Origin of the sequence: Lentzea sp. NPDC006480 (assembly GCF_040611995.1) — a bacterium.
Lineage (GTDB): Bacteria > Actinomycetota > Actinomycetes > Mycobacteriales > Pseudonocardiaceae > Lentzea.
The window spans coordinates 1-54,758 of the sequence record NZ_JBEXPJ010000033.1 but is presented as its reverse complement, the minus strand read 5'-3'; the positions used below and the strand labels follow the sequence as shown (position 1 = coordinate 54,758).

Below are 54,758 nucleotides of genomic sequence, written 5' to 3'. Positions count from 1 at the left end.
TGCGAGCAACCCATCTCCAGCAACCGCTCGCCGACCGCCACGACCTGCGACCGCGGCACGGCGCCTTCCCACGGGTCGCCGAAGCACATCGAGACGTAGCCCCGGACGTCCATGCCGGCTGCCAGAGCCCGTTTCACCGTCGGCTCGAACATCTCGAACTGCGAGTCCAGCGTGCGGTTCAAGTTCCTGGACGCGAACGTCTCCGTGGCGGAGGCGAAGATCGCGATGTGCTGCACACCGGCTTCGATCGCCCGGTCGAGCCCGCGCTCGTTCGGCACCAGCACGGGATAGCTCACCCCGGGCCGAGCGTCCAAACCGGACAGCAGCTCGGCGGCGTCGGCCAGCTGCGGCACCCACTTGGGGTGCACGAAGGACGTCGCCTCCAAAACGGACAGACCGGCCGAAGCGAGCCTGGCGAGGAATTCGAGCTTCACCGACACCGGCACCACAGTGGACTCGTTCTGCAGCCCGTCCCGAGCACCGACCTCCCAGATCGTCACCCGCGAGGGCAACGACCCAGAGGGCACCACGTCGGGCAGACCGACCTCACGCGCGCCCATCGAGCGTCCTCGGGTCGTAGTCGTCGTCGGGGTTGTCGTTGACCTCTCGGTACAGCAACGAGTGCACCCTCTCCACGGACGGGATGTCGTCGAACTCGAGCGGCTCGTCCGACGCCGACTCGATGATCAGCGTGCCGCAGCCCAGCACCCGGTCGAGCAGGCTGTGCTCGAACCGGACGCTGTTGATGCGCGACAACGGGATGTCGAGGCCGGTGCGCTTGAAGACGCCCTCGCGCGCCATCACCCGGTCCGACGTGACGATGAAGTGGGTGGTCCGCCAGCGCACCAGCGGCGCGATCGTCAGCCACATGATCAGCACGATGCCGACCGCGGCCAGCGCGATCCACGCGATGGTGGCCCACGACTGGTCGACGACGAGCCCGGCCAGGTAGGTGCCGAGCGCGACCACGACCAGCAGCCAGAACACCGGGAAGAGCAGCATCTTCCAGTGGGGATGCCGGTGGATCACGACGTGCTCGCTCGGGCTCAGCAGGTCGTCGGGGTAGGCCATGAGCCAACCCTAATCACGCGGGGCGCAAATGCACCACGTCACCAGCGGACACGCCGTGATCAACCCCGTCCGTCCCGCGCACGACCAGCGTCCCGTCGGCCTCGATGCGCTGCGCAACCCCGAGCAGCTGAACGCCACCTGAAAGTTCGACGCGGACGCGCTCGCCGAGGGTCGCCGAGTGCTCCTGGTACTCCTCCAGCAGACCCGACTCGACCGCGTCGCCACCGTTGTTGCGCCACACGCCTTCCAGCTGGGCCAGTTCGACCAGCAGCCGGAACACCAGCTCCTCGCGGTCGAGCTCGGCAGCGCCCGCGTCCTCCAGCGACGTCGGCGCGAGGCCACCCGGCGCGGGCTGCACGTCGTCCGGCAGCTTCGCCACGTTCAGGCCGATGCCGACGACGACGGCCTGCGCGACGCCGGCGGTGATCTCGGACAGGATCCCGGCGCCCTTCTCCGCCTTCGGGCCGAGCAGCAGGTCATTGGGCCACTTCAGGGAGGCCTCGACACCAACCGACTGAGCGACCCTCACCAGAGCCAGGCCCGCGATCAGGTTCAGCCACGGCAGCTGCTGCGGCGGCACCTCGCTCGGCCGGAACAGCACGCTGAGGTAGAGCCCGCCCTGAGGCGACGACCAGGTGCGGCCGCGACGGCCCTGCCCCGCGGTCTGCTCCTCCGCGATGAGCACGGTGCGGTCCTTCGCGCCTGCTACCGCGGCTTGAGTCAGGTCCGCGTTCGTGGACGCAGTGCTCGCCACGACGTCAAGCGCGGCATACGGGCCGTTGGGTGCTACCAGCCGTGCGCGCAGCGCCTCGGCGTCGAGTGCGGTGTCCATCGGGCCAGGCTATTGGAACGGAAGAGAGTACGTGCGACTTGAGATGACCAACAGGTTGCCGTGACCTGGACAACTGCACGGGGCAGTTCAGCAATGCTCTCGTTAGGCTGCGAGCCCATGAGCAGTGCGACCGAGCCGATCGGGAACGTCCCCGCGGACGTTCCGGACGTCCACACCACCGCGGGCAAGCTCGTTGACCTCTACCGGCGCAACGACGAGGCGGTTCACGCCGGCTCGGCACGCGCGGTCGAGAAGCAGCACGCGAAGGGCAAGAAGACAGCCCGCGAGCGCATCGACCTCCTGCTCGACCCCGGCTCCTTCGTCGAGCTGGACGAGCTGGCCCGGCACCGGTCCACCAACTTCGGCCAGGAGCGCAACCGCCCGTACGGCGACGGCGTGGTGACGGGCTACGGCACCGTCGACGGCCGCCCGGTGTGCGTGTTCTCCCAGGACGTCACCGTCTTCGGCGGGTCGCTCGGCGAGGTCTACGGCGAGAAGATCGTCAAGATCATGGACCTGGCGATCAAGACCGGCCGCCCGATCGTCGGCATCAACGAGGGCGGCGGCGCGCGCATCCAGGAGGGCGTCGTCTCGCTGGGGTTGTACGGCGAGATCTTCACCCGCAACGTCCGCGCGTCCGGCGTGATCCCGCAGATCTCGCTGATCATGGGCTCGAACGCCGGCGGACACGTCTACTCCCCCGCGCTGACCGACTTCGTGGTGATGGTCGACCAGACCTCGCACATGTTCATCACCGGCCCGGACGTCATCAAGACGGTCACCGGCGAGGACGTGACGATGGAGGACCTCGGTGGCGGTCGCACGCACAACACCAAGTCCGGCAACGCGCACTACCTCGGCAGCGACGAGGAAGACGCGATCGCGTACGTCAAGGAGCTCTTGAGCTACCTGCCGTCGAACAACCTCTCCGACGCACCCGCGTTCGAGGGCACGCTGGCTCCCGGATCGATCTCCGACTCGATCACCGACGAGGACCGCTCGTTGGACACGTTGATCCCGGACTCCGCGAACCAGCCGTACGACATGCACGAGGTCATCACCCGAGTGCTGGACGACGGCGACTTCCTCGAAGTCCAGCCGCTGTTCGCGCCGAACATCCTGGTCGGCTTCGGCCGCGTCGACGGCCACTCGGTCGGTGTCGTCGCGAACCAGCCCACGCAGTTCGCCGGCTGCCTCGACATCGACGCCTCCGAGAAGGCCGCGCGGTTCGTGCGCACCTGCGACGCGTTCAACATCCCGGTGCTGACGTTCGTGGACGTGCCCGGCTTCCTGCCCGGCACCGACCAGGAGTGGAACGGCATCATCCGGCGTGGCGCCAAGCTGATCTACGCCTACGCCGAGGCCACCGTGCCTCTGGTCACCGTCATCACGCGCAAGGCGTACGGCGGCGCGTACGACGTCATGGGCTCCAAGCACCTCGGCGCGGACATCAACCTCGCCTGGCCCACCGCGCAGATCGCCGTCATGGGCGCGTCGGGCGCGGCGAACATCGTGCACCGCAAGACTCTCGCGGCCGCCGCTGCTGCCGGTGAGGACGTCGACGCCCTGCGCGCGCAGTTGCAGCAGGAGTACGAGGACACGCTGTGCAACCCGTACCAGGCCGCTGAGCGCGGATACGTCGACTCGGTGATCCCGCCGTCGTACACGCGCGGATACGTGGCTCGGGCGTTGTCGATGCTGCGGGACAAGCGGGAGACGCTGCCGCCCAAGAAGCACGGGAACATCCCGCTGTGACCGGGCCCGAGCCTCTGCTGCGCGTCGTCAAGGGCGCGCCGGACGACTACGAACTGGCGGCTCTGACCGCTGTCGTCGCCGGGCTGGCCGCGGCCGCGCCCGTCGAGGACAAACCTGCCGCGCGCTCGGAGTGGGCGAACCCGGCTCGCCGAGTCCGTCGCCCGCTCCAACACGGACCGGGCGCCTGGCGCGCCTCCGGCTTCCCCGGCTGACCGGAGTACGCGGGGAGCTTTCGTACTCTCCTGGAGTACGCGGGGTCCCCGCGTGCGGAGAAGTTCAGCAGCTCACGCGGCGGCTCGTGACGTTCAGGCCGACGGCGACCTCGCGGCAGCGGGTCTCGCCGTCGACCTTGAGCTTCAGCGTCCAGAACTCGCTGCCGTAAGCGTCCGTTTTGCGCAGCACCTGCGCCTGGTCGTGGTTGAGCGGCAGGTTGTCGCGCACGGCGGACACGACCTGGCCCAGCAGTGCGTTCTCGGCGCGGTCGACGTTGTTGGCGAACGGCCAGATCGGCACGCCGTAGCCGATGGGATCGCTCGCGAGCACGCTGCCGACGGCCCACGATCCGACGAGGCCGCAGAGCACGATGAACATGGCCGCGATCCGTCTGCGCTTGCCTTCGCGATCGGAACCGCGTTCGGTGAGGACAAGCACCCAGCGCTTCACTCGGTCGAGGGTGCCGACGAACGGGGTGGTGGCGCATCAGTAGTACTACTCGAACCGGCGGATCCGGCACGGACAGGGCTGCCTGGCGGGCCGTCTCGGCGCTCTGCGTCGGGTTCTTCATGATCCTGCTGGACACGACCATCGTGAACGTCGCGATGCCCTCGATGATCGAAGGCCTCAAGGCGTCGCTCAACGACATCATCTGGGTCAACAGCGCCTACCTGCTGGCGTTCGCGGTGCCGTTGCTGCTGACCGGGCGGCTGGGCGACCGGTTCGGGCCGAAGCGCGTCTACCTCGTCGGGCTCACGATCTTCGTGCTGGCCTCGCTGACCTGCGGGCTGGCCGGCAGCGCCGAGGTGCTCATCGCCGCGCGAGCCGTGCAGGGGCTGGGTGCCGCGGCCATGACCCCGCAGACGATGTCGTTCATCACCCACCTGTTCCCGCCGCACCGGCGTGGTGCCGCGCTCGGCATGTGGGGGTCGGTCGCCGGGTTCGCGACGGTGTCGGGGCCGCTGCTCGGCGGTGTGCTGGTCACGCAGCTCGGCTGGGAGTGGATCTTCTTCGTCAACATCCCGATCGGCGTGGTCGCGCTCACCCTGGTGGCGCGCTGGGTGCCGGACTGGCAGCCCGGCCGGTCGCCGCGGTTCGACGTCCTCGGGGTGGTGCTGTGCTGTCTCGGGCTCGGGCTGGCGGTGTTCGGGCTGCAGAACGGCGAGCACTACGGCTGGGGCAGGGTGGCCGGGCCGATCACCATCGCCGAGATCATCATCGCGGGCGCGGTGCTGCTGGTGGTGTTCGTGCTGTGGCAGGCGTCAGGGCGCAACGCCGCGCCGCTGCTGCCGTTGCGGATCTTCGGCAACCGGAACTTCTCGCTCGGCAACGTCGCCAACATGATCATCGGCTTCTCGGTCACCGGGTTGTTCGTGCCGCTGGTGCTGTTCGTGCAGACGGTGCCGAAGCTGTCGGCGTTCGAGGCGGGCCTGCTCACGGCGCCGACGTCGCTGATGTCCGGGGTGGTGGCGTTCTTCGCGGGGCGGCAGTCGAACGGGCCGGGCGCGAAGTACCTGCCGATCGCCGGCTTCATCATGCTCGGAGCCGGCATCTTCGTGATGACGCTGCAGCTGGGCGGGTCGCCGTGGGCGTTGCTGCCCGCGCTCGTGGTCGTCGGCGCCGGCATGGGAATGGTGTACTCGCCGCTCACCAACATCGCCACGAAGACGCTCGACCCGCAGCTCATGGGTGCGGGCTCGGGCATCTACAACACCTCGCGGCAGTTCGGCGGCGTGCTCGGCAGCGCGGGCACGGGGGCGGTGCTGCAGATCGGGCTGGCGGCGACGGGCGACTTCACCTCGGCGACGCGGGCCGCGTTGCTGATGCTGGTCGTGTCGACGGTCATCGGGGTGAGCGCGGCGGTGCTGATGAGGCGCGAAACGGGCGTGCGAGACTCCGCTGGTGCGTCTGATCCTGGCCTCCCAGTCACCCGCCCGTCTTAGCGTCCTGCGGTCGGCGGGCATCGAGCCCGTCGTCCGCGTGTCCGGTGTCGACGAGGACGCGCTGGTCGCGTCGCTCGCCGACCCCACGCCCGAGGAGACCGTCGTCGCGCTGTCGGCGGCGAAGGCGGAGGCGATCGAGCACGACGCCGAGTGCGTCGTGATCGGCTGCGACTCGATGCTGCTGTTCGAGGGTGAGCTCGTGGGCAAGCCCGGCACGGCCGAGGTCGCGCGGGAGCGGTGGCGGCGGGTCGCGGGCAAGAGCGGCGTGCTGATCACCGGCCACACCGTCCTGCGCGTTGCTCAAGGTGAAGTCGTCGACCGTGCGTCCGCCGCCGAGTCGACGACGGTGCGGTTCGGCACGCCGACGGACGAGGAGCTGGAGGCGTACATCGCGACGGGCGAGCCACTTCACGTCGCGGGCGGCTTCACGATCGACGGGCTCGGCGGCTGGTTCATCGACGGCATCGAGGGCGACCACACGTCGGTGATCGGCATCAGCCTGCCGCTCACCCGCAGGCTGCTCGGCCAGGTGGGTGTTTCCGTGTCCACACTCTGGTAGACCCTGGTCACACTTGGCTTGATCAGGGAAGACTGCCCTCATCGCGAGCGTTGGGGGCAAGCGGTGAACGAGTATTTGACGCGGCGCAGGCACATCGACCTGGCGCGCAGGACGAGCACGGGCTGTCGGAGCTAACGCCCCAGCCCCCAGTTCCGCTCATCCCTGCCCAGGAGATGTCCCAGTGTCGTTCGTCCAGACCTACCGCAAACCCAAGGTTTTCGGCCTGACCGTGCTCGGCGCGCTCGTTCTCGGCGCGCTCGCCGGCTGGCTCGGCAAGGGCACGTGGCTCGCGCCCGTGCTCGCCAAGATCGGCTCCATCTTCACGTCGCTGCTGCAGCTGACCGTGATCCCGCTGGTGTTCACCGCGATCGTCGTCGGCATCGCGTCGCTGCGGAACCTCGGCGGTGGCCGCACCGCCGCGCGGCTCGGCGGCAAGACGTTCCTGTGGTTCGCCATCACGTCGTTCATCGCCGTGCTGATCGGACTCGCGGTCGGCGCGATCATCCAGCCCGGCCAGGGCGTGCACATCGAACCCGCCGCCGGTGCCGTCGACAAGCTGGCCAAGCGCACGTCCGGTTCGTGGAGCGCGCTGCTCGACAACCTGATCCCCAGCAACGTCTTCAGCGCCTTCACCGAGGGCGAGGTGCTGCAGGTCGTCTTCATCGCGGTGCTCGTCGGGTTCGCCGCCTACGCGCTCGGCGCGAAGGCCGCGCCGTTCACGAACCTGGTCCGCTCGTTCTTCGACATCGTGCAGAAGGTCGTCGGCTGGATCATCCTGCTGGCGCCGATCGGCATCTTCGGTCTCATCGGCAACGCCGTCGCGTCGTACGGCAACTCGTTCGTGCGCCCGCTGTTCTCGTTGATCCTCGCGGTGTACATCGGCACGTTGCTGGTGCTGTTCGTGGTCTACCCGATCCTGCTGAAGTTCGTCGGCAGGACCTCGCCGGTCGAGTTCTTCCGCAAGGCAGGCACGGCGATCCAGTTCGCGTTCGTGTCGCGCTCGTCGGGTGCCACGCTTCCGTTGTCCCGCAAGGCCGCCACTGAGCTCGGTGTGTCGCAGGAGTACGCGAACTTCGCCGTGCCGCTGGGCACCACGACCAAGATGGACGGGTGTGCCGCGGTCTACCCGGCCGTCGCGACGATCTTCATCGCGAACCTGTTCGGCATCCAGCTCTCGGTGTGGCAGTACGTCGGCATCGTGCTCGTCGCGGTGTTCGGTGCTCTCGCGACCGCCGGCACCACCGGCTGGTACACGATGCTGACGCTGACGCTGAGCGTCGTCGGCCTGCCGCCGCAGGTGATCGCGACCGGGGTGGCCGTGGTCTACGCGATCGACCCGATCCTCGACATGATCCGCACCGCGACCAACGTGGCCGGGCAGATCACCGTGCCGGTGCTGGTGGCGCGCAGCGAGGGCCTGATCGAGTCGCCCGCCGAGGACCGCGAGCTCGTCAACGCCTAGGCATCAGCGCACGGCCTGATCTGTGACAGATTCGGCGTCGGTGCGGGCCAGCCGTCGAGCTGCTCCCGGACCGGCGCCGGACTCGTACAACCGATCACCGGCCCGATCGCCGAGAACACCTGCACGAACGCGTTGTTGCACTGACCGTCGCAGCCGTTCTGGGCCGTGACGATGTCCGCGGTGCCGTCCGCGTTGACGTCGTGCAGCCCGATGTACCCGGCGCTGGCCTGATAAGGGGCCTGCGCGCGCGACCACGTGCCGTCCTTGCGGATCAGCACCTCGCCGAGCGACTTGCCGTTCAGGTCGCCGCGCACCAGGCACACGCTGACCGGCGCTTCGGAGCACTGCAGCGAGTTGCCGTTCACCGTCGCGCCGGTCTCCGCGATGGTCATCTCGAAGATGAACGGGCCGGACTCGCCGGTCACCCTGATCCGCCCGCCACCCGTGCCGCCGAGCAGCTCGACGAGGTCTCTGCCGACCGATTTGCCGATGATGACCTGGCAGACGGTGGTACCGCAGCGCGCTCCCGCGTCGGTGCCGGATTGACCTGAATCGGTGTTGTGCGGCCGCTGGAAATAGGCGTGAACGAGCCCGGCGACGAAGACCGCTGCAGCGACGGCGGCGGTCACCTGCACGGACCTGGATGCACCCACATCGCAGATTGTGGCCGATGGGCTCACGATGGATGTGAAGTGAGCCGTCTCTCCCTCTCGGAGTTCACCGATTTCCGTAGACTGCGGCACCAGCCAGAGCCGTAATTGCCGGTCCAGCAGGAGGTACGACGCCGTGTCGCTGCGCAAGGTCCTCATCGCCAACCGCGGTGAGATCGCCGTCCGGGTCATCCGCGCCTGCCGTGACGCCGGCCTGGCCAGTGTCGCGATCTACGCCGACCCCGACCGCGACGCGCCGTTCGTCCGGCTCGCGGACGAGGCCTTCTCCCTGGGCGGCAACACGCCCGGCGAGAGCTACCTGTCGTTCGAGAAGGTGCTGGCCGCGGCCGCGCAGTCCGGTGCCGACGCGGTGCACCCCGGATACGGCTTCCTGTCCGAGAACGCGGACTTCGCGCAGGCCGTGATCGACGCGGGCCTGACGTGGATCGGGCCGACGCCCCAGGCCATCCGCGACCTCGGCGACAAGGTGACCGCGCGGCACATCGCGATGCGCGCGGGTGCGCCACTGGTGCCCGGTACCAAGGACCCGGTCAACGGTCCGGACGAGATCATCGCTTTCGCTTCCGAGCACGGGCTGCCGGTCGCGATCAAGGCCGCGTTCGGTGGTGGCGGTCGTGGCCTGAAAGTCGCGCGGACGCTGGAAGAGATTCCGGAGCTGTTCGACTCCGCGGTGCGCGAGGCCGTCACGGCGTTCGGGCGCGGCGAGTGCTTCGTCGAGCGGTACCTGGACAAGCCGCGCCACGTCGAGGCGCAGGTGCTCGCCGACACGCACGGGAACGTGATCGTCGTGGGCACGCGTGACTGTTCTTTGCAGCGCCGCCACCAGAAGCTGGTCGAGGAGGCGCCCGCGCCGTTCCTGACCGACGAGCAGCGCGCCACGATCCACTCGTCGGCCAAGGCGATCTGCCTGGAGGCCGGCTACCACGGCGCCGGCACGGTCGAGTACCTCGTCGGGCTGGACGGGTCGATCTCGTTCCTGGAGGTCAACACGCGCCTGCAGGTCGAACATCCGGTGTCGGAGGAGACGACCGGGCTCGACCTGGTGCGCGAGCAGTTCCGGATCGCGGCCGGCGAGAAGCTTCGTTTCACCGAGGACCCGACGCCGCGGGCGCACTCCATCGAGTTCCGGATCAACGGTGAGGACGCCGGTCGCGGCTTCCTGCCCGCGCCGGGCACCGTGACGTCCTTCGTGGCGCCGTCGGGTCCTGGCGTGCGCGTCGACGCCGGTGTGGAGAGCGGCTCGGTGATCGGCGGGCAGTTCGACTCGTTGCTGGCCAAGCTGATCGTCACCGGCTCCGACCGCGACGAGGCGCTGGCCCGTGCGCGCCGGGCGCTCGACGAGATGGTCGTCGAGGGCATGGCGACGGTGCTGCCGTTCCACCGCGTGATCGTGCGGGACGCGGCGTTCACCGCCGAGAAGCCCGAGGGGTTCACCGTGCACACGCGGTGGATCGAGACCGAGTTCGACAACCAGATCGCGCCGTTCTCCGGTTCCGGTGAGGCCGCTGACGAGGAGACGCCGCGTCAGACCGTGGTGGTCGAGGTCGGCGGGCGTCGTCTTGAGGTGTCGCTGCCCGGTGATCTCGCGGTCGGTTCCGGGCGTCCTGCTGCCGCCGCCGTGAAGAAGCCGAAGTCGAAGCGGGCGGGTGGCAGCTCGGCCGCGGTGTCCGGTGACGCGGTGGCCGCGCCGATGCAGGGCACGATCGTGAAGGTGGCGGTCGAGGACGGGCAGACGGTGGAGGCCGGGGACCTGATCGTGGTGCTGGAGGCCATGAAGATGGAGAACCCGGTGACGGCGCACAAGGCGGGCACGGTGACCGGGCTGGCGGCCGCTCCTGGTGAGCCGATCACGCAGGGCACCGTGATCTGCGAGCTGAAGGACTGACAGGTCGGGTTGCTCACCTACGATTGAGGGGTGAGCGACCCGTCCAGGGACATCCGCGTCGGTGACACCGAGCGGCAGCAGGCGTTGCAGGTGCTCGGCGAGCACATGAGCGCGGGCCGCATCGACATCGACGAGTACGGCGACCGGTCCGCGAAGATCACCACCGCGAAGACCCGCGGTGAGCTGATGGCGTTGTTCTACGACTTGCCGGATCCGCGGCCGCAGTTCGTCGCGCCGATGGCGATGTACCCCGAGCAGGCCAAGGCTCCCGCGCGCCGGTGGGAGGGGTCGGTCGTGCCCGTGGTGGGCATCGCCGTGGTGCTGGCGTTCTTCTTCGTGGTGAAGAACCCGCTGATCTTCGTGCTCATCCCCGTGGTGGCGCTCCTGTGGGGCCAGTGGAACGGACGCCGGCGCTGAAACCGTTGCTGTTGCTCGATCTCGACGGCGTGGTGCGCCGGTTCCCGCCGCTCGCGCCCGAGATCGCCGAGCGAGCCTTCGAACCTGAGCTGCTGAACAAGGCCGTCACCGGTGAGATCACCGACGAGCAGTGGCGGCACGAGGTCGGACTGGACTGGGTGGCGACGCCCGGCGAGGTGATCGGCGAGGCGCTGGCGCTGGTGCGGGCCGCGCGCAAGCAGTGCTTCGTGGCGTTGCTGTCCAACGCGACCACGCGGCTGGAGGCGGATCTCGCGCGGCTCGGGCTCGATGCGGAGTTCGACGCGATCTTCAACTCGGCGCGGCTCGGGGTCGCGAAGCCCGATCCGGCGATCTTCCGGCGGGTGCTGGCCGAGCTCGGCTACCCGACCGCGGTGTTCTGCGACGACACCGAGGAGAACGCCCGAGCGGCCTGTGCGGCGGGACTGGACGGCGTGCACGTGCCGGACACGAACGCGTTGCGGAAAGCGCTGGCGGTGCGCGGGCTGATCCCGCCGACGGTGCTGCTGATCCTGCCCGACCGCGACGAGGCCGAAGAGCTGGCCGCGGAGCTCGCGGAAGACGGCTGGGGGCCGTGCCACGTGCACCGGGACATGCTCGCGGGCGAGGACGACGCCGAGGACGTGGACTGGGTGATCGAGCTCACCACGGCTCCGGACGGCTCGCCGGCGGCCGCGCACCGGCCCGAGCTCGACGATCTGGCGGACCGGCACGACGGTTTCACCGGGGGCGATTAACCTCAGCGCGTGGAGCCAGTCGAGATCAACGTCGGCGAGTACTACCTGCGCGCCTTCCGCAACGACGACCGCGTCAGCGACGTGCCGGCGCTCATCGAGATCTACGCGGACCCGGAGACCAGGCGGTACATGAACCGCTTCACGATCGACGGCGTCCCGACCGCCGAGATGTTCATCATGATCATGACCAACGGCTGGCCGAAGGACTACCGCTGGTCGTGGGCGGTGTGCGAGGCCGTGACCGGGGACCTGGTCGCCGGGATCATCCTCAGCAACATCGACCTCAGCTTCGGGTTCGCGGAGGTCAGCTGCTGGACGCACCCCGCGCACCGCGGCAAGGGCGTACTGCCGTTGACGCTCAACGCCGTGCTGGGCTGGGTGTTCGGCGCGACGGACGTGCATCGGGTCGTGTACAAGCACTCCGTGTTCAACAAGTCGTCGCAACGCGTCGCGGAGAAGTGCGGGTTCACCCTGGAGGGTCGACTTCGCGAGACGACGACCGTCGATGACCAGCGCGTCGACGAGTTGCAGTGGTCACGACTGGCGACGGATCCACATCCGGAGCAGCTACCGTGACCGGCCATGCGGATCACGGCGCTCCTCATCGTTGCGGTGGCGCTGGCCGGATGCACGGCCGCACCTGCCCCTAGTGCACTGGACAGCCCGCCACCACCTCCGCCCCCGACGTCCTCCCAGCAGATGGACTTCCCGCAACGGCCGCGCGCCGTGCCGCTCGACGGGCTGGACCCGTGCGCGGTGCTCACCCCGGACCAGCGCACCTCGCTGAGCCTCGACAACCCGCCCAGCGCGTACGTCGAGAAGAGCTTCGGCGACGCGAAGGCGTGCACGATGCGCAGCACGACGAGCGGCAATGTGGCCCGGCTCGCGCTGGTGCTGGCGTCCGGCGCGGACGTGTGGCTCTCCGAAAACGCCCAAGTGGAGTACACGGTCAGCTCGATCGAGGGTTTCGCGGCGATTACCGTCCGCACACCCGACATCGACGACGTCTGCAACGTGGAGATCGACGTGGCGGACGGCCAGTTCCTCGACGTCATGTTCCGCGACGGCGGGAATTCCACTGCGGTGCAACAAGATCATCTTTGTCTGGGAGCCCAGCGGGTGGCAGAGGCGGCGATGGCCAGTTTGCTCCAGAAGCGCTGACCCACACGGGCGGATGTCACTGATCGCACTCCCCTGCGTTACCTTCGGTGGTTAGAGTGACGAAGCGCTTGTACGCACAACCGCCGGAGGTCGCACCATGCCGCCAGGGGGACGCAGCGGGGCTGACTCCTCGCCACCCGTCAGCCACGAGCTGAGCGTGGAACCAGAGGCGATCCCGGGGTTGCGCAGCACCTTCTCCGCCGCGCTGACCAAGCTCGACAAGCAGATCGAGATGGCGATCACCGAGTTCAGGGTCCGCCCGTGGGCGGGTGACCCGGTGAGCGCGGAGGCCGCGGAGAAGTTCAACGACCGCTCGATCTCCGACGGCGACTCGGCGCTGCAGGCGTTGCTGAACTACCAGCGGCAGCTCAAGACGGCGATGGACAACCTGAACCAGATCGAGCGCCAGTACCAGGTGGTCGAGGGCGACAACACCGGCATGATGAACAAGAGCGGGTGCTGACCATGGTCGATCACCGCTGGCAGGGCTACAGCCACAAGGAGCTGTACGACCGCATCCACGCAGGTCCTGGCCCCTCCGCGTCGTTCGCGTCGATGGAGCGCTGGCAGGGCGTGTCGAACGCGCTGACCGAGATCAACGACGACCTGCACAACGGCATCTCGCTGTCCGGCGCGAAGTGGACCGGCAAGGCGTCCGAGATGGCGCAGGCAGGCCTGAACCCGATCGCGGCGTGGGCGGACAGCGCCCGCACCGGCGCGGACGTGATGCGCTACTCGGCAGAGCTGCAGGCGGGCCACATCTCGAAGGCCCGCGCGGACATGCCCAAGCCCGTCGAGGTCACCTCGGAACAGCCGGGCGCCCTGGTCACCGGCCTCACCCACCTCTTCGTCGGCCAGACCGACCACGAGAAGCAGGAAGCGGCCCAGGACGCCGCCGAGCGCCGCGCCCGTGAGGTCATGAGCACCTACGCCTCGTCCACGACGGCGAACACCTCGACGCTCGGCCAGTTCAGCCAGCCGCCGCAGCTGAACATCAGCGGCACCGGCGTGACGCACGGCGGCGGCGCTCAGGTGGGCACGTCCGGAGCCTGGGTCGTCGGCCCGCAGGGCTCCACCAGCGGCGGCGTCACCCGCGGCCGCACCGGCACGGGTTCGCGCGGCACGTCCGCGCCTGCGCCGCGCAGCTCCACCCCGCCTCCTCCCGGCTCCTCGACGCGCACCTCGGGCACGTCGACGTCGACCGGTCACACCTCCAAGGGCACCACTTCGGTCTCGTCCGCCGGCACCACCGGTCCGGGCAGCACCGGCACCGCGGGTGTCGGTCTGCCGGGCCAGCGCTCCGGCCGGTCCTCGTCGCGCGAGACGAAGGAGATGGAAGAGGGCGCGACCGCCGCCTCGTCCGCCGCCGTGGGCCAGGTGATGGGTCACGGCAACGCGGCCGGTGTGGCTTCCGCCTCCGGCTCGGCGATGGGCTCGATGGGCACCGTCGGCGCGGCCGCGGACAACGAGCAGGTACACCGCCGCGCGGTGCCGTTGCAGCAGCAGTTCGACCCCTTCGGCGGCATGGGCCCGCGCAAGGGCGAGGACGAGGAGGACCTGGAGCACAAGGTCGCCGACTACCTGCGCGAACGTGACGACATCTACGGCGTCGGCAGCTACTCGATGCCGGTGATCGGGGAGAGCACGACAGACTGATGACTGTGCTGGGCCTGGACATGGGGACGAGCGACACGCGCGACCCGGTGATCATCTCCACGCTGGAGTTCGACGTTCTCTGGGACCACCTGGGCCTGGAGACGATGCCGCTGGTGCTGAAGGTGCCCTCGCCGGGCAAGACCCGAGACGAACGCCGCGAGATCGAGGACCGCGTCTGGCGCCAGCTCGGCGCCCGCGGCCTGGGCGGCCCGCGCTCCCTCGACCCGACCCTGGAAGACCTGCTGCACGTGCTGAACCGCCCGCAGCAGGAGATCGACGCCCGCATGTGGCTGGCGGACCGCAGCGTGCGGTTGCTGGCCGCGGGCAAGGGTCAGGCAGGCGTCCTCGCCGTCCTGGACGGCGGCCAGCTGATCCTCCGCCCCGCCGAGGCCGGTGGACTGCCGCGAGAGGCTCTCACCGTCCTCCCCGCGGCTCCGGCGGGCGAGGGTCACTCCATCACCCTGCCGTCCTCCGACCTGGACGCAGCGGCCGCCTCAGCGGCCACGCCGGAAGACCTCGAAGCAGGACTGCGGGGCCGCCTGCGAGGTGACGACGCCCACACCCTGGCCGAGATGGTCCGCGACGCCTCGAACCGCGGCCAGTTCGGTGCCGCGGCGCGGGACAAGTGGGGCAAGCGGGTGCGACCGGACCGGGTGGTCGCCTTCTACGACACGCCGAAGGGCCGCTACCTGCAGATGCGCCGGGCTTCGGAGGGCCAGGCGCCGTGGTCGACGATCACGCCCGTCGACTACCGCCGCATGCACCACCACCTGGTGGAGCTGCTGGCGGAAGCCGCCGGCTGACAACGCGCGATCAGGGGCCGATGCCCTGGCAGGGGCGGGTGCGCAGGTCGTTCACGTAGTCGTCCGGCGCACCGGCGGCCTCGGCCGCGTCGGCGACCACCCCGATGTACCGGGCAGACGGCAGCCCGCCCTCGTACGCGTCCAGCACGTACAGCCAGGCCACCACGGACCCCTCGAGCGTCTGCACCCGCAACCGGATCTTCTTGTAGAGGCCGAGCGCGCCCTCCCACCGGTCCAGGCGCGACTCGTCGCGGGGCGAGACGTCGTAGAGCACGCAGAACGTCTGCTGGTCGGGCTCTTCGACGATGGTCGCCAGAGCGCCTTCCCAGCCGAGGTCCTCTCCACCGAACGTCAGACGCCAACCGACGAGCCAGCCGGTCCCCGCGAGCGGGGAGTACGGGGCTCGCTCCATCATCTGGTTCGGATCCATGTTCGACCCGTACGCGGCATAGAGCGGCACGTCCGACAGCGTAGCGACCCAACGATCAGCTTTCGGTACTGACGACACGGGCGATTCGGCCAACGCGTACGGTTGTGCCCGGCCAGCAAGCGCGCAGAAGGGAACTGATCGTGACCCGCATCGTCATCATGGGCGGCGGACCCGCAGGTTACGAGGCAGCCCTGGTCGCGGCGCAGCACGGCGCCGACGTGACCGTGGTCGAGAACGACGGGGCCGGTGGCGCCTGCGTTCTGTACGACTGCGTGCCGTCCAAGACCTTCATCGCTTCGGCGGGCGCTCGCAGCGCCTTCCGCAACGCCGGTGAGCTGGGCATTCAGACCAACAACGACCAGGCAGCGGTCGACCTCCCGGTCGTGCACGGCCGGGTCAAGGGCCTCGCGCTCGCGCAGTCCGCGGACGTCCGGGCACGGCTGCAGCGCGAAGGCGTGCGGCTGATCAACGGGCGCGCGAAGTTCGCCGACGACTCGCGGGGGCTCGCCCAGCACCAGGTCGTCGCGATCGGCGCGGACGGCAAGGAAGAAATCCTCAACGCCGATGTGGTGCTCATCGCAACGGGCGCCACGCCGCGCGTGCTGGAAGGCGCCGAGCCGGACGGCAAGCGGATCCTCACCTGGCGGCAGATCTACGACCTGCCCGAGCTGCCCGAGCACCTCGCGGTCATCGGTTCCGGTGTGACGGGTGTCGAGTTCGCCTCCGCCTACACCGAGATGGGCGTGAAGGTGACGATGGTCTCCAGCCGGGACCGGGTGCTCCCCCACGAGGACGCCGACGCGGCCGCGGTGCTGGAGGACGTGTTCGCCGAGCGCGGCACGGCCGTCGTGAAGCACGCCCGCGCGGACCGGGTCGAGAACACCGGTGACGGTGTCCTGATCCACCTGGAAGACGGTCGCACGATCGAGGCGTCGCACGCCCTGATGACCGTCGGCTCGGTGCCGAACACGACCGACATCGGCCTGGAGAAGATCGGCATCGAGCTCGGCCGCGGCGGGTACATCCCCGTCGACCGGGTCAGCCGGACCAACATCAGCGGCGTCTACGCGGCCGGTGACTGCACCGGCATCCTGCTGCTCGCCTCCGTGGCCGCCATGCAGGGCCGCATCGCGATGTGGCACGCGCTGGGCGAGGGCGTCAGCCCGATCAAGCTCAAGACCGTCGCCGCGAACGTCTTCACCAACCCGGAGATCGCGAGCGTCGGCATCAGCCAGCAGGCGATCGACTCGGGTGAGGTGCCCGCGCGCACGATCATGCTGCCGCTGGCCACGAACCCGCGGGCCAAGATGGAGGGTCTGCGCCGGGGCTTCGTGAAGCTCTTCTGCCGCCCGGCTACCGGTGTCGTCATCGGCGGTGTGGTCGTCGCTCCGAACGCGAGCGAGCTGATCCTCCCGATCGCACTCGCCGTGCAGAACCAGCTGACCGTCGAGCACCTCGCCACGACGTTCTCGGTCTACCCCTCGCTGTCCGGCTCGATCACCGAGTCCGGCCGCCAGCTCATGCGGCACGACGATCTCGATTAGATAACGCAGAACTGCAGGGCAACCGTGCCCCGGACACGTGCGTGTCCGGGGCATGCGTTCGTTCTGGGGGCTCTTGATCGCGCTGGCGCTGCTGACCGGCTGCGCCTCGTCACCTGACGCCGTGCTGCCCACCGCGCCGGCGCCGGCCACGTCCACTCCGGCCTCCACACCGTCCGCAGTGGACAAGGGCATGCCGCCGTCCGAACCCACCGAGCTCCGCATACCCAAGATCGGCGCGAAGTCCTCACTCGTCCCGCTGGGGCTCAACCCCGACGAGACGGTCGAGGTGCCGCCGGTCGAGCAGCCGATGCAGGCCGGTTGGTACAAGCTCGCGCGCACACCCGGCGAGGCAGGTCCCGCGGTGGTGCTGGGCCACGTCGACGGTCTGAAGCAACCGGGAATCTTCTTCCGGCTCAAGGAACTCACCGAGGGCGACGAGGTCGAGGTGTCCAGAAAGGACGGCACCACGGCGAAGTTCCGGGTGCGCAAGACCGAGCAGATCGCCAAGAACAGCTTCCCCACCGAGGCCGTCTACGGCGAGACCGACGAACCCGAGCTGCGGCTGATCACCTGCGGGGGCAGCTTCGACCAGTCCGCCCACAGCTACCGGGACAACATCATCGTCTACGCAACACTGATCTGAGGGGGAGACATGAGAAGAGCAACCATCGCACTGCTGGCTGCCACGGGGATGGCGTTCGCGATCACGCCGACCGCCGGCGCGCAGACCGAGGGATTCACCCTGAACGCCACCGAGTACTACCCCGGCTACTCGGTCCACGTGACGGCGTCCGTCACGTCCGGTTGCCAGGGCAGCCAGGTGACGTCGCCGGGGTTCGCCGCACCGATCGACCTGCACACCGAGGCGGGCAACTTCCCGTCGCTCTACGGCGACGGCAAGGTGATCAAGACGCCCGGCACCTACACCGCACAGGCGACCTGCCGCGGCGAGGTGGTCACGCGGACGTTCACGATCAAGCCTCCGTATCCCCCGAAGTTCAGCTTCAACCTGGACAAGGCGGAGTACGACCCCGGTGCCGACATCAAGGTCAGCGCCATCTACCTCGCCGGTGAATGCACTCTGACCGTGACCTCACCCGGCTTCGCCGCTCCGGTCGCACTCCGCAAAGACCCCCACCACGGCCCGATGTTCTCGGGCACCGGCAAGGTCGTCACCACGCCCGGCAGCTACACCGCGCAGGTGGAGTGCGACGGCAGCGAGCCGATCACGCAGTCGTTCAAGGTCAAGGGATCACCAGCGACCCAGCCGACCCCCGACCCGGCTCCGAAGCCCAAGCCCGCGCCGATCGTCAAACCGAAGGGCGCTCCGCAGACCGGTGGCGGCGGCACTGCCTCCTCCCAGGGGAGGAACAGCAGATGAGAAAGGCGTTGGCGACCATCGCGGTCGCACTGACCGCCGCGGCGACGTTCACGCCGCTCGCGGCCGCGCAGCAGCAACCGACGCTGCAGCTGCCCGCGACCGTGAAAGCCCATGGGGGCCTCAGCGTGGAGACCGGTCCCTGCGAGACGTTCTCCACCGTGACCTCACCGGGGCTCAAGGAGCCGATCACGCTCTCACCGATCCCCGGCGAGCCGAACAAGCTGCGCGGTTTCGGCGAGGCCGTCAGGAAGACCGGCACCTACACCGCGATCGTCCAATGTGGAAACAAGACGCTCACCGCGCAGTTCACCGTGGAGCTGAAGATCGGCTGGTGGTTCGGTCCGCTGGAGGTCGAGCCCGGCGGCAAGATCTACGCGAATGGCGACATGACCAGCGGCTGCCGTGCGGTGAGTCCGCTCACCTCGCCCGGTTTCGCCGCGCCGCTGGAGCTCGCCAGCGCCGGCATGTGGGGCGGCTACCGCGGCGAGACCACGGTCACCACGATCCCCGGCACCTACGAGGTGGTCTGGCAGTGCAACGACGGCCCGGAACGCGACGTCAAGACGTTCCGGGTGCTCGGCGATCCGCCCGTCCCGCCCACGACGACCACCCAGCCGCCGCCCGGAAAGCCGCAGCCCAAGCCGCCGATCGTAAAGCCGAAGGGCGCGCCCCAGACCGGTGGGGGCGGCACCGCCTGATCACGGTTCGGCACCGTCTCGACTGGATGAGCAACGAACCCACCGGATGTGCGTCAATGGCTTCGTGGGGACTCGTGTCTTGATCGCGGTGCTGAGCGTGGCCTTGGCCACTGCCGCCTGTTCGCAGGCGCCGGCGCCGAAGCCATCGGCGGCGACGAGCGAAAGCGCGCCGCCGCCGGTGGTCTCACCACTGGGCAAATCCGACCCGATGGAGCTGCGGATCGAGCGCGTCGGCATGCGGTCGTCGCTGGTCGAGCTCGGCATCGACCAGCAGGGCGCGGTGCAGATGCCGCCCGTCAGCGAGGGCATGCAGGCGGGGTGGCGCCAGCTGCACCCGCAGCAGTGGATCATCGTCGGGCGGATCGAGAGCAACAAGGCCAGAGGCGTCTTCTACCGGCTCAACGACCTGACCCAGGGCGACACCATCGAAGTGTCCAAGAAGGACGGTTCGGTCGCCCGCTTCACGGTGGTGCGCACCGAGAGGATCATCCGCGACGACTTCTTCGCCGAAGCCGTCAGCAGGGACGCGGACGAGCAGGGGCTGCGGCTGATCACGTGCGGCACTCGCGACAACGTGATCGTGCACGCAGCCCCCGCCCAGTGACTCAGTCCTCGACCCAGTCGAACGTCTTCGTCACGGCCTTCTTCCAGTTCGCGTACTCGGAGGTGCGGCGGGCGTCGTCCATCTGCGGCTCCCACTGCTTGTCCATCGCCCAGTTCTCGCGGATGTCGTCCTCGGTCTTCCAGAACCCGACCGCGAGACCGGCCGCGTAGGCGGCACCGAGCGCGGTCGTCTCGGCGACGACCGGCCGGATCACCGGCACGCCGAGGATGTCCGCCTGGAACTGCATCAGCAGCTCGTTCACGACCATGCCGCCGTCGACCTTCAACGCCGTCAGGTCGACGCCCGAGTCGGCGTTCATCGCGTCGAGCACCTCACGCGTCTGGAACGCCGTCGCCTCCAGCACGGCCCGCGCGAGGTGGCCCTTGTTGACGAACCGGGTCAGGCCGACGATCGCGCCACGGGCGTCGGAACGCCAGTACGGCGCGAACAACCCGGAGAACGCGGGCACGAAGTACGCGCCGCCGTTGTCCTCCACCGACCGCGCGTGCTCCTCGATCTCGGCCGCGGTGCTGATCATGCCGAGGTTGTCGCGCAGCCACTGCACCAGCGAACCGGTGACCGCGATCGAACCCTCCAGCGCGTACACGGCAGCCGCGTCACCGATCTTGTAGCAGACGGTGGTGAGCAACCCGTTCTCGCTCATCACCTTCTCGGTGCCGGTGTTGAGCAGCATGAAGTTGCCGGTGCCGTAGGTGTTCTTGGCCTCGCCGGGCGAGAGGCACGCCTGGCCGAACGTCGCCGCCTGCTGGTCGCCGAGGATGCCCGCGATCGGCACGCCGGCCAGCGCACCCCGTTCACGCACCTGGCCGTAGACCTCGGACGACGACCGGATCTCCGGCAGCATCGACATCGGGATGCCCATGTCCTCGGCGATCGAGGAGTCCCACTGCAGCGTGTCGAGGTCCATCAGCATGGTGCGCGACGCGTTCGTCGGGTCGGTGACGTGCACACCGCCGTCGGTGCCGCCCGTCATGTTCCACAGCACCCACGTGTCCATGTTGCCGAACAACAGGTCGCCGGCCTCGGCCTTCTCCCGCGCACCTTCGACGTTGTCGAGGATCCACCGGATCTTGGGGCCGGAGAAGTAGGTCGCCAGCGGCAGGCCGACCTTGGCGCGGTACCGCTCCTGCCCGCCACCGAGGTTGCCGAGCTCCTGCACGATCTTGTCGGTGCGGGTGTCCTGCCAGACGATGGCGTTGTAGACGGGTTGGCCGGTGTTCTTGTCCCACACCACCGCGGTTTCGCGCTGGTTGGTGATGCCGACGGCGGCGATGTCCGAAGTGGACAGATCGGCCTTGGCGAGCGCGCCCGCGGCGACCTGGCGGGTGTTCTGCCAGACCTCCATCGGGTCGTGCTCGACCCAGCCCGCCTTCGGGAAGATCTGCTCGTGCTCCTTCTGGTCGACCGACACCACTCGACCCGAGTGGTCGAAGATCATGCAACGGGTCGACGTGGTGCCCTGGTCGATCGCGGCCACGTACTGGGTCATGCGGGATGTCCTTTCAGACCGGTAGAACCAGGTAGAGCAGCGCGGCGAGCGCGCCACCCACGAGCGGGCCGACCACCGGGACCCATGAGTAGCCCCAGTTGGCGTTGCCCTTGTTGCGAATCGGCATGAGGAACGCGTAGGCGATGCGCGGACCGAGGTCGCGCGCCGGGTTGATGGCGTAGCCGGTCGGGCCACCGAGCGAGGTACCGATCACCAGCACGACGAACGCGACACCCGCGTAACCGAGCGCCGAGTTGCCGAACTGCGGAGTCCCGTCGGTCGCCATCTTCACGCCGGGCGACAGCAGGATCCACGCGACGAGCACGAACGTGCCGATGACCTCGGACACGAGGTTCCACACCGCGTTCGGCACGGTCGGCCCGGTGGAGAAGATGCCGAGCGTGTTCTGCGGTTCGTCGTGCGTGTCGAACTGCAGCTTGTAGGTCGCCCAGCAGAGCATCGCGCCGATGATCGCGCCGACCATCTGACCGAGGATGTAGAAGGGGACGTCGCCCCACGGCGTCTTGTCCGCGATCGCGAGCCCCAGCGTCACGGCGGGGTTCAGGTGAGCGCCGCTCGGGTTGGCGATGCTGGCGCCGGTGAAGACCGCGAAGGCCCAGCCGACGTTGACGAACAGGAATCCGGTGCTGTTGCCGAGGGTGTTCTTGAGCACCTGGTTCGCGACGACACCGGTGCCCAGGAGGATGAGGACCGCGGTCCCCAGCACCTCCCACACGAAGATCGAGCCTGCACTCATCGTCGACCTCCACTCGTTTGCGGCCAGACAGGACGCGCAAACCCGAGGTCAGGGCCGCGCCGCCCGCCTGCAACGTGCTCGGACGCTATTACCGCACTGATCAGTTGTCTACGCCGAGTACCTGTTGTCAGGCCGTTTTCAGGCCGAAGGGTTCTGGCGTTCGCGCCCATGGGCGAAGGGGCGTTGCTGCAGGTAACGTGATCCGCGAGTCGTCACAGGGAGGCGTTGTCGTGGCCACGCGCAAGAACGCAGCTGCACCACCGCAAACCCATGCCGAACCTCCGATCACCGGCCGCCTCGGGCCGGCCGAGCGGGAGGACGCCTGGCAACGGCTGGGGACGGACACGTTCGACCTCGTGGTGATCGGCGGTGGTGTGGTCGGTGTCGGCGCCGCCCTGGATGCCGCGACGCGGGGCCTGCGGGTGGCTCTCGTCGAGGCCCGCGACCTGGCCTCCGGCACGTCGAGCCGGTCCTCCAAGCTCTTCCACGGCGGCCTGCGGTACCTGGAGCAGCTGGAGTTCGGCCTGGTTCGCGAGGCACTGCGCGAACGCGAGCTGATGCTCAACCGCATCGCGCCGCACCTGGTGAAGCCGGTCAGCTTCCTCTACCCGCTCTCGAACAGGATCTGGGAACGCCCGTACACGGCGGCAGGTCTGTTCCTCTACGACACGATGGGCGGCGCCCGGTCCGTGCCGGGGCAGAAACATCTCACCCGAGCGGGTGCGCTCCGACTGGTTCCGGCTTTGAAGCGCGATGCGTTGATCGGCGGAATCCGTTACTACGACGCACAAGCCGACGACGCACGGCACACGATGATGGTCGGCCGGACCGCCGCGCACTACGGCGCCGTCGTGCGGACGTCGACCCAGGTGATCGGGTTCCTGCGCGAGGCCGACCGGGTGTCCGGCGTGCGCGTGCGAGACGTGGAGGACGGTCGCGAGGTCGACGTCCGGGCGCACGCGGTGATCAACGCGACCGGCGTGTGGACGGACGAGCTGCAGCGGCTTTCGGGTTCGCGCGGGCGGTTCCGGGTGCGGGCGTCGAAGGGCGTGCACATCGTCGTGCCGCGGGACCGGATCGTGGCCGAGTCCGGGATGATCCTGCGCACCGAGAAGTCCGTGCTGTTCGTGATCCCGTGGCGCAACCACTGGATCATCGGCACCACGGACACGGACTGGAACCTCGACCTGGCGCACCCGGCGGCGACCAAGCACGACATCGACTACCTCCTCGAACACGTCAACTCGGTGCTCGCGACTCCGTTGACGCACGACGACATCGAGGGCGTCTACGCGGGCCTCAGGCCGTTGCTGGCCGGTGAGTCGGAAGCGACCTCGAAGCTCTCGCGCGAGCACGCGGTCGCTCGGGTCGCTCCTGGACTCGTCGCGATCGCCGGCGGCAAGTACACGACGTACCGGGTGATGGGCGCGGACGCCGTCGACGCGGCACACGTCGACCTGCCCGGCCGGATCCAGCCGTCCATCACGGACAAGGTGCCGCTGGTCGGCGCCGACGGCTACCACGCGCTGGTCAACCAGGCCGACCAGCTGGCGGCCAAGCACGGGCTGCACCCGTACCGCGTCCGGCATCTGCTGGACCGCTACGGCTCGTTGGTGCACGAGGTGCTGTCGCTGGCCGCGGACAACTCCGAGCTGCTGAAGCCGATCCCCGCGTCGCCGGACTACCTGCAGGTGGAGGCGGTGTACGCGGCGTCGCACGAGGGCGCGATGCACCTGGAGGACGTGCTCACCCGGCGCACGCGCATCTCCATCGAGTACGCGCACCGCGGCGTCGAGTCGGCGGAGGCGGTGGCTCGGCTGATCGCGCCGATCCTGGGCTGGGACGAGGACGCGATCAAGCGCGAGGTCGAGGTCTACAACGCGCGGGTCGAGGCCGAACGCCACTCCCAGACCAAGCCGGACGACCAGGCGGCCGACGCCGTTCGCGCCGCGGCACCGGAAGCCCGCGCGCAGTTGATCGAACCCGTGAGCTGAGTGTGACCAGCCCCGGGCATGCTGGACGGCATGACTGGGGTTGATCGCAGAACTTTCCTGATCGGCGCGGCCGTGGCCGGTGCCGTTTCGACCGGTACCGCCCACGCGGCTGCGCCGTTGTTCGAGCACGGTGTCGCCTCCGGTGACCCGTTGCCCGACGGCGTGCTGTTGTGGACTCGTGTGGTGACGTCGTCACCGGTGGCGTGGGAGGTCGCGGCCGACGCGGAGTTCCAGCGCGTGGTCAAGCGCGGCGTGACGCGTGCCGCCGCGGCTCGTGACCACACGGTCAAGATCGAGGTGCACCACCTGCGCCCGAACACCCGTTACTGGTACCGGTTCCGCGTCGGCGACGTCGTGTCGCCCGTCGGCCGTACCAAGACGTCCGGCTGCGGCTCCGAACTGCGGCTCGGTGTCGTGTCGTGCGCGAACTGGTCGGTCGGCCACTTCGCGGGTTACGGCTTCCTGGCACAGCAGGAACTCGACGCCGTGATCCACCTCGGCGACTACATCTACGAGGGCTACTCGACCGAACTGCGGGTGCCCGATCCGGCGCACAAGTGCGTGACGCTCGACGACTACCGCCGCCGCCACGCGCAGTACAAAACCGACCAGCACGTCCAGGCCGTGCACGCGGCCCACCCGATGATCGCGACCTGGGACGATCATGAATCGGCCGACAACTCGTCGAGCATCGGCTCGCCGTCGCACGACCCAGCGACCGACGGTCCGTGGGGCGCGCGCCTGGCCGCCGCGACGCAGGCCTACTTCGAGTGGATGCCGGTCCGCGAGGGCAAGCTCGACCGGATCTTCCGCTTCGGTGAGCTGGCCACGCTGAGCATGCTCGACCTGCGCTCGTACCGCACCGACACGACGATCCTCGGTGCCGCCCAGCGCGACTGGCTGATCAACACCCTCACCACGGACCCCGCCCGCTGGCAGCTCGTGGGCAACTCGGTGATGATCAGCCCGTTCAAGATCCCGCCGTTGCCCGGCCAGCCGCCGTCGAACCCGGACCAGTGGGACGGCTTCCCCGCCGACCGCGAGCTGGTGCTGCGGTCGCTGGGCGCACGGAAGAACACCGTCTTCCTGACCGGTGACATCCACAGCTCGTGGGCGTGCGACGTGCCGCTCAACGGCGAGTCGGTCGCCACCGAGTACATCGTCACGTCGCTGACGTCGGACAACTTCGACGAGCTGCTGAAGGTGCCGCCGCGCACCGGCTCGCTGGTGCTGGAGGCGCAGATCATGGCGCTGAACCCGCACGCCAAGTTCGTCGAGCTGGACTCGCACGGGGTGTCGACGTTGCACGTCACCGCGGACGAGGTGCGCATGGACTGGCACTACGTGGCGGACAAGCGTGACCCGAACAGCGCGGTGGCGCGTGCGCACTCGTTCCGCACGCGCCACAACACAGCTCACACCGAGCGGGTCCTCTTCTAGGCCAGGGCGGCCAGGGCCGTGTGGACCATCACACGGACACCGACGAGCAGCGCGCGCTCATCCAGGTCGAACGTCGGCTGGTGCAGGTCGCGCTGCTTCTCCTGGCCGTTCCACACGCCGAGGCGCGCGAACGAGCCCGGCACGTGCTCCAGGTACCAGCCGAAGTCCTCGCCGCCGGAGGACTGCTCGGTGCCGGCCAGGGCGTCGTCGCCCAGGGCGGCCTCGATGCCGGCGCGCAGGATCTGGGTGGACTCCCGCTCGTTCACCACCGGGGGCACGCCGCGGCGGTGGTGCAGGTCGAAGCCGACGCCGGTCGGGGCCAGCAGCCCGGTGACCAGGTCCTTGACCAGCGGTTCGAGCTCGGCCCAGATGTCGCGGTCGCCGGTGCGCAGCGTGCCGCGCAGCAGACCGTCCTGCGGGACGGCGTTGGGCGCCTCACCCGCGTGGACGGCGCCCCACACCAGGACGGTGCCGGAACGCGGGTCGACGCGGCGGGACAGCATCGTCGGCAGGCCGGTGATGACCGTGCCGAGGGCGTGCACCAGGTCCGCGGTGAGGTGCGGGCGCGAGGTGTGGCCGCCGGGCGAGTTCAGCCGCAGCTCCAGCAGGTCCGACGCCGACGTGATGGCGCCGATGCGGGTGCCGATGCGGCCGACCTGCAGGCGCGGGTCGCAGTGCAGGCCGAAGATCCGCTCCACGCCGTCGAGACCGCCCGCGGCCAGCACGTCCAGCGCGCCACCCGGCATGACCTCCTCGGCCGGCTGGAACACCAGACGGACGCGGCCGGGCAGCTCGGTGGCCGACGCGAGCGCCAGGGCCGTGCCGAGCAGCACCGTCGTGTGGGCGTCGTGACCGCACGCGTGCGACACACCGTCCACAGTGGACGCGAACGGCAGGCCGGTGTTCTCCGGCAGCGGCAGGGCGTCCATGTCCGCGCGGAGTGCCACGCAGCGGGGGCCGTTGCCGATGTCGCAGATCAGGCCGGTGCCGCCGGGGAGGATGCGCGGCTTGAGGCCGACCTCGCGCAGCAGCTTCGCCACCAGCTCGGTGGTGTTGTACTCGCGCCGGGACAGCTCGGGGTTGGCGTGGATGTGCCGGCGCCAGGCGACGATGTCGGAGGCGTGCGCCTTCAACCAGTCGTCGAGCCACGCGGGACCGCGGCCTTCTCCGAGATCATCCACAGGAGACATGCTCACCCCGGTGGGGTCCACGAGCATCTCGGTGGACGTCTTCACAGTTGAGGAGCCCGAGGGACGGGAGTCCAGAACCGTCATGCCGCACCTCCGCGGGCCAGCAGCCGTGCGCGCTGCTGGGAATCGGTGGCTGTCGCGATCGTCGTCCAGGCCATGGCGAGTGCTCCTTCGAGCACCCCACGGTCCGCCGACGCCGAGGCACAGGCGGTCGCGAACTCTTGTTGGTGGTTCACCGCGTCTCCGCAGTCGATGGCGATGGTCGGGTGGATGGCGGGCAACACTCTGGTGACGTTGCCCATGTCGGTGCTCCCGATCTTCTCTCGCTGTTCCTGCTCGGGCGAGAGCGGACGTCGTCCCAGCTCAGTGGCCGCGCGCCGGTAGGCGTCCGCGAGCCACGGGTCGGGAGTCAGCTCGGCGTAGATCGGTGAGACCTGCTCGACCTCATGGGTGCAGCCGGTCGCGAGCGCGCCGGCTGAGAAGCAGTCCCGAATTCGGTTCTCCAGGCGCTGCAACGATTCCAGGTTTTCCGCCCTCACATCGAACATCGCCGATGCGCGGGCGGGTATTACGTTCGGCACGGTGCCGCCGTTGGTGACGATGCCGCTCACCATCTGGCCGGGCTCGAGGTGCTGCCGCAGCAGGCTGATCGAGATCTGCGCGACGGTCACCGCGTCCGCGGCGTTGATGCCCAGGTGCGGGGCGGCGGCCGCGTGTGACGGCTTGCCCTTGTAGTGCACCTGGAGATCGGTGATGGCCAACGACTTCGCGGCACACGACTCGTACGGCGCGGGGTGCACCATCATCGAGAACGAGACGTCGTCGAACACGCCCCGCTCGAGCATGAGCACCTTGCCGCCGCCGACCTCTTCCGCTGGAGTTCCGATCACCCTCACGGTGATACCCAGCCGGTCGGCGATGTCACGCAGCGCGAGCGCCGCGCCGACGGAAGCAGCCGCGATGACGTTGTGCCCGCACGCGTGCCCGACCTCGGGCAGTGCGTCGTATTCGGCACAAAGTCCCAGCACCAGCTCGCCGTCGCCGTAGGTCGCGACGAAGGCGGTGTCGAGGTCCGCCACACCGCGATCGATCTTGAAACCCTCGCGGGCCAGCAGGGAGGTGATCTTCTCGACGCTGCGGTGCTCCTCGAAGGCCAGCTCAGGCTCGGCGTGGATCGAGTGCGACAGGTCCAGCAGCGCGTCGGAGTACCGCTCGACGGTCGAGCGTGTGCTGATCTTCAAGTCGGTACTCATTTGCTCACCATCCTGCATCACCGCCTGTGCGGCGCACGGCGCTGATGATGATCAACCGGACGGCCGGTCGCAGCGCTGCGCCGAGCGGCGAGCGAGTTTCGGTCTGACCGATCAACGATGACGCAAATGGTCGAGAAGCACGCTTAATTTTGACTATTACGTTCCATCATGTGGGACGCGACTTCTCACCCCGAACGGCCGGCGGTCAGCCCTTCTTGGCCGCCCGCTCCTTGCGCCATGCCGCCCACCGGCGCTTGTTGCGGTAGTAGACGAGCGCGAACAGGACCAGCGCGATGGCGCCGATCCACAGCTTGCGCTTGGTCTCCTGGCGGATTTCAGGCGACGGTTCCTGCGGCGCGTTGACAGCCGGACCCGGATTCACTGTCGTCTGCTGGGCAGCCGCCACAGGCGCGTTCGGCGCCTCTTGCGCGGACGCCACACCGGCGATCCCGACGACGCTCATCAGCGCGAACACGCAGGCCAGCAGCAACCTCGACATGGCCTGAACTCTACCTCGAATACCACGATCGAAGGTCACCCAAACTAGTTACACGCCTACCGTCCGCCGCCCCCGTTTTGGCACGCGGGGCGCTTTCGTTTGCTCCTGGGGTACGCGGGGTCCCCGCGTGAAAAATCAGTCAGCCTTGTGGGTGAAGGCGGCCAGGAGTTGCTCGGCGGCGAGGGTGGCGGTGAGTTCGCCGGAGCGGACCCGTGCTTCGAGAGCGGGGGCCAGTTTGCGGACCTCGGGGTGCTCTCGCAGCGAGCGCCACAGTTCGTCGTGGACCATCATCCAGGTCCACTCGACCTGCTGACGCCGCCGGCGTTCGTCCAGCTCACCGGCGTCCCTCAAGGTGGACTGGTGTTCCAGCACGCGGGACCACAGCTCGTCGAGCCCGGTGCCGGTGAGTCCGGAACACGTCAGCACCGGCGGGTGCCACAACGCGTCGGGAGGCCGCAGCAGTTTGAGCGCTCCGGCCAGTTCCCTCGCTGCTTTGCGGGCATCCAGTTCGTGCTCGCCGTCGGCCTTGTTGACCGCGATGACGTCCGCGAGCTCCAGGATGCCCTTCTTGATGCCCTGCAGCTGATCGCCGGTGCGGGCGAGCGTCAGGAACAGCGAGCAGTCCGTCATGTTCGCGACGGCCACCTCGGACTGCCCCACGCCGACCGTCTCGACCAGCACGACGTCGAAGCCCGCGGCCTCGACCAGCACGATCGTCTCGCGGGTGGCCTGCGCGACGCCGCCGAGCGTGCCGGACGTCGGCGAGGGCCGGATGAACGCCTGCTCGTTGACCGACAGCCGGTTCATCCGCGTCTTGTCGCCCAGAATGCTGCCGCCGGTGCGGGTGGACGAAGGGTCGACGGCGAGCACCGCGACCCGGTGGCCCTGCTCGGTGAGCATGGTGCCGAGCGCGTCGATGAACGTCGACTTGCCGACGCCGGGGACACCGGTGATGCCGACGCGAATCGCGTTGCCGGACTTGGGCAACAGCTCGACCAGCAGCTCCTGCGCCTTCGCGCGGTGGTCCGCGCGCTTGGACTCCACGAGCGTGATCGCTCTCGCGAGCACACCGCGCTTGCCGTCGAGGACACCCTTGGCGAGCTCGTCGACGTCGATCACCCTAGCCATGATGGCCGAGCTGGTCCGCGAGCTTCACCAGCAGGTCCTTGGCCGCGTCCGCGATCACCGTGCCGGGCGGGAAGATCGCCGCCGCGCCCGCCGCGTACAGCTCGTCGAAGTCCTGCGGCGGGATCACGCCACCGACGACGATCATGATGTCCGCGCGGTCGAGCTTGGCGAGTTCTTCCTTCAGCGCCGGGACGAGCGTGAGGTGGCCCGCCGCGAGCGACGAGACGCCGACGATGTGCACGTCGGCCTCGACGGCTTGGCGCGCAACCTCTTCCGGCGTCTGGAACAGCGGGCCGACGTCGACGTCGAAGCCGAGGTCCGCGAACGCCGTCGCGATCACCTTCTGGCCGCGGTCGTGGCCGTCCTGCCCCATCTTGGCGACCAGGATGCGCGGCCGGCGGCCCTCTTCCTCCGCGAACGCCTCGACGACCTCGCGGCAGGCGTCCACGTTGGACACTTGGCCGACCTCCTGGCGGTAGACACCCGTGATGGTGCGGATCTGGGCGGAGTGCCTGCCCCACACCTTGCCCAGCGACTCGGAGATCTCCCCCACCGTCGCCTTGGCCCGTGCGGCGTTGATCGCCAGCTCCAGCAGGTTGCCGTGGCCGGTCGCGGCGTTCGTGAGCGCTTCGAGCGCACTGTCCACAGCGGACTGGTCGCGTTCTTCCCTGAGGCGGCGGAGCTTTTCGAGCTGCTGGGCGCGCACCCCGGCGTTGTCGACCTTGAGAACGTCGATCTGCTCGTCGTTGCTCACCAGGTACTTGTTGACGCCGATGACGGGCTGCCGGCCGGAGTCGATGCGGGCTTGTGTGCGGGCGGCTGCTTCTTCGATGCGCAGCTTGGGGATGCCCTCGTCGATCGCACGGGCCATGCCGCCCGCCTTCTCGACCTCGGTGATGTGGTCCCAGGCCTTCCGAGCGAGCTCGTTCGTCAGCCGTTCGACGTACGCGCTGCCGCCCCACGGGTCGATGACGCGCGTGGTGCCGGACTCCTGCTGCAGGAGGAGCTGCGTGTTGCGGGCGATGCGCGCGGAGAAGTCGGTGGGCAGAGCGAGCGCCTCGTCGAGTGCGTTGGTGTGCAACGACTGCGTGTGGCCCTGTGTCGCCGCCATCGCCTCGACGCACGTGCGCGCGACGTTGTTGAACACGTCCTGCGCGGTCAGGGACCAGCCACTGGTTTGGCAGTGGGTCCTCAGAGACAGGGACTTGGGAGACTTGGGCTCGAAGTTGTTCACGAGTTTCGCCCAGAGCAGCCTGGCGGCCCGCATCTTGGCGATCTCCATGAAGTAGTTCATGCCGACGGCCCAGAAGAAGCTGAGCCGCGGCGCGAACTTGTCCACGTCCAGCCCGGCTTCCTGGCCCGCGCGGATGTACTCGACGCCGTCCGCCAGCGTGTAGGCGAGCTCCAGGTCGGCCGTCGCCCCGGCCTCCTGCATGTGGTAGCCGGAGATCGAGATGGAGTTGAACTTCGGCATGTGGCTGCTCGTGAAGCTGAAGATGTCGGAGATGATCCGCATCGACTGCTTCGGCGGGTAGATGTAGGTGTTGCGGACCATGAACTCCTTGAGGATGTCGTTCTGGATGGTCCCCATGAGCTGCTCCGGCTTCACCCCCTGCTCCTCGGCCGCCACCACGAACAGCGCCAGGATCGGCAGCACCGCGCCGTTCATCGTCATCGACACGGACATCTTGTCCAGCGGGATGCCGTCGAACAGCGTGCGCATGTCGTAGATCGAGTCGATCGCGACGCCGGCCATGCCGACGTCACCGGCGACGCGCGGGTGGTCCGAGTCGTAGCCGCGGTGCGTCGCCAGGTCGAACGCGACGCTCAGGCCCTTCTGGCCGGCCGCGAGGTTGCGGCGGTAGAAGGCGTTCGACTCCTCGGCTGTCGAGAAGCCCGCGTACTGCCTGACGGTCCACGGCTGGTTGACGTACATCGTCGGGTACGGCCCGCGCAGGAACGGCGCGACGCCGGGGTAGGTCTGCAGGAAGTCGAGGCCGTCGACGTCTTCCGGGCCGTAGACGGGCTTGACCGCGATGCCTTCCGGCGTCTCCCAGGCGGGCAGGTCGGTCTCGTACTTGGCCGACGGGAGGGGGCCGAGGTCGATGTCCGCGAAGTTGGGGATCATCGCTCCACTCCCAGGAAGTCGTAGGTGTCGTTCAGGATTTCCAGCGCCGGGCAGCCCGTGTAGACGAAGCCGTCCACGTCCGCGTCACTCCTCTTGCCCGCGAGGAGTACCCGCTCGGCACCGGCTTCGCGCAGGGCTGCTGTTGTCTCGGCGGCCTGGTCGGCATAGCTGGTGTCGGAGCCGCAGAGGACCGCGACTCGCGCTCCTGAAGCCTTGAACTTCGCCGCCACGTCTTCCGGGGTCTTGGTCGGGCCCGCGGTCGGGGTCGCGAAGCCGCCGGCGTTGAAGAGGTTGGCGGCGAAGGTGGCGCGGGCGGTGTGCGCGGCGACCGGGCCGAGCGTCGCCAGGAAGACCTGCGGACGTTCCGGCTGGGCGTCGGCCAGGTCGCGCAGCTCCTCGAAGGCCTGGGCGTACCGAACTCTCGGCAACTCGCCTTCCGGCATCACGAACGGTTCGCGGACGACCGGCTTCTCGGTGAGGTTCGGGAACTCGCTGACACCCGTGATCGGGTCGCTGCGGTCCGCGAGCCGGGCCGAGCGCGCGGCCCACGTCTCGGCGATTCGCGAGGCGACCAGCTGGCCAGCGGAAGGCAGGCCGCCAGCGCGTTCGATCTCCTGGAACCAAGCCCAGGCCGCGATGGCCAGCTCGTCCGTCAGCTTCTCGACGTACCAGGAGCCGGCCGCCGGGTCGATCACCTCGCCGAGGTGCGACTCCTCCAACAGCAGGTTCTGCGTGTTGCGCGCGATCCGCCGGGCGAACTCGTCCGGCAGCCCGATCGCCGCGTCGAACGGCTGCACCGTCACCGCGTCGGCACCGCCAAGACCGGCGGCCAGCGTCGCCACCGTGGTGCGCAGCATGTTCACCCACGGGTCGCGGCGGGTCATCATCGCGGAAGAGGTCACCGCGTGCTGCACCTGCGGCACGTCCACACCGGACACCTCGGCCACCCGCGCCCACAACCGCCGCGCGGCACGGAGCTTCGCGATGGTCATGAACTGGTCGGCGGTCGCGGCGTAGCGGAACTCCAGCTGTGCGAAGGCCTGCTCGACGCTCAGTCCGGCGTCCGTGAGAGCACGCAGGTACGACACGGCGAGGGCCAACGACGCGCCGAGCTCCTCGGAGTCCGAGCCGCCCGCGTCGTGGAACGGCAGCGCGTCGACCACGACGGTGCGCAGCTGGGGGAACTGCTCGTTCGCCTGCTTGATCACGTCGAGAGCGTCACCGAACGGGGTGAGGGCCAGGTTGCCGCGCACCTCGGAGGCGAGCACCGGCGCCTGGTCGTAGATCCGCAGCAACGCCCGCGCGGCCTCGACGTCGCCGTCCAGCACGATCGGGGCGAGGTCGAGGTAGACGCCGTCGAGCAGCTTTTCCAGCGACGAGGCCGGCACCGCGAGCCACAGCGACGTGACGCCGCCCTCCAGGTCGTTCATCAGAGCGACCGGATCGGGCACGGCGTGGCGCTGGCGGACGTCCCAGCCCTGCTTGACGGGCGCCAGCGCGTACGGAGGCAGCGCGTCGTCGAGGGTGTAGAGCGGCTGGAGCTCGAACCCGTCGTACGTCTTCGTGACCAGCGAGTCGAAGCTCGCGCCGGTCTTGCTGAGGACGGCGTCGACCATCGCGCGCCACTGTTCCCGCGACGCCGCGGGGAACTCGTTCGGGCGGAATTCGGCGGGCAAGGCCAACTCCATCATGCGTTGCAGTGTTACCGACCGGTACCGACACGGCTATGTGAGGTTCACCGCCGTTAACGATGCAGTCAGTGTGTCAGGAACAATGGTCCAGTGGAGAACGGTGACCAGGAGCGCTTGATCGCGGCTAGGTACCGGCTGCTGCACCTGCTGGGTCAAGGGTCGATGGGCACGGTCTGGGCTGCCCACGACGAGGTGCTGCGCAGGCAGGTCGCCGTCAAGGGCATCCTGCGGCCGCCGGGGATGCCCGACGTCGCGGCCGCTGAGCTGCGCGAACGGACCATGCGCGAGGCGCGGGCCGTCGCCGCGCTCTCCCACCCGAACCTCGTGACGCTCTACGACGTCGTGCAGCACGACGGCGACCCGTACGTGGTGATGGAACTGGTGCCGTCACGCAGTCTGGTCGAGGTGCTGCAGGAGCAGGGCTGCCTCACCGAGAAGCAGGGCGCGGCGGTGCTGGACGCGGTCGCGGCGGCGCTGGCGTCGGCGCACCGGGCAGGCATCACGCACCGGGACGTGAAGCCCGGCAACGTGCTGATCGCGGACGACGGCCGGGTGAAGCTGACGGACTTCGGCATCGCGCGCAACGTCGCCGAGGCCACCATGACCGCGCGCGGCATCACGCTCGGCACGCCCGCGTACATCGCGCCGGAGGTCGCGCAGGGCGGGGACGTCTCGGCAGCCGCGGACAGGTGGTCGCTCGGCGCCACGATGTGGGCCGCGATGGCCGGCGAGCCGCCGTACGTGGGCAAGAACGTCATGCAGACGATCAACGCGGTGATCAACGGCGACGTGCCGGTGCCCGCGGGTGCCGGGCGGCTCTCACAGGTCATCAGCGGGCTGATGCGGAAGGACCCGGCGGAGCGGCTGTCGCTGGTCGACGTGCGCAGGCAGGTCTACCCGCTGCTGCCGGAGCCGGGCACGGACGCGTTCGAGGTGCGTGAGGCCGTGCAGCCGCCGATCGTCGTGCGGCCCAAGCCGAGGATCGAGCCGGACGCGCCGCTGGCCGACGACCCCGGCCCGTTGCCGTTCATGATCACCAAGCCGATCCCGCCCCAACGGCGGCGCGGGCGGGTCGCGACGACGTTCATCCTGGTCGCGGCGCTGTTGTTGTTCGTGGCGGGCTCGGGTGGCGGGTTCGCGCTGACGCGGCTGGCGGCCGGGGCGGCGCTGCTGCCGCCGACCGGGCAGACGATGCAGGTGCTGCCGACCCTGCCCACGTCCGCGACGCTGCAGCCGCGCACCGAGCTGGCCCTCACGGCGATCGGCGACCAGGGCGCGAAGTTCCGGCTGAGCGTCGATCCCAGCTGGTCGACCTACGCAGAACAGCGCGCGGCCGACAAGCTGATGCCGGCGTCCGCGGTGGTGCACTTCGTGTCCGGCACCGGTGCGTACCAGGCCACCGTGCAGCGGTTCCCCGAGTTCTACCCGAAGCGCAAGATCAGCACGTACACGGCCAGCGTGCAGGCGCAGTGGCCGGGCCGGTTCTTCGGTGGCGAGCAGGTGCGCACGCCGAACCTCGCCGGACATCAGGACGAGGACAGCGTCCAGTTCGTCTACCGGACGGTGGAGGGTGACGATCCCGAGGCGCTGAGGCGGTCGCACTTCTCCCGCGTGCTGCCGTTCGGCAACGACCTGTGGGTGGTCGAAGTGGTGGTGCCCACAGAGCAGGAGGCACAGGCGCGCGCCCAGCTCTTCGACGCGATCGCCTCGACGTTCGCCCCGGTTTAAGCTCTCGCGGTGACTCCAGAAGAGCTGGCCGGCAAGGCCGCGGAAGAGATCCAGAGCCGCACCGGCGTGGCGAAGCACGACATCGCGATCGTGCTCGGCTCCGGCTGGCGGCCCGCCGCCGACGTGATCGGCGACGCGATCACCGAAATCCCGGTGGGTGAGCTGGCAGGCTTCGAGGCGCCGACCGCGCTCGGCCACGGCGGCACCATCCGTTCCGTCGAGGTGGGCGGCAAGAAGGTCCTCGTCGTCCTCGGCCGCACCCACGGCTACGAGGGCAAAGGTGTGCAGAAGGTCGTCCACGGCGTGCGCACGGCCGCTGCTGCCGGCGTGTCGACGATCGTGCTCACCAACGCGGCCGGTGGCCTGCGCCAGGGCATGTCGGTCGGGCAGCCCGTGCTGATCTCCGACCACCTCAACCTGACCTCGCTGTCGCCACTGGTCGGCGCCCGGTTCGTGGACCTGACGGACCTGTACTCGCCGCGGCTGCGCGCGCTGGCCCAGCAGATCGACCCGTCGCTGGAGGAAGGCGTGTACGCCGGTCTGCCCGGCCCGCACTTCGAGACGCCCGCCGAGATCCGGATGCTGCGCACGCTCGGCGCGGACCTGGTCGGCATGTCGACCGTGCACGAGGCCATCGCCGCACGTGCCGAGGGTGTCGAGGTGTTCGGGCTGTCGCTGGTCACGAACCTCGCGGCGGGCATCACCGGTGAGCCGCTGAACCACCAGGAGGTGCTGGAGGCCGGTGCCGCCGCCGCTCAGCGCATGGGCACGCTGCTGCGCGAGCTGGTGGACCGCGCATGAGCCTGACGCCGGCACTGCGTGACGCGACGTTCCGGTGGATCGCTGACGACCCCTCCGACGCGACTCGAACCGAGTTGCAGGGCGTGCTGGCACGCGCGATGGGCGGCTCTGCCGAGGCGTTGGAGGACCTCCAGGACCGCATGGCCGGGCCGTTGACGTTCGGCACCGCCGGGCTGCGCGGGCCGGTTCGCGCCGGCACCAACGGCATGAACGTGGCGACGGTGATCCGCACGACGGCCGGTTTGGCGTCGTGGCTCGGGACTTCCGGGCTGGTGTTCGTCGGGCGTGACGCCCGGCACGGGTCGGAGGAGTTCGCGACCGCCGCTGCCGAGGTGATGGCGGCGGCCGGTTTTGACGTGCGAGTCCTGCCCGGGCCGTTGCCCACACCGGTGCTGGCCTTCCTGGTGCGACAACACGGTGCGGTCGCCGGGATCCAGATCACCGCGTCGCACAACCCGCCCGCGGACAACGGGTACAAGCTCTACCTGTCCGGCGGGTCGCAGATCGTGCCGCCTTCCGACGGCGAGATCGAGAAGGCGATCGAGGCGGTTCCGGCCGCGGTTTCCGTGCCTCGTGCGTCGTCGTACTCGACGGTGTCCGACGCAGAGATCGACGCGTACCTGGAGCGGGTGGCCTCATTGCCGCGCCAGAACGCGCGCGCGTTGAAGATCGCGTTGACGCCGATGCACGGCGTGGGCGGCGCGTTCGCCGTGGAAGCGTTGCGGCGCGCGGGTTTCACCGATGTGCACGTGGTGCGGTCGCAGGCGGTGCCGGACCCGGACTTCCCGACCGTGGTGTTCCCGAACCCGGAGGAGCCGGGCGCGTCCGACGAGCTGCTCTCCCTTGCGGCGTCGGTGGACGCGGACCTGGCGATCGCGCTCGACCCGGACGCCGACCGGTGTGCGCTGGGTGTGCGCGACGGTGACAAGTGGCGGATGTTGCGCGGCGACGAGACCGGCGTGCTGCTCGGGTCGCTCGTGCTGTCGACGACCGAGTCCGCGGATCCTTTGGTGGCAACGACGATCGTGTCCTCGTCGTTGCTGAAGTCGATCGCCGCGGCGCACGGTGCTCGTTACGCGGAGACGCTGACCGGCTTCAAGTGGCTGGCGCGGGCCGGTGAGGGCCTGGTGTTCGCCTACGAGGAAGCACTCGGCAACTGCGTCGATCCTGCTCACGTGGCAGACAAGGACGGCATCTCGGCCGCCGTGGTGGCGGCGGATCTGGCGGCCGGCCTGAAGGCGTCGGGACGTACGTTGCTGGACGCGCTGGACCAGCTCGCGCTGGACCACGGCCTGCACCTGACCGACCAGGTTTCGCTGCGGTACACCGACTTGTCGCTGATCGGCGCCACGATGGCCCGGCTGCGCGCGGAACCCCCGGCGGACTTCTCGTCGGAGGACCTGCTGCCCAGCGCGGACGTGCTGCGCTGGACCGCGGAAGGCGTGCGCGTGATCGTGCGGCCGTCCGGCACCGAGCCGAAGCTCAAGGCGTACCTGGAAGTCGTCGAGCCGGTCACGGACGGACTGGAGTCCGCCCGTGCCGCGGGCAAGGCTCGGTTGGCTGAACTACGTGAACGGGTGACTGAGCTCGTCAGCTAGCTCGGGAAGGCGATCGCCCACGCGAGCGCGAGCACGGCCAGGGCGAATCCCCCGCCGGCCACGAGGTAGGCCCTTCTGGTCGGCGGGGCGATCGCGTTGCGACGCCCCTCGGTGACCGCCGCGACGGCGATCCGCCCGAAGATGTACGCGATCGTGCAAAGCCCCACGCCGAGTCCGAGCAGCATCGTGTTGATGTCCCACGGACTGTGGTCGAACCCCGGCCACACCGACGCGAAGAGGGGCCCGAACCCGATCATCCCGATGCCGATCGCAAGGCCGAAACCCCAGGTGATGCGACGCTGACGAGGACTGGTGGTCATAAGGGCGGTGGTCTTCATGGTCCCTCCTGTGTACACCCTCTAGGACGCCTCACGGGTAGCGGGGTTCCGTTTCTGCACCAACAAAAACGCCTGCGGCCCTCGCTCGTCCACACCCTTCTGACGCACGAGCCGTGCCACTTCGTTGAATCCGGCTTCGGTCGCGTTGGTCACGGTTTCGTCGATGTCGTGCCAGTAGACGTAGAGGTCCACGTCGTGGCCGTACGCGTGGGTGAGATGACCTTTCTGGTCGCCCATCTTGAAGGCGTGCAACAGGTACCCGCCCGGTTTGAGAACCCGGTGGAACTCCTGCCAGGGCATCTCTTGGGCGGGCATGTGGACCGTGGAGTACCAGACGACCGCGCCGCCGAGGCTGTCGTCCGCCAGGTCCAGTTCGGTGATGTCGCCCTGGGTGAACTTGAGGTGCGGGTAGAGGGTTCGCGCCTGGTCGAGCATGCCGTCGGAGAGGTCGATGCCGAACGCGTCCAGGCCCAGTTCGTGCAGGTGCCCGGTGATGCGGCCGGTGCCGCAGCCGAGGTCCGCGACCGGGCCTCCGGTGAGGTCGGCGAACGCTCGCATGATCGCGGCGTCGAGCGGGCGGCCGTCGTGCGCGTCCGGGATGAGCTGGGCGTAGCTCGCGGCAACGATGTCGTAGGAGGCGCGGGTCATGAGCGTTATGTTGCTCGGCGTGTCCAGGCTGTTGATCGTCCACCACACGCCGTCGCCCGCGCTGCAGGCCATGTTCGAGGCGGTCGTCGCCGGTGCGACAACGCCCGAGATCGAGGGCGTCGAGGTGGTGCGCCGAGCCGCGTTGTCCACAACCGCTGTGGATGTCCTGGAGGCAGACGGCTACCTGCTGGGCACGCCCGCCAACCTCGGCTACATGAGCGGCGCGTTGAAGCACTTCTTCGACACCGTCTACTACCCGTGCCTGGACTCCACACAAGGCAGGCCGTACGGGCTGTACGTGCACGGCAACAACGACACGACGGGTGCGGTGCGCAGCGTGGAGGCGGCCACGACCGGGTTGAGCTGGGAGAAGGTGGCGCAGCACGTGGTCGTCACGGGTGAGCCGACGAAAGCCGACCTGGAGGCGTGCTGGGAACTCGGCGCCACTGTCGCCGCCCAGTTGTCCACATGACTACAGGGTTGTCCACAGCCACCTGTCCCCAACCTGTGGACAACCCTGGGGATATCTTCGAACACATGTTCTAGAGTCGGCGGTAAGCGCAGGCCGGCCCCTGTGGAACCGGCCTGCACCAGTGCTAGCGACCCACGGAGCTCATGTCCGGGTAGCGGTCACCGGCGACGGCCGAAGCGGGCACAGCGGCCTCGATCGCTGCCAGGTCGTCGGCGGACAGCTCCAACGAAGCCGCCGCCACGTTCTCCTCCAGGTACTTGATCCGCTTGGTACCCGGAATCGGCACGACGTCGTCGCCGCGGTGCTGGACCCAGGCCAACGCCAGCTGACCAGCGGTCACACCGCGGTCGGCAGCCAGCGCGCGCAGCTCCTCCACCATCTTCAGGTTCGTGTCGAGGTTCGAACCCGAGAACCGCGGCTGAGCGACACCGCGGAAGTCACCGGCACCGAAGTCGGCGGCGGAGGTGAAGCGGCCGGTCAGCACACCACGGCCCAGCGGCGAGTACGGCACCAGGCCGATGCCCAGCTCGCGAGCCGTCGGCACGATCTCGGCTTCGATGTCCCGCGACCACAGCGACCACTCGCTCTGCAGCGCCGTGATCGGGTGCACCGCGTGAGCCCGGCGCAGCGTCGAGGCACCGGCCTCGGACAGGCCGAGGAACCGCACCTTGCCCTCGGTCACCAGCTCGGCCATCGCGCCGACGGTCTCCTCGATCGGCGTGTCCGCCGGCACCCGGTGCAGGTAGTACAGGTCGATCACGTCGGTCCCGAGCCTGCGCAGCGACCCCTCGACCGACGAGCGCACGTACTCGCGGTCGCCCCGGATCGAGCGGCCGCCCTCTTCGCGCACGATGCCGAACTTCGTGGCCAGCACGACGTCGGAACGACGGCCCGCGATCGCGCGGCCCACCAGCTCCTCGTTCACGTACGGCCCGTACATGTCCGCCGTGTCGAGCAACGTGACACCGAGCTCCAGCGCCCGGTGGATCACCGAGATCGACTCCGACTCGTCGCCGGCGCCGTAGAACTCCGACATTCCCATGCAGCCGAGTCCCTGCGGCCCGACTTCCAGCTGTCCCAACAAACGGCTCACGCCGTCGCCTCCAAGTCCCGCTCGACCACCGCGTAGTGGTCGATCTTGTAGTCGAGCACTTCCAGAGACGTCTGCAGCTCCGCGATGCGGGCGCGGACGTCGTTGCGGTGCTCGACGAGGATCTGCTTGCGGCGGCCTGCCGTCAGGTCGCCGCGGTGCCTGAGCTGCGCGAACTCGCGCATCATGCGGATCGGCATGCCGGTCGTGCGCAGACGCGTCACGAACGCCAGCCAACCCAGATCTTCTTCGGAGTAGCTGCGACGCCCACCCGAGTCTCGCGCGGGCGGGTCGACGAGCCCGATTCGTTCGTAGTAGCGCAAGGTGTCGATGGACAACCCACTGCGCTGCGCGGCTTGGGCTATCGAGTAACTCACGGCGACGACGCTACGAGCTAGAGCGCGCTCTAGGTCAAGCGGAATCCTTCGGAAGTCCCCACGCTTCGAGATGGCCGGCCATCTCGGGGACATCGATCTTGTCGCGACCGAGGGCACGCACCAGATCCAGGGCGTCGTCCTCGTCCGCGTCGATCCAGTAGCCGTTGATGTCGCACATCGTGACGGCAGAGACCCAGCCGAGCCGCCAGTTTCCCTCCACCAGGGGACGGGTTCGCACGATCGAGTCAAGTAAAGCGGAGGACTTCAGCCACAGCGTGTCGTAGGCCTCCACGCCGAGCACGGTGGCGCGAGGACGGTACGCCGCTGTGTCCAGCAGACCGATGTCCCTGACGACGAGGTCGCCACCGGTCACGGCTGTGGCCAGCACTAAAAGGTCCCCGGCGTCGAGGTAGGAGATCACGGCACCCAGTTGATCACAGAGGTCTGACAGTTTCAGGAAGATCCGAGCCTATCCAAAAGACCTCGGTACTTCGGCAGGACTCGCCCCAGAACCTCGCCGAGCTTTTCTTCCTGCTGCATGCGCTGGTAGCGGTCCGCGATCGCGAGACGCACGACCTCCTGCTTGGAGCGCCCCTCGGCCTGCGCCAGTTCAGCGAGCCGGTGGTTCTCCTCGTCGGTCAACCGCAAGGTCATCGCCATGGACGGACGGTACCAACGTGATACCACGCTGACCAGCGGCCGTTAGGATTGCGTGATGCCCAGGCCCAAGACCCACGATGACGCTCTGCGACGGCGTCTGCTCGAGCGGGCGGGCGAACTGCTCAGCACCGAGGGTCCCGACGCGGTGAGCCTGCGCAAGATCGCCACAGACGTCAACACCTCGACGACAGCGGTCTATTCCCTCTTCGGCGGCAAACCGGCGCTGTTGGAGGCGCTCTACGACGAGGCGTTCAACCGGTTCGGCACGCACCTGGCGGAGGTGCCGATCACCGAGGATCCTGCGGAGGACCTGGTCCAGATCGGCCTGGCGTACCGGCGCAGCGCGCTCGCGGACCCGCAGTTCTACTCGGTGCTCTACTCGAAGGTCGTCGAGCCGACGAAGGCGATGAGCCGCGCGGCCGGCCGGACGTTCGCGCCGGTGATCAACACCGTGCGGCGGGCGATCGAGCAGCAGGTCTTCGTGCAGGAGGAACCCGAGCAGATCGCGATGTCGATGTGGGGCATCGCGCACGGCCTGGTGAGCCTGGAGCTGGGCGGCAACCTGCCTCCGGGCATCGACGCGCAGGCCACGTACGAACTGGCGTTGCGCGCGCACGGCCGCGGTTGGCTGAAACCATGAGCGGAATCCGGGGAGGCGGCCGCCGCGAAACCTCCCCGGACCCGCAGAACTGTCCGGTTCGGACAGTCCGTCTTTACCTCAAGGCCCCGTCCAGGGCCTTGATCAGCTCAGCGTCCGCGGTGTCCCCGTCGAGCGACCAGATCATCGCGCCGCCCAGGTTGCGGTCGTTGATGAAGCGAGCCTTGCGCTTCATCTCGGTCGCGTCGTCGTAGGTCCACCACGTCGTGCCGTCGTAGATCCACGCGAAGCCGGCGCGCTCATCGCGGTAGACCTTGTACTTCGGGTCGGCCAGCTTCGGCTTGAGAGCGTGGAAGTCCTCGTAGCCCGCCTCGTACGTGGCCGGCGCGGGCGTACCCGTGCCGAACAGGCCGTTGCGGGTGCCAGGTGCCACGCCGGTCCAGCCGCGTCCGTAGAACGGCACGCCCAGCACGGCCTTCGAGCGCGGAGCACCACGGCGCAGCCACGCGTTGACCGTCACCTCGGAGCTGAACTCGAACTCCGACGGGTCGCCCTTGGGCACCCGCAGCGCGGACTGCTGGTTCGCCGGGGCATCCCACGCGCCGTGGTAGTCGTAGCCCTGCAGCGTGCCGAAAGTGAGGTAGCAGAACACCTTCGAGGCCTCGAAGCCGCGATCCACCTGCACCGGGTCGGCCGGGAGGAACGCGGTCAGGTCGCGGTTCCAGCCCATCTGCTTGCGGTACTCGGCGAGCAGCTTGGTGAAGTTCTGCTTGTCCTCGGGACGCACGACGTTGGGCGGCTCCATGTTGCCGTTGCTGGCAGGCCACTCCCAGTCGATGTCGACGCCGTCGAAGATGCCCTTAGCGGCACCCTCTGGCAACCCCGGCAGGTTGCCCTTGATCCACATATCGGTGCACGACTTGACGTGCGCGGCGCGCGACTCGGGGGTCAGCGCGGCGTTGGAGAAGTAGCGGGAGCCCGTCCAGCCGCCCAGCGAGATGTTGATCCTCAGCTTGGGGTATTTGGCCTTGAGCTGCTTGAGCTGGTTCAGGTTGCCCGCGAGCGCGCCCGGTTCGTCGGCCTTGCCGTTGACGGACTGCTCAGCGGTGTAGGGCATCTGCCAGTCCGCCCACGGGTCGGCGCTGACGCACTTGCCGGATTCGTCGAGGAATCCGAACGCGTAGTTGAGGTGCGTGAGCCGCGCCGCGGCCCCGCTGTCGACGAGGTTCTTGACCCGGAAGTTCCGGCCGTACACGCCCCACTGGATGAAGTACCCGACCGTACGGGTCTTCGAATAACCGTGGTGCCCACTGGTCTCGACATCAGCGTTCGCCGGCGCATAGGCCAGCGACGCGGACAGGGCGCCGACCGCGAGCGCGGCGACACCCCATCTCCGTCTGGACATGGTTCTCCTCAAACGCAGTGCCAATTTCTGGCGTGCAGCGGTGATGTGGTCCAGAGCACGTTAGCCCGGAGGTCTAGACCACTGCTACGTCCGATCGGAGGTATGTCCTAAACCGCTCCATACAGCCTGTCACCGGCATCGCCCAGACCAGGCACGATGAAGCCGGAGTCGTTCAACCGCTCGTCAACGGACGCCGTGATGAGACGAACCGGCAGTTTCGAGTCTTCGAGGTGGTTGATGCCCTCGGGCGCCGCGAGCACGCACACCGCCGTCACGTCCGTCGCGCCGCGCTGGGTCAGCAGCCGGATCGTGTACGCCATCGAGCCGCCGGTCGCGAGCATCGGGTCGAGCACGAACACCGGACGTCCGGCGAGGTCTTCCGGCAACGACTCCATGTACGGCGTGGGCTGCAACGTCTCCTCGTCGCGCGCCAGCCCCACGAACCCCATCTGCGCGTCCGGGATCAGCTTGTGCGCCTGGTCCGCCATGCCCAGCCCGGCACGCAGCACCGGCACGAGCAGCGGCGGGTTCGCGAGCTTGTGGCCGATGGTGCGCGCGACCGGCGTGTGCGTGCGCTCCTCGGTCACCGGTGCCTCACGCATGGCTTCGTAGACCAGCATGACGGTGAGTTCCTGCAGCGCGGCGCGGAAGGCGGCGTTGTCCGTGCGCGCGTCCCGCATGGTTGTGAGTCTCGCCTTGGCGAGTGGATGATCGACGACCAGGACGTCCATGCCCGACACCGTAACCGCTGTGAGGAGCTAGGGGTGTTCGAAGAGATCTACCGCGAGGCACGTCAGCGCATCGTCGGCCTGACGATGGGCCTGAGTGCCGAGGAGCTCGGCCGCGTGGTGCCCGCGTGTCCTGAGTGGACCGTGCACCAGCTGATCGCGCACCTGTCCGGCGAGGCGTCCGATCTGGTCAACGGCCGCATGGAGGGCGCGCCGTCCGACGAGTGGACCGCGCGGCACGTCGCCGAGCGCGCCGGCGTCCCGGCGGAGGACTTGCTGGAGCAGTGGAACGAGTTCGGCACCCGCATCGACGCGATGGAGCGCCTCCCGTTCCAGCTCGCGATGGACGCGATCACGCACGAGGCCGACCTGCGCGCCGCACTGGGCCGCGAACGCCTGCCGGACGCCGTGTGGCAGCCGACGCTGGTGTGGATGGCGCCGCGCCGGCTGACCGACGTGACGGTGAAGACCGAGTTCGGCGCCTTGGGGGACGGCCCGATCACGCTGGAGGTCGACGGCTACGAGCTGTGGCGCGCGTTCTTCGGCAGGCGCTCACGCCGCCAGATGGAGTCGTGGAACTGGTCCGACCCGGCGCCGATCGAGCGGATCCCGTTCTTTCCTTCGCGTGCCACCGACCTGACCGAGTGAACACCGTTAACTAAGTGGGTGTAGGGTCGGCCGCGTGACAGACCACGTGCGCATCGGAGTCCTCGGCGCGGCCATGATCGCGCCGGCCGCTGTCATCCGCCCGGCCCACTCCTCCACCGTCGCCGAAGTCGTGGCGGTGGCCGCGCGATCGGCCGAAAAAGCCCAGGCCTTCGCCGACAAGCACGGCATCCCGCGCGTGCACGGCTCGTACGAGGACCTGCTGGCGGATCCAGCGGTCGACGCCGTCTACAACCCGCTGCCCAACGGCCTGCACGGCAGGTGGACGCTCGCCGCGCTGGAGGCCGGCAAGCACGTGCTGTGCGAGAAGCCGTTCACCGCCAACGCCGCGGAGGCCGCCGAGGTCGCGAAGGCCGCAAGCGCTTCCGGGCTCGTGGTGATGGAGGCGTTCCACTACCGCTACCACCCGCTGGCGATGCGCGTCGACGAGATCATGCGCTCCGGCGTGCTCGGGCCGTTGCGGCACGTCGAGGCCAACGTGTGCTTCCCGCTGCCGGTGTTCTCCAACATCCGCTACGACTACTCGCTCGCGGGCGGCGCGATGATGGACGCGGGCTGCTACGCCGTGCACATGGCGCGCCTGCTGGGCGGCGAGGAACCCGAGGTGCGGTCGGCGACGGCGTTGCTGCGCGGCCCCTCGATCGACCGGGCGATGCGCGCCGAGTTGCGTTTCCCGTCTGGCCACACGGGTTCCGTGCACGCGTCGCTGTGGTCGTCGACGGTGTTCAAGCTGTCGATGAAGGCGATCGGCGAGAACGGCACGCTGAGCGTGTTCAACCCGCTCGGGCCGCAGGTGCTGCACCGCCTGTCGCTGAAGCTCAAGGGGCGCACGTCCGCCGAGACGTTCGGGAAGCGCGCGACCTACGCCTACCAGCTCGACGCGTTCACCGACGCGGTGCTGCACGGCAAGCCGTTCCCGACGACGGCGGACGACGCGGTGCGGAACATGACCGTGATCGACTCGATCTACCGGGCGGCCGGGCTGCCGTTGCGTCAGCCGACTCCGTGACCCGGGTCACCCAACCCGCTCCCCTCTTCGCCGTGTCTTGAGTGCGGAAGAAGGGGGGAGGGTTGGCCGACAACGAGTACACCGAGTACGTCACGGCGGCGTTGCCCTGGTTGCGGCGCACCGCATATCTCTTGTGCGGTGACGTGCACAGCGCGGACGACGTCGTGCAGGTCGCGATCACGCGGCTGTACACGAACTGGCGCAAGGCTCGCGCCGCCGACAACCTCGACGCTTATGTGCGGGCGATCCTCGTGCGCACGTTCCTCAACGAACGCAGGCGGCCGTGGAGCCGGGTGCGCCTGTTCGACCGGGTCGACGAGCTGAAAGCCGTCACGAACCCTGCTTCTGAGACCACCGACTTCGAGACCCGCGAGGAGATCCGCGTCGCGCTGACGCGGATGCCTCCCGGGCAACGCGCGGTGCTCGTCCTGCGCTTCCTGTTCGACCTGCCGGTGGCCGAGGTCGCGCGGGCTCTGCGGTGTTCCGAAGGCACCGTGAAGAGCCAGACCTCGGCCGGTCTCGCGTCCCTGCGCACACAGTTGGGAGTGACCAAATGATGTCCGAAGAGGACGGTGCACGACTGCTGGGACCGTTGCGCACCATGGACGTTCCGGCTTCCGACAGGGTCAGCGTGCCGCGGGCGATCCGCACCGGCAAGCGCACCAAAGCGTTGCGCGTGGCTGCGGCCGGCGTGCTCGTGCTGATCATCGCGAGCGCGTTTCCCCTGCTCATCCACCCGCACGCGGGACCTCCTCCGGTGGCCAACTCGACGTTCGAGCCGTTGGTGCGCACGATCAGCGTGGGTTCGGTGGCGGGGTTCCACCCGGACGTCTACCTCACCGGACGCGGTCGGCAGTCGATCGAACTGGCGCCCGACCGCAAGGGCGACCAGTCCGCGCACGTCCTGGTGAGCGCGCCGCACACGATCGGAGCGCCATCGGGCGAGCCGATGCCGGACATCAACGGGAAGCGCGCGTTGTGGACGGGCACGGACGTCGCGGTCGAGTGGGCGCCCGACGCGTGGGCGTTCGTCGAGGTGCAGGGATATCCGGACGATCGGGACCGGGCCCGGCTGCTGGCGGAGTCGCTCAAGTTCGACGAACACGTGCAGATCGAGGTGCCCTACACCGTGGAGACCTCGTGGGAGCTCGACGGTGCTCGGGTCACCGGTGACGACGTCGAGCTGGTGTTCGCCAACGGGGTTCGCCTCGCACTGCGGGGCGGCGTCGGGCTCGCCCAAGGCCCTGCCTCGCCTGCGGAACTCGACGCGCTGGGCAAGTCGTTGCGGCGAGCCGATCCCCCGGTGACGAACCCGCTGCGCTGATCGGGGTCAGCGCTGGTCGTGCACGGTGACCGCGTAACCGTCCGGGTCGGCGAAGGTGAACGTCCGGCCGAACGGGCTGTCGGACGGAGGCGCCACGATGGGCACGCCGGCGGCGTCCAGGGAGTCGTGCAGGGCCTGAGCGTCCTCGGCGTGCAACCACAGCGCCACTCCCGCGCCGAGCCGGTCGACCGCGTCGAGATCCAGTCCTGGCAACGGTTCCCGCACCGCGAACGGCACCGGCGCGGTCGCGAACACGACTGCGCCGGGCGGGCTCACCGGGGCTCGGCGCAGCCCGAGACGGTCCTCGTAGAAGGTCGCGGCGCGGTCGAGGTCGCGCACCTGCAGAGCGATGAAGTCGGGTCCGGTGACGGTCATTGCCACTCCTCCTGGATGTCAAAGTCCTGACATCGCCGACCGTATGTCAAAATCCTTACATGCACAAGGGTGAGACCGTCGGCCCGCTGGACACCGCGGTCGGATACGTCCTGAAGGAGGCGGCTTCGGCGTTGCGCGGCGCGATGGACACAACCCTTCGACCGCTGAACCTCACGGTGCCGCAGTACGCGTGCCTGGAACTGCTGGGCCAGCGACCCGGCCTGTCGAACGCGGACCTCGCCCGCGGCGCGTTCGTGACCCGCCAGTCGATGAACGTCGTGCTGCAGGGCCTGGAAGCACGCGGCCTGGTGGTCCGGCCCGCGGAGGCGGCACACGGACGTCAGCTCCCCGCCGAACTGACTCCAGCCGGCCGGGCGCAGCTCCAGGCAGCCAGCACCGCGGTCCGCGCCGTCGAGGTGCGGATGTGCGCGGGTCTGAGTCCCGCCCGGCAGAAGGAGTTGCTCGCCACGCTGGCGGTCTGTGCCCGGAACCTGACCGAGACCACCTGATCAGGGGTCTGCGCAACCCGATCCGGGAGTAAAGAATCGACAAAGCGACTCCGAAGTGTCTCGTATCCAGTTGAGACGCGGAGGTGTGAACGGTGACGATCGAACAGAAGCCCGTCCAGCAGTTGTGTGAATCCCCGCTGGTCATCTTGGGTGTGTCGGCGTCACTGGCGGTGGTGATCGGGCTGCTGCCGCTGCTCTGGGACCACAGCCCGGCACTCGCTGCGGCGCTCGGAGCACTGCTGGTGCTGGCATTTGCGATCACCGTGAAGTACGCACCGAACCGCAAGTGAGAGTTCTAGACTCGATCGGGTGAGCGACGAGCTGGTACCCGCTGACCAGAGTCATCTGCGCGCCTCCGACGCGGACCGGGAACGGATCGCGCAGGTGCTGCACAAGGCGACCGCCGAGGGCCGCCTCGACATCCACGAACTGGACGAGCGGCTCGTGGCCGTCTACGCCGCGAAGACCTACGGCGAGCTCGTCCCGATCACCGCCGACCTGGTGCTGAGCGGAATGCCGCAGCCGCCGGTCGTGCCGCAGTACCAGCCGGCCGTGAGCGACCGCGTTGGCGGCGAGCCCGGCAGCGCGGTGTCGATCGCGTTCTGGTCCGGCGTCAACCGCAAGGGCCAGTGGGTGGTCCCGCGCCTGCACAACGCCGTCGCGGTGATGGGCGGCATCGAGCTCGACCTGACCCATGCGCGCTTCGCCGAGGCCGAGGTCACGATCAGCGTGTTCGCGTTCTGGGGCGGTGTCGAGATCCGGGTGCCGGACGACATCAACGTGAAGGTCGACGGGTTCGGCTTCATGGGGGCGTTCGAGGACCGGGCTCCTGGGCGGCGGCACATCCCCGGCGCGCCGACCGTGCGGATCACCGGGCTCGCGCTCATGGGCGGGGTCGAGGTGAAGGGGCCCAAGCGGAAGAAGGGCCAGATCCTGCGCGAGCTGCTCGACTGACGACGGCCGACAGGCTCACCTGAAGAAGGCCTTCCGCTGGACGGGGCAGGCGGTTACCCTCCTGCGACCGCATGCCGTCCACCCGCGAAGGTCATGACGACTCCCTCTGACAGACCCGTTTTCGTTGATCCGAGCGGCCGCCGCCGCAAGGTGATGCGCATCGCCATCGGCACCGTCGCCGTCGGTGTGGTCGCCTACCTGGTGCTTCTCGTCGTGGCGCTGGCCGGTGGCCCGGTGAATCCGACGACGCTGCTGCCCATTCCGAAGGCCGCCGAGCCCGCGGTGACGACCACGACGGACGTACCGGCTTCGTCACCTGAAGCAACATCGTTGCCACACAACGAAACCACGACCGCGCCGACGACCACGACGACGGCGCCGGCCGTGACGGAAACCACCACGGCCACCACCACGGCTGCGAACGGCAACAAGCGCACCGATCCGCCGGGTGCGTCGAACCGGCCCAGCAACCCCGGTCAGGGCAAGCCGTGAGACCCCAGCCGCGCGCTCACTGGCTGCTGCTGGCGCTGGGCATGGTGGTGTTGCTCGGCGCGTTGCTGCTGGACACGTTCGTAGTCGGACGCGTCGGCCAGGGCGCCCAGCCGACGGCCGGACCGGCCGGCACCGTGCCGGACCACGTGCACCAGGGCGGGCCGCTGATCGGTGCCACCGGGTCCGGGCTCAGCTCGCGCGCGACACCGGACCGCACAGTGGTGCTGACGTTCGACGACGGGCCCGATCCCGAGTGGACACCGAAGATCCTCGACGTGTTGCGGCGCAACGGCGTCAAGGCCACGTTCTTCGTCACCGGCGCGAACGCGGCGCAGCACCAGGACGTGCTGGCGCGCATCGACGCCGAGGGCCACGAGGTCGGGCTGCACACCTTCACCCACGTCGATCTGGGCAAGGTCGGTGAGACCCGTGCGCGGATCGAGCTCGGGCAGACCGGCCTCGTGGTGGCGAGCGGCACCGGCAAGTCGAGCCAGCTGGTCAGGCCGCCGTACTCGAACCGGCCGGACGCGGTCGACGACGAGGACCTGGTCGGCATCGAGCGGATCACCGCCGCCGGCAATCTCGTGGTGCTGTCCGACCTCGACAGCGAGGACTGGCGCAGGCCCGGCACCGACGCCGTCGTCGCGAACGCCACGCCGAAGGACGCCCAGGGCGCTGTGGTGCTGATGCACGACGGCGGTGGCGACCGGTCGCAAACCGTTGCGGCGCTGGAGAAGCTGATCCCGAGCCTGAAGGAGCGCGGGTTCGCCTTCAAGACGACCGAGCAGGCGTTCGGGGTGCCGCAGGCCGTCCGGCGGGCAACCGAGGTGGAACAGGCGGAGGGCACGGCCGTGTCGCTCGCCGTGCGGTTCTCGCGGTTCGTCACGGAGTTGCTGACCTGGCTCGTCGTCATCTCCAGCGTGCTCGCACTCGCGCGTGCCGCGGTGTTGCTGGTGACGACCGCGATCCACGCGCGCCGCAAGCCCGGCAAGCACGCGCCGAGGCTGAAACCCCAGATGGTGACGGTCCTCGTCCCCGCCTACAACGAGGAAGCGGGTATCGAGGCCACCGTCCGCACGATCCTCGCCAGCACGTTCCCCGTGCACGTGATCGTGATCGACGACGGATCCACCGACCGCACGTCGGAGGTGGTGAAGAGCTTGCACCTGCCCAACGTCTCGCTGGTGCGGCAGCGGAACGCGGGCAAGGCGGCGGCGTTGAACACGGGACTGCGGCACACCCGCACCGAGCTCGTCGTGATGGTCGACGGCGACACCGTGCTGGAGCCGGAGACCGTCGCGAACCTGGTGCAGCCGTTCGCCGATCCCGCGATCGGCGCGGTGTCGGGCAACGCCAAGGTGGGCAACAGGTCCGGGCTGCTCGGACGCTGGCAGCACATCGAGTACGTGATCGGCTTCAACCTCGACCGGCGGATGTACGACGTCATGCAGTGCATGCCGACGGTGCCCGGCGCGGTCGGCGGCTTCCGGGTCAGCGCGCTGCGCGACGTCGGCGGCGTTCCCGAGGACACGCTCGCCGAGGACACCGACCTGACGATGGCGCTGGAACGGGCCGGGTGGGCGGTGGTCTACACCGAGAACGCGCGGGCGTGGACCGAGGCGCCGGCGAGCCTCGGCCAGCTGTGGCGGCAGCGCTACCGCTGGTGTTACGGCACGTTGCAGGCGATGTGGAAGCACCGCGGCGCGGTCTTCGAGCGCGGCATGGGCGGCAAGCTCGGCCGCCGCGCGCTGCCGTACCTCTTCCTCTACCAGGTGGCGCTGCCGATGCTGGCACCCGCGATCGACGTGTTCGCGGTGCTGAGCCTGTGGACGGATCCTGTCGCGGGTGCGCTCGCCTGGCTCGGGTTCCTGGTGCTGCAGCTGATCCCCGCGGTGATCGCGTTCCGGCTCGACGGTGAACGGCTGCGGCCCCTGTGGGCGGTCGCGTTGCAGCCGATCGTGTACCGGCAGCTCATGTACCTGGTGGTCATCCAGTCCGTGATCACCGCTCTGGCCGGCGCGGTGCTGCCGTGGCAGAAGCTGAAGCGCACCGGCAGCGCGGCGCAGGACGCCCCGGAACTCGACGAGCGAACCGTGCCGCTCAACCGCCGTGAGCTGGTGCGGTGATCGGGTTCACCCAGGGCCGACGGCGGGAAGTTCCGACCGCGTCGAAGAGTGTCTGACCAGCGCGAACTTCCTCACTTAGGACGGGCGTCCCATTCCGCTTAGACTCGCGGTATGGCTGCTCCAACGACACTGCCGTCGGCCCTGGCTGACGCCGTGCGCGACGAATCGTCGCTGCGGCGTTTCCTGCACGGGCTCCCCGGCGTCGACCAGGTCGGCGTCGAGCAACGAGCCGCGGGCCTCGGCACGCGGAGCATCAAGAAGGCCGCCAAGCTGCACGCCATCGACCTGGCGATCAGCATGGTCGACCTGACCACGCTGGAAGGCGCGGACACGCACGGCAAGGTGCGCAGCCTCGCCGCCAAGGCGAAGCGGCCCGACCCCGAGCGGCCCGACGTGCCGAAGGTCGCGGCGGTGTGCGTCTACCCGGACATGGTGAAGACCGCGGCCGACGAGCTGCAGGGCACCGGGATCAACATCGCCAGCGTCGCGACGGCGTTCCCGAGCGGGCGCAGCACGATGGACATCAAGCTGGCCGACACGCGGTTCGCCGTCGAGCAGGGCGCGACCGAGGTCGACATGGTGATCGACCGGGGTGCGTTCCTCAGCGGCCGGTACGGGCAGGTGTTCGAGGAGATCGTCAAGATCAAGGCAGCCTGCGGGGACGCGCACCTCAAGGTGATCCTCGAGACCGGCGAGCTCGTGACGTACGACAACGTCCGCCGCGCGTCCTGGCTCGCCCTGCTCGCGGGTGGTGACTTCATCAAGACGTCGACCGGCAAGGTGCAGCCCGCCGCGACGTTGCCGGTCACGCACGTGATGCTGCAGGCCGTGCGGGACTGGAAGGACCAGACCGGAGAGCTGCGCGGGGTGAAGCCCGCTGGCGGTATCCGGACCACCAAGGACGCGATCAAGTACCTGGTGGCGGTGCACGAGGTGGCCGGGCCCGAGTGGCTCGACCCGCACCTGTTCCGGTTCGGCGCCTCGACGTTGCTCAACGACCTGCTCATGCAGCGGCGGACCCAGTTGGACGGCCACTACAGCGGCCCGGACTACGTGACGGTGGACTGAAGACATGTGGGAATACGCCCCCGCGCCCGAGTCGCGGGACATCGCGAACCTCAAGCCGAACTACCGGATGTTCGTCGACGGCAAGTTCGTCGAGGGCGCCGGCGAACCGCTCAAGACCATCAACCCGGCCACCGAAGAGGTGCTGGCGGAGGTCTCGACCGCGTCGCAGTCCGATGTGGACACAGCGGTCAAGGCGGCACGACGCGCCTACGACCGCGTCTGGTCGAAGATGCCCGGCAGCGAGCGGGCCAAGTACATCTACCGGATCGCGCGGCAGATCCAGGAACGCGCGCGTGAGCTCGCGGTGCTGGAGTCGCTCGACAACGGCAAGCCGATCAAGGAGTCGCGCGACGTCGACGTGCCCACGGCGGCGGCGCACTTCTTCTACCACGCGGGCTGGGCGGACAAGCTCGGCTACGCGGGCTACGGGCCGGACCCGAAGCCTCTTGGTGTCGCGGGACAGGTGATCCCGTGGAACTTCCCGCTGCTGATGGCCGCGTGGAAGATCGCACCGGCGCTCGCGTGCGGCAACACGGTCGTCTTGAAGCCGGCCGAGACCACGCCGCTGACCGCACTGGTGCTGGCCGAGATCATCCAGCAGTGCGACCTGCCGCCGGGCGTCGTGAACATCATCCCCGGCGCCGGTGACGTCGGTGCCGCGATCACCGAGCACGGTGACGTGAACAAGGTGGCGTTCACCGGGTCGACCGAGGTCGGCAAGATCATCCAGGGCAAGCTCGCCGGCACGAACAAGAAGCTGACGCTGGAACTGGGTGGCAAGGCCGCGAACGTCGTGTTCGACGACGCGCCGCTCGACCAGGCCGTCGAGGGCATCGTCAACGGCATCTTCTTCAACCAGGGCCACGTCTGCTGCGCCGGCAGCCGGTTGCTGGTGCAGGAGTCCATCGCGGACGAACTGCTCGCCAAGCTGCAGACCCGCATCAACACCCTGCGCGTCGGCGACCCGCTGGACAAGAACACCGACGTCGGCGCGATCAACTCGCGCGAGCAGCTCGTCAAGATCAAGGAGCTGACCGAGTCGGGCGAGGCCGAGGGCGCCCAGCGGTGGACGTCGTCGTGCCCGTTGCCGGACAAGGGTTTCTTCTTCGCCCCGACGGTGTTCTCCAACGTGTCGCAGGCGATGCGGATCGCCCGCGAGGAGATCTTCGGGCCGGTGCTGTCCGTGCTGACGTTCCGCACGCCCGAGGAGGCCGTGGCAAAGGCGAACAACACGCCGTACGGCCTGTCCGCGGGTGTCTGGACGGAGAAGGGCTCGCGGATTCTCTGGATGGCGCAACGGATGCGCGCCGGCGTGGTGTGGTCCAACACGTTCAACCGCTTCGACCCGGCCGCGCCGTTCGGCGGGTACCAGGAGTCGGGCTTCGGCCGTGAGGGCGGCCGCACCGGTCTGGAGGCCTACCTCGATGTCTGATCGCATCACGGTCGCGAAGACCTACAAGCTCTACATCGGCGGCGCGTTCCCGCGTTCCGAGTCGGGTCGCAGCTACCCGGTGACCGACTCGAAGGGCGGCTTCCTCGCGAACGCCGCCCAGGGCTCCCGCAAGGACGCCCGGGACGCGGTCACCGCCGCCCGCAAGGCTTTCGGCAGCTGGTCCGGTGCCACCGCGTACAACCGCGGCCAGGTCCTGTACCGGGTGGCCGAGGTGCTGGAGGGCCGCCGCGAGCAGTTCATCACCGAAGTGGCCCAGTCCGAAGGTGTCCAGCTGAAGAAAGCTCAGTCCCTCGTGGACAGTGCGATCGACCGCTGGGTCTGGTACGCGGGCTGGACGGACAAGATCGCGGCCGTGCTGGGGTCCTCGAACCCCGTTGCCGGGCCGTACTTCTCGTTCTCCACGCCGGAACCGACGGGTGTGGTCGCGGTGCTCGCGCCGCAGCAGTCGTCGTTGCTGGGCCTCGTTTCCGTGATCGCGCCGGTGATCGCGAGCGGCAACACCTGCGTGGTCATCACTTCGCAGGACCGCCCGCTGCCCGCGATCACGCTGTCCGAGGTGCTCGCGACGAGCGACGTGCCCGGTGGCGTGGTCAACATCATCACCGGCCGGACCGCGGAGATCGCGCCGTGGCTCGCGTCGCACGCCGACGTGAACGCGCTCGACCTCACCGGCGCGCCCGAGTCGCTGCGGGCCGATCTCGAACGCTCGGCGGCCGGCACGGTGAAGCGCGTGCTGCGCAACAAGGTCAACGAGGACTTCACCGTCACCCCTGACCTGTCGCGGATCCGCGCCTACCTGGAGACCAAAACGGTCTGGCACCCCATGGGTGTCTGATCTGGCGTCTGCAAGTACCGCCGCTCACGTAGCTGCGCTCCAGCGGGCGGACCGTGCCCGAGGACGCGTCGGTC

General features: G+C 69.0%; 60 protein-coding genes (1 of these 60 running past the window's edge). 37 read left to right on the top strand and 23 right to left on the bottom strand.

Annotated elements, in window-relative coordinates; translation table 11 throughout:
- The 3 genes in view from ABZX92_RS16000 to ABZX92_RS15990 are tightly spaced (at most 13 nt apart) and all read right to left on the bottom strand, a layout consistent with a single transcriptional unit that may run on beyond the window.
- Positions 1 to 560 carry the 5' portion of a hydroxymethylglutaryl-CoA lyase gene (locus ABZX92_RS16000; RefSeq protein WP_355559130.1) on the bottom strand. 370 nt of this gene lie to the left of the window's left edge, so the window shows 560 of its 930 coding nt (coding positions 1-560); it begins with the start codon at positions 558 to 560; its stop codon lies beyond the left edge, outside the window.
- Positions 547 to 1,071, bottom strand: a complete 525-nt coding sequence (locus ABZX92_RS15995) for a PH domain-containing protein (RefSeq protein WP_355559127.1) — start codon at positions 1,069 to 1,071, stop codon at positions 547 to 549. Before ABZX92_RS15995 ends, ABZX92_RS16000 begins: the two co-directional genes overlap by 14 nt.
- Before the next feature lie 13 nt (positions 1,072 to 1,084).
- Positions 1,085 to 1,903, bottom strand: coding sequence for a biotin--[acetyl-CoA-carboxylase] ligase (locus tag ABZX92_RS15990; RefSeq protein WP_355559124.1), 819 nt, complete (start codon positions 1,901 to 1,903; stop codon positions 1,085 to 1,087).
- 117 nt (positions 1,904 to 2,020) lie between these two features.
- Between ABZX92_RS15990 and ABZX92_RS15985 the strand changes: the two genes are divergently transcribed.
- Entirely contained in the window at positions 2,021 to 3,658 is a 1,638-nt protein-coding gene (locus tag ABZX92_RS15985) for an acyl-CoA carboxylase subunit beta (RefSeq protein WP_355559122.1), read from the top strand.
- Positions 3,655 to 3,870, top strand: a complete 216-nt coding sequence (locus ABZX92_RS15980; RefSeq protein ID WP_355559120.1) for an acyl-CoA carboxylase subunit epsilon — start codon at positions 3,655 to 3,657, stop codon at positions 3,868 to 3,870. The genes ABZX92_RS15985 and ABZX92_RS15980 overlap by 4 nt, the downstream gene beginning before the upstream one ends.
- A 64-nt stretch (positions 3,871 to 3,934) precedes the next feature.
- Here ABZX92_RS15980 and ABZX92_RS15975 read toward each other — a convergent pair whose 3' ends face one another.
- Entirely contained in the window at positions 3,935 to 4,321 is a 387-nt protein-coding gene (locus ABZX92_RS15975; RefSeq protein ID WP_355559117.1) for a hypothetical protein, read from the bottom strand.
- Between the two features lie 35 nt (positions 4,322 to 4,356).
- On the opposite strand from ABZX92_RS15975, the gene ABZX92_RS15970 reads away from it, so the two are divergent.
- From ABZX92_RS15970 to ABZX92_RS15960, 3 genes are all read left to right on the top strand, one after another.
- Entirely contained in the window at positions 4,357 to 5,814 is a 1,458-nt protein-coding gene (locus ABZX92_RS15970; RefSeq protein ID WP_355559173.1) for a DHA2 family efflux MFS transporter permease subunit, read from the top strand.
- Positions 5,774 to 6,373: a nucleoside triphosphate pyrophosphatase gene (locus ABZX92_RS15965; RefSeq protein ID WP_355559114.1), complete on the top strand. Its 600-nt coding sequence runs from the start codon at positions 5,774 to 5,776 to the stop codon at positions 6,371 to 6,373. Before ABZX92_RS15970 ends, ABZX92_RS15965 begins: the two co-directional genes overlap by 41 nt.
- A 181-nt stretch (positions 6,374 to 6,554) precedes the next feature.
- Positions 6,555 to 7,835 carry a dicarboxylate/amino acid:cation symporter gene (locus ABZX92_RS15960; RefSeq protein ID WP_355559112.1) on the top strand — a complete coding sequence of 427 codons (1,281 nt, stop codon included), beginning with the start codon at positions 6,555 to 6,557 and terminating at the stop codon, positions 7,833 to 7,835.
- Here the strand turns inward: ABZX92_RS15960 and ABZX92_RS15955 are convergent.
- Positions 7,832 to 8,488, bottom strand: a complete 657-nt coding sequence (locus tag ABZX92_RS15955; protein WP_355559109.1) for a hypothetical protein — start codon at positions 8,486 to 8,488, stop codon at positions 7,832 to 7,834. The genes ABZX92_RS15960 and ABZX92_RS15955 overlap by 4 nt on opposite strands.
- Positions 8,489 to 8,621: 133 nt before the next feature.
- Between ABZX92_RS15955 and ABZX92_RS15950 the strand changes: the two genes are divergently transcribed.
- The 8 genes from ABZX92_RS15950 to ABZX92_RS15915 all read left to right on the top strand — a co-directional run bounded on the left by ABZX92_RS15950 (position 8,622) and on the right by ABZX92_RS15915 (position 15,183).
- A complete protein-coding gene (locus tag ABZX92_RS15950) occupies positions 8,622 to 10,391 on the top strand; it encodes a biotin carboxylase N-terminal domain-containing protein (RefSeq protein WP_355559106.1) in 1,770 nt (589 codons plus the stop codon).
- Between the two features lie 30 nt (positions 10,392 to 10,421).
- Entirely contained in the window at positions 10,422 to 10,808 is a 387-nt protein-coding gene (locus tag ABZX92_RS15945; RefSeq protein ID WP_355559104.1) for a DUF1707 domain-containing protein, read from the top strand.
- On the top strand, positions 10,787 to 11,563 hold the full coding sequence (locus ABZX92_RS15940) for an HAD-IA family hydrolase (RefSeq protein WP_355559102.1): 777 nt from the start codon (positions 10,787 to 10,789) through the stop codon (positions 11,561 to 11,563). The genes ABZX92_RS15945 and ABZX92_RS15940 overlap by 22 nt, the downstream gene beginning before the upstream one ends.
- A 9-nt stretch (positions 11,564 to 11,572) precedes the next feature.
- Positions 11,573 to 12,139 (top strand): GNAT family protein, encoded by a 567-nt coding sequence (locus tag ABZX92_RS15935; protein ID WP_355559099.1) that lies wholly within the window; start codon positions 11,573 to 11,575, stop codon positions 12,137 to 12,139.
- Positions 12,140 to 12,145: 6 nt separating this feature from the next.
- Positions 12,146 to 12,724, top strand: coding sequence for a DUF3558 domain-containing protein (locus ABZX92_RS15930; protein WP_355559096.1), 579 nt, complete (start codon positions 12,146 to 12,148; stop codon positions 12,722 to 12,724).
- Between the two features lie 97 nt (positions 12,725 to 12,821).
- Positions 12,822 to 13,187, top strand: a complete 366-nt coding sequence (locus tag ABZX92_RS15925) for a transcriptional regulator (protein WP_355559095.1) — start codon at positions 12,822 to 12,824, stop codon at positions 13,185 to 13,187.
- Between the two features lie 2 nt (positions 13,188 to 13,189).
- Positions 13,190 to 14,380, top strand: coding sequence for a PPE domain-containing protein (locus ABZX92_RS15920; protein WP_355559092.1), 1,191 nt, complete (start codon positions 13,190 to 13,192; stop codon positions 14,378 to 14,380).
- Positions 14,380 to 15,183 (top strand): ESX secretion-associated protein EspG, encoded by an 804-nt coding sequence (locus tag ABZX92_RS15915; protein WP_355559089.1) that lies wholly within the window; start codon positions 14,380 to 14,382, stop codon positions 15,181 to 15,183. The genes ABZX92_RS15920 and ABZX92_RS15915 overlap by 1 nt, the downstream gene beginning before the upstream one ends.
- A 10-nt stretch (positions 15,184 to 15,193) precedes the next feature.
- Here ABZX92_RS15915 and ABZX92_RS15910 read toward each other — a convergent pair whose 3' ends face one another.
- A complete protein-coding gene (locus ABZX92_RS15910) occupies positions 15,194 to 15,643 on the bottom strand; it encodes a gamma-glutamylcyclotransferase family protein (protein ID WP_045317832.1) in 450 nt (149 codons plus the stop codon).
- 110 nt (positions 15,644 to 15,753) lie between these two features.
- Here ABZX92_RS15910 and ABZX92_RS15905 point away from each other — a divergent pair, with 110 nt between their 5' ends.
- The 5 genes from ABZX92_RS15905 to ABZX92_RS15885 all read left to right on the top strand — a co-directional run bounded on the left by ABZX92_RS15905 (position 15,754) and on the right by ABZX92_RS15885 (position 19,840).
- Positions 15,754 to 17,157, top strand: a complete 1,404-nt coding sequence (locus ABZX92_RS15905) for an NAD(P)H-quinone dehydrogenase (RefSeq protein ID WP_355559086.1) — start codon at positions 15,754 to 15,756, stop codon at positions 17,155 to 17,157.
- 52 nt (positions 17,158 to 17,209) lie between these two features.
- Positions 17,210 to 17,800, top strand: a complete 591-nt coding sequence (locus ABZX92_RS15900) for a class F sortase (RefSeq protein ID WP_355559083.1) — start codon at positions 17,210 to 17,212, stop codon at positions 17,798 to 17,800.
- Positions 17,801 to 17,809: 9 nt separating this feature from the next.
- Positions 17,810 to 18,538: a hypothetical protein gene (locus ABZX92_RS15895; protein ID WP_355559080.1), complete on the top strand. Its 729-nt coding sequence runs from the start codon at positions 17,810 to 17,812 to the stop codon at positions 18,536 to 18,538.
- The gene (locus tag ABZX92_RS15890) at positions 18,535 to 19,236 is read left to right on the top strand and encodes a hypothetical protein (protein WP_355559077.1); all 702 of its coding nucleotides are present in this window, start codon (positions 18,535 to 18,537) and stop codon (positions 19,234 to 19,236) included. The genes ABZX92_RS15895 and ABZX92_RS15890 overlap by 4 nt, the downstream gene beginning before the upstream one ends.
- A gap of 64 nt (positions 19,237 to 19,300) precedes the next feature.
- On the top strand, positions 19,301 to 19,840 hold the full coding sequence (locus ABZX92_RS15885; protein WP_355559074.1) for a sortase: 540 nt from the start codon (positions 19,301 to 19,303) through the stop codon (positions 19,838 to 19,840).
- A 1-nt stretch (position 19,841) separates the two neighbouring features.
- Here the strand turns inward: ABZX92_RS15885 and glpK are convergent, their stop codons facing one another.
- Together glpK and ABZX92_RS15875 are read right to left on the bottom strand one after the other, a co-directional pair.
- Positions 19,842 to 21,350, bottom strand: coding sequence for a glycerol kinase GlpK (glpK, locus tag ABZX92_RS15880; protein ID WP_355559071.1), 1,509 nt, complete (start codon positions 21,348 to 21,350; stop codon positions 19,842 to 19,844).
- A 13-nt stretch (positions 21,351 to 21,363) separates the two neighbouring features.
- On the bottom strand, positions 21,364 to 22,107 hold the full coding sequence (locus tag ABZX92_RS15875; RefSeq protein ID WP_355559069.1) for an MIP/aquaporin family protein: 744 nt from the start codon (positions 22,105 to 22,107) through the stop codon (positions 21,364 to 21,366).
- Positions 22,108 to 22,391: 284 nt separating this feature from the next.
- Between ABZX92_RS15875 and ABZX92_RS15870 the strand changes: the two genes are divergently transcribed.
- Together ABZX92_RS15870 and ABZX92_RS15865 are read left to right on the top strand one after the other, a co-directional pair.
- On the top strand, positions 22,392 to 24,101 hold the full coding sequence (locus tag ABZX92_RS15870) for a glycerol-3-phosphate dehydrogenase/oxidase (protein WP_355559170.1): 1,710 nt from the start codon (positions 22,392 to 22,394) through the stop codon (positions 24,099 to 24,101).
- A 30-nt stretch (positions 24,102 to 24,131) separates the two neighbouring features.
- A complete protein-coding gene (locus tag ABZX92_RS15865) occupies positions 24,132 to 25,541 on the top strand; it encodes an alkaline phosphatase D family protein (protein ID WP_355559066.1) in 1,410 nt (469 codons plus the stop codon).
- Here the strand turns inward: ABZX92_RS15865 and ABZX92_RS15860 are convergent.
- The 6 genes from ABZX92_RS15860 to ABZX92_RS15835 all read right to left on the bottom strand — a co-directional run bounded on the left by ABZX92_RS15860 (position 25,538) and on the right by ABZX92_RS15835 (position 33,430).
- Positions 25,538 to 26,815 carry a M20 family metallopeptidase gene (locus ABZX92_RS15860; protein ID WP_355559063.1) on the bottom strand — a complete coding sequence of 426 codons (1,278 nt, stop codon included), beginning with the start codon at positions 26,813 to 26,815 and terminating at the stop codon, positions 25,538 to 25,540. The genes ABZX92_RS15865 and ABZX92_RS15860 overlap by 4 nt on opposite strands.
- Entirely contained in the window at positions 26,812 to 27,984 is a 1,173-nt protein-coding gene (locus ABZX92_RS15855; RefSeq protein ID WP_355559060.1) for a M20 family metallopeptidase, read from the bottom strand. Before ABZX92_RS15855 ends, ABZX92_RS15860 begins: the two co-directional genes overlap by 4 nt.
- A gap of 205 nt (positions 27,985 to 28,189) precedes the next feature.
- Positions 28,190 to 28,483 (bottom strand): hypothetical protein, encoded by a 294-nt coding sequence (locus ABZX92_RS15850; RefSeq protein WP_355559057.1) that lies wholly within the window; start codon positions 28,481 to 28,483, stop codon positions 28,190 to 28,192.
- Between the two features lie 135 nt (positions 28,484 to 28,618).
- Positions 28,619 to 29,611, bottom strand: coding sequence for a methylmalonyl Co-A mutase-associated GTPase MeaB (gene meaB, locus ABZX92_RS15845; protein WP_355559055.1), 993 nt, complete (start codon positions 29,609 to 29,611; stop codon positions 28,619 to 28,621).
- Complete coding sequence (gene scpA, locus ABZX92_RS15840; protein ID WP_355559052.1) at positions 29,604 to 31,739, bottom strand: methylmalonyl-CoA mutase; 2,136 nt, start codon at positions 31,737 to 31,739, stop codon at positions 29,604 to 29,606. Before scpA ends, meaB begins: the two co-directional genes overlap by 8 nt.
- Positions 31,736 to 33,430 (bottom strand): methylmalonyl-CoA mutase family protein, encoded by a 1,695-nt coding sequence (locus ABZX92_RS15835; protein WP_355559049.1) that lies wholly within the window; start codon positions 33,428 to 33,430, stop codon positions 31,736 to 31,738. The genes scpA and ABZX92_RS15835 overlap by 4 nt, the downstream gene beginning before the upstream one ends.
- 90 nt (positions 33,431 to 33,520) lie before the next feature.
- Between ABZX92_RS15835 and ABZX92_RS15830 the strand changes: the two genes are divergently transcribed.
- Genes ABZX92_RS15830 through ABZX92_RS15820 form a run of 3 tightly spaced genes read left to right on the top strand, consistent with a single transcriptional unit; the run spans position 33,521 to position 37,557 of the window.
- Positions 33,521 to 35,158 carry a serine/threonine-protein kinase gene (locus tag ABZX92_RS15830; protein ID WP_355559046.1) on the top strand — a complete coding sequence of 546 codons (1,638 nt, stop codon included), beginning with the start codon at positions 33,521 to 33,523 and terminating at the stop codon, positions 35,156 to 35,158.
- Between the two features lie 9 nt (positions 35,159 to 35,167).
- Positions 35,168 to 35,959 carry a purine-nucleoside phosphorylase gene (locus ABZX92_RS15825; RefSeq protein ID WP_355559043.1) on the top strand — a complete coding sequence of 264 codons (792 nt, stop codon included), beginning with the start codon at positions 35,168 to 35,170 and terminating at the stop codon, positions 35,957 to 35,959.
- Positions 35,956 to 37,557, top strand: a complete 1,602-nt coding sequence (locus ABZX92_RS15820) for a phospho-sugar mutase (RefSeq protein ID WP_355559040.1) — start codon at positions 35,956 to 35,958, stop codon at positions 37,555 to 37,557. The genes ABZX92_RS15825 and ABZX92_RS15820 overlap by 4 nt, the downstream gene beginning before the upstream one ends.
- On the opposite strand, the gene ABZX92_RS15815 is transcribed toward ABZX92_RS15820, so the two are convergent.
- Together ABZX92_RS15815 and ABZX92_RS15810 are read right to left on the bottom strand one after the other, a co-directional pair.
- Complete coding sequence (locus ABZX92_RS15815; protein WP_355559037.1) at positions 37,554 to 37,895, bottom strand: hypothetical protein; 342 nt, start codon at positions 37,893 to 37,895, stop codon at positions 37,554 to 37,556. The two genes, ABZX92_RS15820 and ABZX92_RS15815, sit on opposite strands and share 4 nt — an antisense overlap.
- A 21-nt stretch (positions 37,896 to 37,916) precedes the next feature.
- Positions 37,917 to 38,543: a class I SAM-dependent methyltransferase gene (locus ABZX92_RS15810; RefSeq protein WP_355559035.1), complete on the bottom strand. Its 627-nt coding sequence runs from the start codon at positions 38,541 to 38,543 to the stop codon at positions 37,917 to 37,919.
- Positions 38,544 to 38,562: 19 nt separating this feature from the next.
- On the opposite strand from ABZX92_RS15810, the gene ABZX92_RS15805 reads away from it, so the two are divergent.
- Positions 38,563 to 39,015, top strand: coding sequence for a flavodoxin family protein (locus ABZX92_RS15805; RefSeq protein ID WP_355559032.1), 453 nt, complete (start codon positions 38,563 to 38,565; stop codon positions 39,013 to 39,015).
- 124 nt (positions 39,016 to 39,139) lie between these two features.
- Here the strand turns inward: ABZX92_RS15805 and ABZX92_RS15800 are convergent, their stop codons facing one another.
- Genes ABZX92_RS15800 through ABZX92_RS15785 form a run of 4 tightly spaced genes read right to left on the bottom strand, consistent with a single transcriptional unit; the run spans position 39,140 to position 41,142 of the window.
- On the bottom strand, positions 39,140 to 40,057 hold the full coding sequence (locus ABZX92_RS15800) for an aldo/keto reductase (RefSeq protein WP_355559167.1): 918 nt from the start codon (positions 40,055 to 40,057) through the stop codon (positions 39,140 to 39,142).
- Positions 40,058 to 40,104: 47 nt separating this feature from the next.
- Positions 40,105 to 40,482 carry a MerR family transcriptional regulator gene (locus ABZX92_RS15795; RefSeq protein WP_089914792.1) on the bottom strand — a complete coding sequence of 126 codons (378 nt, stop codon included), beginning with the start codon at positions 40,480 to 40,482 and terminating at the stop codon, positions 40,105 to 40,107.
- Between the two features lie 34 nt (positions 40,483 to 40,516).
- On the bottom strand, positions 40,517 to 40,903 hold the full coding sequence (locus ABZX92_RS15790; protein WP_045315410.1) for a Fic family protein: 387 nt from the start codon (positions 40,901 to 40,903) through the stop codon (positions 40,517 to 40,519).
- A 32-nt stretch (positions 40,904 to 40,935) separates the two neighbouring features.
- Positions 40,936 to 41,142: a type II toxin-antitoxin system VapB family antitoxin gene (locus tag ABZX92_RS15785; protein WP_045315411.1), complete on the bottom strand. Its 207-nt coding sequence runs from the start codon at positions 41,140 to 41,142 to the stop codon at positions 40,936 to 40,938.
- Between the two features lie 55 nt (positions 41,143 to 41,197).
- Here ABZX92_RS15785 and ABZX92_RS15780 point away from each other — a divergent pair, with 55 nt between their 5' ends.
- Positions 41,198 to 41,782 carry a TetR/AcrR family transcriptional regulator gene (locus ABZX92_RS15780; RefSeq protein WP_355559027.1) on the top strand — a complete coding sequence of 195 codons (585 nt, stop codon included), beginning with the start codon at positions 41,198 to 41,200 and terminating at the stop codon, positions 41,780 to 41,782.
- Between the two features lie 73 nt (positions 41,783 to 41,855).
- On the opposite strand, the gene ABZX92_RS15775 is transcribed toward ABZX92_RS15780, so the two are convergent.
- Both ABZX92_RS15775 and upp read right to left on the bottom strand, forming a co-directional pair.
- Positions 41,856 to 43,145: a glycoside hydrolase family 18 protein gene (locus ABZX92_RS15775; RefSeq protein WP_355559024.1), complete on the bottom strand. Its 1,290-nt coding sequence runs from the start codon at positions 43,143 to 43,145 to the stop codon at positions 41,856 to 41,858.
- 107 nt (positions 43,146 to 43,252) lie between these two features.
- Positions 43,253 to 43,876 (bottom strand): uracil phosphoribosyltransferase, encoded by a 624-nt coding sequence (gene upp / locus ABZX92_RS15770; protein WP_355559021.1) that lies wholly within the window; start codon positions 43,874 to 43,876, stop codon positions 43,253 to 43,255.
- A 33-nt stretch (positions 43,877 to 43,909) separates the two neighbouring features.
- Between upp and ABZX92_RS15765 the strand changes: the two genes are divergently transcribed.
- The 4 genes from ABZX92_RS15765 (at position 43,910) to ABZX92_RS15750 (ending at position 46,872) form a co-directional block, all read left to right on the top strand.
- Complete coding sequence (locus tag ABZX92_RS15765; protein ID WP_355559018.1) at positions 43,910 to 44,521, top strand: maleylpyruvate isomerase family mycothiol-dependent enzyme; 612 nt, start codon at positions 43,910 to 43,912, stop codon at positions 44,519 to 44,521.
- Positions 44,522 to 44,555: 34 nt separating this feature from the next.
- Complete coding sequence (locus ABZX92_RS15760; RefSeq protein ID WP_355559016.1) at positions 44,556 to 45,548, top strand: Gfo/Idh/MocA family oxidoreductase; 993 nt, start codon at positions 44,556 to 44,558, stop codon at positions 45,546 to 45,548.
- A gap of 62 nt (positions 45,549 to 45,610) precedes the next feature.
- Positions 45,611 to 46,105 carry a SigE family RNA polymerase sigma factor gene (locus ABZX92_RS15755; protein WP_355559013.1) on the top strand — a complete coding sequence of 165 codons (495 nt, stop codon included), beginning with the start codon at positions 45,611 to 45,613 and terminating at the stop codon, positions 46,103 to 46,105.
- On the top strand, positions 46,102 to 46,872 hold the full coding sequence (locus tag ABZX92_RS15750; RefSeq protein WP_355559010.1) for a hypothetical protein: 771 nt from the start codon (positions 46,102 to 46,104) through the stop codon (positions 46,870 to 46,872). Before ABZX92_RS15755 ends, ABZX92_RS15750 begins: the two co-directional genes overlap by 4 nt.
- A gap of 6 nt (positions 46,873 to 46,878) precedes the next feature.
- Here ABZX92_RS15750 and ABZX92_RS15745 read toward each other — a convergent pair whose 3' ends face one another.
- Positions 46,879 to 47,247 carry a VOC family protein gene (locus tag ABZX92_RS15745; RefSeq protein ID WP_355559008.1) on the bottom strand — a complete coding sequence of 123 codons (369 nt, stop codon included), beginning with the start codon at positions 47,245 to 47,247 and terminating at the stop codon, positions 46,879 to 46,881.
- Positions 47,248 to 47,306: 59 nt separating this feature from the next.
- Between ABZX92_RS15745 and ABZX92_RS15740 the strand changes: the two genes are divergently transcribed.
- The 8 genes from ABZX92_RS15740 to ABZX92_RS15705 all read left to right on the top strand — a co-directional run bounded on the left by ABZX92_RS15740 (position 47,307) and on the right by ABZX92_RS15705 (position 54,684).
- The gene (locus tag ABZX92_RS15740; RefSeq protein ID WP_355559006.1) at positions 47,307 to 47,756 is read left to right on the top strand and encodes a MarR family transcriptional regulator; all 450 of its coding nucleotides are present in this window, start codon (positions 47,307 to 47,309) and stop codon (positions 47,754 to 47,756) included.
- Positions 47,757 to 47,848: 92 nt separating this feature from the next.
- The gene (locus ABZX92_RS15735) at positions 47,849 to 48,046 is read left to right on the top strand and encodes a hypothetical protein (protein ID WP_045315419.1); all 198 of its coding nucleotides are present in this window, start codon (positions 47,849 to 47,851) and stop codon (positions 48,044 to 48,046) included.
- Between the two features lie 19 nt (positions 48,047 to 48,065).
- A complete protein-coding gene (locus ABZX92_RS15730; RefSeq protein WP_355559003.1) occupies positions 48,066 to 48,710 on the top strand; it encodes a DUF1707 domain-containing protein in 645 nt (214 codons plus the stop codon).
- 153 nt (positions 48,711 to 48,863) lie between these two features.
- Positions 48,864 to 49,202: a hypothetical protein gene (locus ABZX92_RS15725; RefSeq protein ID WP_355559000.1), complete on the top strand. Its 339-nt coding sequence runs from the start codon at positions 48,864 to 48,866 to the stop codon at positions 49,200 to 49,202.
- Positions 49,199 to 51,328, top strand: a complete 2,130-nt coding sequence (locus tag ABZX92_RS15720; protein WP_355558997.1) for a bifunctional polysaccharide deacetylase/glycosyltransferase family 2 protein — start codon at positions 49,199 to 49,201, stop codon at positions 51,326 to 51,328. The genes ABZX92_RS15725 and ABZX92_RS15720 overlap by 4 nt, the downstream gene beginning before the upstream one ends.
- A 111-nt stretch (positions 51,329 to 51,439) precedes the next feature.
- Positions 51,440 to 52,396 (top strand): deoxyribose-phosphate aldolase, encoded by a 957-nt coding sequence (gene deoC / locus ABZX92_RS15715; RefSeq protein WP_355558994.1) that lies wholly within the window; start codon positions 51,440 to 51,442, stop codon positions 52,394 to 52,396.
- Positions 52,397 to 52,400: 4 nt separating this feature from the next.
- Positions 52,401 to 53,828 carry an aldehyde dehydrogenase family protein gene (locus tag ABZX92_RS15710; RefSeq protein WP_355558992.1) on the top strand — a complete coding sequence of 476 codons (1,428 nt, stop codon included), beginning with the start codon at positions 52,401 to 52,403 and terminating at the stop codon, positions 53,826 to 53,828.
- Positions 53,821 to 54,684 carry an aldehyde dehydrogenase family protein gene (locus tag ABZX92_RS15705; RefSeq protein ID WP_355558990.1) on the top strand — a complete coding sequence of 288 codons (864 nt, stop codon included), beginning with the start codon at positions 53,821 to 53,823 and terminating at the stop codon, positions 54,682 to 54,684. Before ABZX92_RS15710 ends, ABZX92_RS15705 begins: the two co-directional genes overlap by 8 nt.
- Positions 54,685 to 54,758: the final 74 nt, after the last annotated feature.

What these genes read in the sequence shown, in the direction of transcription:
- ABZX92_RS15710 (WP_355558992.1), top strand. Translation starts at nt 52,401, where the DNA reads ATGTGGGAATACGCCCCCGCGCCCGAGTCGCGGGACATCGCGAACCTC.
- glpK (WP_355559071.1), bottom strand. Translation starts at nt 21,350, where the DNA reads ATGACCCAGTACGTGGCCGCGATCGACCAGGGCACCACGTCGACCCGT.
- ABZX92_RS15900 (WP_355559083.1), top strand. Translation starts at nt 17,210, where the DNA reads ATGCGTTCGTTCTGGGGGCTCTTGATCGCGCTGGCGCTGCTGACCGGC.
- ABZX92_RS15815 (WP_355559037.1), bottom strand. Translation starts at nt 37,895, where the DNA reads ATGAAGACCACCGCCCTTATGACCACCAGTCCTCGTCAGCGTCGCATC.
- ABZX92_RS15780 (WP_355559027.1), top strand. Translation starts at nt 41,198, where the DNA reads ATGCCCAGGCCCAAGACCCACGATGACGCTCTGCGACGGCGTCTGCTC.
- ABZX92_RS15985 (WP_355559122.1), top strand. Translation starts at nt 2,021, where the DNA reads ATGAGCAGTGCGACCGAGCCGATCGGGAACGTCCCCGCGGACGTTCCG.
- ABZX92_RS15915 (WP_355559089.1), top strand. Translation starts at nt 14,380, where the DNA reads ATGACTGTGCTGGGCCTGGACATGGGGACGAGCGACACGCGCGACCCG.
- ABZX92_RS15740 (WP_355559006.1), top strand. Translation starts at nt 47,307, where the DNA reads ATGCACAAGGGTGAGACCGTCGGCCCGCTGGACACCGCGGTCGGATAC.
- scpA (WP_355559052.1), bottom strand. Translation starts at nt 31,739, where the DNA reads ATGATCCCCAACTTCGCGGACATCGACCTCGGCCCCCTCCCGTCGGCC.
- ABZX92_RS15890 (WP_355559077.1), top strand. Translation starts at nt 18,535, where the DNA reads ATGAGAAAGGCGTTGGCGACCATCGCGGTCGCACTGACCGCCGCGGCG.
- ABZX92_RS15800 (WP_355559167.1), bottom strand. Translation starts at nt 40,057, where the DNA reads ATGGGAATGTCGGAGTTCTACGGCGCCGGCGACGAGTCGGAGTCGATC.
- ABZX92_RS15920 (WP_355559092.1), top strand. Translation starts at nt 13,190, where the DNA reads ATGGTCGATCACCGCTGGCAGGGCTACAGCCACAAGGAGCTGTACGAC.
- ABZX92_RS15925 (WP_355559095.1), top strand. Translation starts at nt 12,822, where the DNA reads ATGCCGCCAGGGGGACGCAGCGGGGCTGACTCCTCGCCACCCGTCAGC.
- ABZX92_RS15775 (WP_355559024.1), bottom strand. Translation starts at nt 43,145, where the DNA reads ATGTCCAGACGGAGATGGGGTGTCGCCGCGCTCGCGGTCGGCGCCCTG.
- ABZX92_RS15895 (WP_355559080.1), top strand. Translation starts at nt 17,810, where the DNA reads ATGAGAAGAGCAACCATCGCACTGCTGGCTGCCACGGGGATGGCGTTC.
- ABZX92_RS15850 (WP_355559057.1), bottom strand. Translation starts at nt 28,483, where the DNA reads ATGTCGAGGTTGCTGCTGGCCTGCGTGTTCGCGCTGATGAGCGTCGTC.
- ABZX92_RS15725 (WP_355559000.1), top strand. Translation starts at nt 48,864, where the DNA reads ATGCGCATCGCCATCGGCACCGTCGCCGTCGGTGTGGTCGCCTACCTG.
- ABZX92_RS15705 (WP_355558990.1), top strand. Translation starts at nt 53,821, where the DNA reads ATGTCTGATCGCATCACGGTCGCGAAGACCTACAAGCTCTACATCGGC.
- meaB (WP_355559055.1), bottom strand. Translation starts at nt 29,611, where the DNA reads ATGGCTAGGGTGATCGACGTCGACGAGCTCGCCAAGGGTGTCCTCGAC.
- ABZX92_RS15820 (WP_355559040.1), top strand. Translation starts at nt 35,956, where the DNA reads ATGAGCCTGACGCCGGCACTGCGTGACGCGACGTTCCGGTGGATCGCT.
- ABZX92_RS15810 (WP_355559035.1), bottom strand. Translation starts at nt 38,543, where the DNA reads ATGACCCGCGCCTCCTACGACATCGTTGCCGCGAGCTACGCCCAGCTC.
- ABZX92_RS15865 (WP_355559066.1), top strand. Translation starts at nt 24,132, where the DNA reads ATGACTGGGGTTGATCGCAGAACTTTCCTGATCGGCGCGGCCGTGGCC.
- ABZX92_RS15995 (WP_355559127.1), bottom strand. Translation starts at nt 1,071, where the DNA reads ATGGCCTACCCCGACGACCTGCTGAGCCCGAGCGAGCACGTCGTGATC.
- ABZX92_RS15835 (WP_355559049.1), bottom strand. Translation starts at nt 33,430, where the DNA reads ATGATGGAGTTGGCCTTGCCCGCCGAATTCCGCCCGAACGAGTTCCCC.
- ABZX92_RS15930 (WP_355559096.1), top strand. Translation starts at nt 12,146, where the DNA reads ATGCGGATCACGGCGCTCCTCATCGTTGCGGTGGCGCTGGCCGGATGC.
- ABZX92_RS15745 (WP_355559008.1), bottom strand. Translation starts at nt 47,247, where the DNA reads ATGACCGTCACCGGACCCGACTTCATCGCTCTGCAGGTGCGCGACCTC.
- ABZX92_RS15990 (WP_355559124.1), bottom strand. Translation starts at nt 1,903, where the DNA reads ATGGACACCGCACTCGACGCCGAGGCGCTGCGCGCACGGCTGGTAGCA.
- ABZX92_RS15875 (WP_355559069.1), bottom strand. Translation starts at nt 22,107, where the DNA reads ATGAGTGCAGGCTCGATCTTCGTGTGGGAGGTGCTGGGGACCGCGGTC.
- upp (WP_355559021.1), bottom strand. Translation starts at nt 43,876, where the DNA reads ATGGACGTCCTGGTCGTCGATCATCCACTCGCCAAGGCGAGACTCACA.
- ABZX92_RS15785 (WP_045315411.1), bottom strand. Translation starts at nt 41,142, where the DNA reads ATGGCGATGACCTTGCGGTTGACCGACGAGGAGAACCACCGGCTCGCT.
- deoC (WP_355558994.1), top strand. Translation starts at nt 51,440, where the DNA reads ATGGCTGCTCCAACGACACTGCCGTCGGCCCTGGCTGACGCCGTGCGC.
- ABZX92_RS15860 (WP_355559063.1), bottom strand. Translation starts at nt 26,815, where the DNA reads ATGACGGTTCTGGACTCCCGTCCCTCGGGCTCCTCAACTGTGAAGACG.
- ABZX92_RS15855 (WP_355559060.1), bottom strand. Translation starts at nt 27,984, where the DNA reads ATGAGTACCGACTTGAAGATCAGCACACGCTCGACCGTCGAGCGGTAC.
- ABZX92_RS15750 (WP_355559010.1), top strand. Translation starts at nt 46,102, where the DNA reads ATGATGTCCGAAGAGGACGGTGCACGACTGCTGGGACCGTTGCGCACC.